The sequence below is a fragment of the Verticiella sediminum genome (assembly GCF_007558815.1).
Lineage (GTDB): Bacteria > Pseudomonadota > Gammaproteobacteria > Burkholderiales > Burkholderiaceae_B > Verticiella > Verticiella sediminum.
Map to the genome: position 1 here is coordinate 164,669 of NZ_VLTJ01000039.1, position 55,869 is coordinate 220,537.

The following is a 55,869-nucleotide window of genomic DNA, read 5'->3' on the forward strand; positions in this document are numbered from 1 at the left end:
CGAGCGCGGCGTCGACGGCGTGAGCCTGCGGGAAATCACCGCCGCAGCCGGGGTGAACAGCGCCGCCGCGCATTACCATTTCGGTTCCAAGGACGAGGTGCTCAAGGAGCTTTTCGCGTTGCGCGCCCGGCCCATTGCCGAGCGCCGCGTCGAGTTGCTGGGCCAGCTCAAGTACAACCGGCAGGGGCGGCCGGCGCTGGAAGACGTGCTGCGTGCGTTCCTGTGGCCCGGGCTCGAGGCCTTGAACACGCCCGACGGCATCGCCTTCTCGTTGCTGCGCGCACGCATGGCATTCGAACGCGAAGAGGTGCGGCGCGAAGTGCTCGCCAAGGCGTTCGACGCGTCCAGCCGGCTCGCGCTCGAGGCGCTTGCCAAGGCGCTGCCCAGGCTGCCCGCCGACGAGCTGCACTGGCGTTTCCATTTCCTGCTCGGTGCCATGGTCTACACCATGGCCAGCCCGGGCCGGATCGAATCGATCACCGAGGGCGGGCTCGATACGCTCGATGCGCGGGCAGCGCTGGAGCAGTTGGTGCGCTTTGCCGCGGCCGGTTTCCGCGCCCCCTGAACGAATCGCCCGCGGGCCGACGTGATCGTGCCGGCGCTTGCGGCTCAGGTGCGGCCCACCCCGCACCGTCCACCAAGGAGACTACGTGCAATACACCGGCCAGAACCATGACGTGGGCGAGATGCGCTGCATCAGCGCCGATCTCGATGACGGCATACTGACCGTCGCGTTGAACCGACCCGAGCAGCGCAATCTGCTGGATGTGGCGATGACGCTGGAGATGGTGTCCTTGCTGCAAGCCGTGCACTTCGATACGCAGGTGCGCGTCGTCGTGTTGCGCGGCGCGGGCGCTGGTTTCTGCGCCGGCCTGGACATCGCGGATTTTCAGGATGCCGGACGGCACGGCGAGGCGGCGCTGCGTGCGGCGCGCGACGCCGCCAACGATTGGCGGGCGCGTCGCCTTCGTCTGCTGCCGCAGCCGGTGCTGGCCATGGTGCATGGCTTCTGCGAGGGCGGAGCGCTCGCCATCCTGGCGGGATGCGACATCGTCCTGGCGGCGGAAGACGCGCATTTCGCGTTGAGCGCAGCCGATGCCGGCGCCTTGACGGAAGGCCCATTGGCCCGATCGCTGTGCGGGGTGATGCTCCCGCGCGCGGCGAGCTATCACGCGCTCACCGGTGCGGCTTTCGACGGCCGCGAGGCCGAGCGCAACGGCCTCGCGACGCACAGCCTGCCGGCGGCCGAACTCGAGGCGCAAACCTATGCGCTGGCGCGCGAGCTCGCGGCCAAGGACGAGATCGCCCTGCGTCTGACCAAAGAGACACTGCTGCATGTAGCGGACATGAGCTGGGACGGCGCGCTCAGTTTCACCGCGGCCAAGTTCGCCGAGCTCAAGGCGCTGCAAGCCGGACGGCAGTCGCCGCGCGCCGGGGCCATCGAGAGCTTTCTCGCCGGCAAGACCAAGCCCGGGCTGGGAGGTTGACCATGCTGCGTATCGAAGAGGCGGACGGTATCCGCTGCATTGGCCTGGATCGCGCGGCCAAGCGCAATGCGATCAGCGTGGAGCTGACCCTCGCGCTGGAGGACGCCTTGCTGCAAGCCAGGCACGATGCGAGCGTGCACACCCTGGTCTTTCACGGTGTCGGCGATCACTTTTCGGCCGGCATGGACCTGAAGGACTTTTTCGACAGTTCCACCCGCCCGCCGGATGTGATGCGGCGCGCCCGCGTAGCCACCGAGCACTGGCGCACCCGGCTGCTGTGGGAACTGCCGCAGACGATGATCTGCGCCGTACGCGGCTATTGCCTGGGTGGTGCCATGCCGTTCCTGGCGGCCTCGCAGGTGGTGTTCGCCAGCCCGGACGCCCGGTTCGGCCTGCCCGAAATCAATTTCGGCTTCGTGCCCGGCGCGCAAATCGTCAAGGCCGCTGGCCGCATGATCGCGCCGCGCGGGCTGGCCTATGCGGCCCTGACCGGCAGGTTGTTCGACGTCGAGCGCGCCCGCCGGTGGGGGCTGGTCACCGAGGTCACCGACGACCCGCTGGCGCGCGCACTGGAACTGGCCCGGACGATGAGCGCGCAGCGGGGCCGCTCCTTCCCGCTGCCGACCCAGACGATGTACTGATCTTCAGGAGCGGCGATGCGTTCCTGCTATTGAGGGCGGAACCCTTGTTGCTGGACAACCTTGGCGTAGCGCTCCTTCTCGGCCAGGACGAAGCGGCGCAGCTCCTCAGGTGTGGAGTGGGTGGCCTCTGCGCCGAGCTCGGCGAATTTCTCCCGCAGCGCCGGGTTCTCCATGGTCTTGTTCAGCGCCTGGTGGAAGGTCGCGGCGATGTCCCGAGGTACGCCGGCCGGCATCCAGATGCTCCACGAGTTGGCGCCGACCAGACTCGGATAGCCGCTTTCGGCAAAGGTGGGCACATCGGGCAGCAGAGGGCTGCGCTGGGCGCCGGTATAGGCAACGGCCCGGAGTTTGCCCGAACGGATGTGCGGCAGGGCGCTCGGCGGGTCCACCGCGATCATTTCCAACTGGTTGGCCAGTACATCCTGCAGAGCCTGCACGCCGCCCTTGTAGGGGACATGGGTGATATCGATGCCCGCCGCCTGGTTGAGCATCGCTCCGGTCAGGTGGGCGAAGGTGCCGATGCCGCCCGAACCGTAGTTGAGCACGTCCGGGTTGGTCTTCGCGGTGTTCACGATATCCGCCACGCTCTTGTACGGCGATTCGCCGTTGACCACCAGCACGGCGGGACCGGTGGCGATCAGCGAAACCGGGTCGAAATCGTTCAGCATGTCGTAGGGCGTCTTCTGGATCAGCGGCTGCACGATCGCCGATCCCAGCGTGCCCATGGTGAAGGTGTAGCCGTCGGCAGGCTGCTTGGCCGCATAGACCATGCCGATCGCGCCGCCGGCTCCCGCCTTGTTCTCGACCACGACGGGTTGCCCCAGGGCAGCGCCGATCTCCTGGCCGAACAGGCGTGCGATCGTGTCGGCCGCACCGCCGGGTGGGAAGTTGACGACGAAGCGCAGCGGGCGTTCAGGGTAGTCGGCGGCCGCCGGAGCAGCCAGCGGCAAGGCTGCGCCGAGGATGGCGGAAAGTACGAATGTGCGGATCATGCGGGTTGTCTCCTTGCCCTCTTGTGGTTTGAGGCGGGCGCCGGGCAGTGCGCCAAGGCTGGATGGCCACCCTTGCCTTGGCGGGCGAGGGTTCGGACACCGGCCCGGCCATCACAGCCCCAGCGTGGCGGCAATGATGTTCTTCTGGATCTCCGACGTGCCGCCGCCGATGGTGGCCAGCCGTGAGTCACGGTAGAAGCGCTGCATCGGGTACTCCATGCAGTAGCCGTAGCCGCCCAGAATCTGCAGGCACATGTCGGCGATGGTCTTGTACGATTCGGCGATGTAGTACTTGATCACAGCGGTGTCGGCACGTTCGGCCTGGCCGTTCTCCATCAGCCAGGCGTAGCGGCGGATCATGGTCTGCGAGGTGTCGAGCATCACCTTCATGTCGGCGAACTTGTGCTGCGTTACCTGGAAGCTGCCGATCGGCTTGCCGAACTGGTAGCGCGTCTTGGCGTATTCCAGCGCGTACTCGAAGGCCCGACGCGCCGCGCCGATGCGCGCCGCCGACAGGCACAGGCGCTCATAGCGCAGCGTGTCCTCGCAGATCGCCCAGCCTTTGTCGAGCTCGCCGAGCAGCGCGCTGCCGGGCACGCGCACGTCGGTGTAGGTCACTTCGGTGGTGCCGATGGCGTGCTGGCCGAGCGTGGGAATCTTGCGGATCTCGATGCCGGGCGTACGGGTGTCGACCAGGAAGGTGCTGATGCCCAACTGCTTTCTGCCCAGGTCATTGGTACGCACCGGCAGCAGGACATAGTCGGAGATGTCCATGCCGGAGGTGAACACCTTGCGCCCATTGATGAGAAAGCCATCGCCGTGCGCCACCGCCCGCGTCTTGAGGGCCGCGGCGTCGGAACCCGAGTCGGGTTCGGTCAAGCCGAAGGCGAAGGAGAGTTCCCCCTTGACGACGCCCGGCACGATGCGCTGCTTCTGCTCGGGCGTGCCGTGCTTGAGCACGGCATAGCAGCCATAGGTGAAGTTGCGGAACAGCCAGAGGCCCAGTTCTTCGAAGTGGCTGCCCGTCTCCTCCAGCAGCAGGGCGAGATCGGTAGGCGTGCCGCCCGCGCCACCATACGCCTCCGGCGCTATCAACCCCAGCCAGCCATTGCGCGCCAGGGCGTCGAAGGCCTCGCGCGGCGGCGTGTGCGTCTCGTCGCACCGGGCGGCGTACTCCATGGAACAAACGTCGTCCAGTAGCGCACGCACGTGGTCGCGCATGGCCTGCTGTTCGCTGGTCAATCCGAAGTTCATAGTCGCGGGGTTCCTTGCCGGAAGTGGTGTTCGCTCAGTGAGGAAATCAACTTGATAAAATCAATTGATTTAATCGAGTGGTTGAATCGTACATTCGAAGAATTCGAGCGTCAATCGCGCGGACGGGTGGGTGTTCGTCGACTACCTCACCGACTGGGAGGCTGGGAGGCTGGGAGGCGAGCCGCAGGCGTTCGAAACGCAGCGCCGTGTGGCGCATGGGGAAGGCGCATGGGCCTCCCTCTCCATGCGTGTTTCCTCAGAAAAGCAATCGATTGATTTAATCAACTGATTGACACGACTGAGTGCCCGCTTCTAGAATTGAAGCGGTTGATTCAATAGAAGACGAAGCAGGCCTGCTTCATGGAGCCTGCCGCACCGGACCAAGGGGGGAGACATTCATGGGCATGTTCAAACGCGTGCGTTTCGCCGCGACGCTCGGGCTCGCGCTCGGGTTGGCGAGCCCGGGCATCCAGGCGCAGACGTATCCATCCAAGCCTATCCGCGTGATCGTGCCGAGTTCGCCGGGTGGCAGCCCGGACGTACTGGCGCGGTTGATCGGTGTGCCGCTGGGCGAGGAGCTCGGCCAACCGCTGGTCATTGAAACCATCCCGGGTGCGGCCGGCATCATCGGTACCGACAAGGCTGCGAAGGCAACGCCGGACGGCTATACATTGCTGTATGGCTTCAACCAGGTGGCGACCATGAACCCGCCGCTCTACAAGAAGCTGCCATACCACCCGGAGCGCGATCTGGTTCCCTTGGGGTTGACGCTCGACCTGAGCTACATGTGGATCGCCAACAAGGAGTTCGAACCCGACACCATCGACGAGTTGATTGCGCTGAACCGCGCCAAGCCGGGCAGCGTGGACTACGCCTCGACCGGGCCGGGGTCGGCGGCGCATCTGGGCGCGCTGTTGCTGGAGCGCATGACGGATACGCAGATGAACCACGTGCCGTACCGCAGCAATACGAACTCGGACCTGATGGCCGGCGTGGTCAAGCTCAAGCTCGACCCCGTGGCGGCTTCGCTGGGCCTGGTGCGCGACGGGCGCGTCAAGGTGCTGGCGGTCAGCGCGCCGCAGCGCCTGCCCGTGCTTCCCGACGTTCCGACCGTGGCCGAGACCGTACCCGGCTACGAGTTGACGGGTTGGCAGGGTTTCTGGGCGCCGGTCGGTACGCCGCCGGAGATCGTGCAACGGCTGAACGCGGCGATCGTCAAGGTGATCCATGCGCCGCAGATGCAGGAACGCATCCGGCAACTGGGCTACGAGCCGCTGGGTACTACGCCGCAGGAGATGGCCGATCGCATCCATCGCGAATTGCAGCAGTGGGGCGGCATCATTCAGGAGGCCAACCTGAGCCTTGACCAGTAGCGATCCTGGCCGCGCGGACGGCTGCGACCGACGAGGCCGTCCCTGCTCATCGAAACACACATTTCAGCGAAGCCTAACGATGTCTCTCCTGACTCCAAGCCACCCCGCGGGCCGCGCCGACCAGACGCTGGCGCACAACATGACCCTGCTCGCGCATCACGAGCTCGCCGGCTTCGGCGGGCTGGGCGAGGGGATCGCGATGCAGCTCGCCGATGATGGCCGGCGCATTCTCTGGCTCGCGCACGAGTCGGCGCCCAAGAACTTCACCGGCGTGGACGTGACCGATCCGCGCGCGCCGCGGCTGGTGGTGCAGACCGAGCTGCCGCACATGAAGGTGCGGTCGAACTCGCTGGACGTCTCGGGCAACCTGATGGCGGTGGCCTACCAGGTCAACCAGCCCGGCATGCAGCCCGCGGGCTTCGATCTGTTCGACATCAGCCGCCCCGAAGAGCCGCGGCTGGTCTCGCATTTCGATTGTTCCGGGCCGTGGTCGCGCGGCGTGCACTGCCTGTGGTTCGTCGACGGCAAGACCGTGCACATGGCCTCCGGCGCGCCCGATTTTCAGCCGCACGACCCCCGCGACGACCAGCTCTACCGCATCGTCGACGTCAGCGACCCGGCCCGCCCCGTCGAGGCCGGGCGCTGGTGGCTGCCGGGTACCCGCGTGGGCGACGCCGCGCCGCCGCCGCCGCGCCTGCCGGCGCCGTTCGACCGCGGCTTTCGCGCGCACAACACCAACGTCTACCCGCAGCGGCCGGACCGCGCCTACGTCGGCTACATCGACGGCGGCGCCGTGGTGCTGGATATCTCCGACGTATCGGACATCCGCGTGGTGTCGCACTGGAATCATTCGCCGCCGTTCAACGGGTTCACGCATACGGTACTGCCGCTCTTCGAACGCAACCTGTGGGTGGTGACCGACGAGTGCGTGCAGGACGATGGCAAGGATTGGCCCAAGCTGGTGTGGATGCTCGACGCGCGCTCGGAGGCCAACCCGATCCCGATTTCGACCTTCCCGATGCCGCCGCTCGAGGCGTTCTCGCGCCGTGGCGGGCGCTTCGGCGCGCACAACGTGCACGAGAACCTGCCGCTGCCCATGTCGTTCCAGTCGGAGACCCTCATCGTCGGTACCTTCTTCAACGGCGGCGTGCGGGTCTACGACACCACCGATCCATACCGCGTCGAAGAGGTGGCCTACTACGTGCCTGGGGCGCCCAGGTTGTCGCCGGCCGGCTCGATCCAGCTCAACGACGTGTTCGTCGACGAGCGGCGCATCGTCTACACGGTCGATCGCTTCGGCGGTGGTCTATACATTCTCGAGATGAACCTATGACGCCGGCCGGCCCAGGGCCCTTCGTGCGCGATCCGCTGGCCGGCAAGCTCCCCGTCACCCTGGTCACAGGGTTTCTCGGCAGCGGCAAGACCACGCTGATCGCCCGCCTGCTCACCCATCCCGGCATGAATCGTGTCGCGGTGGTCATCAACGAAGTTGGCGAGATCGGCATCGACCACGATCTGGTCTCGATGTCTTCCGAGAACGTCAGCCTGCTCGCGAATGGCTGCTTGTGCTGTGTGGTACGCACCGATTTGCAGGATACGCTGCGCCAGTTGTTCGGTCAGCGGCGCGCCGGGCGGATCGCCGACTTCGATCGCGTCATCATCGAGACCTCCGGCTTGGCCGACCCGGCGCCGGCGGTGCAGACCCTGGCCACCGACACGATGCTGAGCACCCACTATCGGCTGGACGGTGTGGTAACGCTGGTCGACACCGTCAACGGCGCCCGGCAACTGAGTACCAGCGCTGAATGCCGCAAGCAGATCGCGCTGGCCGACCTGATCGTGCTGACCAAGGAAGACCTGGCCGGCTCGGACGCCGTCGGGCCGCTACTCGACGGCGTACGCACGATCAACGCGAGCGCGGCGGTGCGTCGCAGTTGCATGGGAGACCTGGATCCGTCCGAGCTGACGGGCCTGGGGCTGGGCAGCGCTCGTGCCGGAGCCCAGACCCTGCGCTTCCTGGGTGGCGGCCTTGACCTCGGGGATACGCAGCAGACCAACCTCGATGGTGCCTACCTGGGAGGGCGTTTGCCCGGCGCCAGGCATGACAGCAGCATTCGCACACTTGCCCTGACGTTCGAGCAGCCGTTCAACTGGTCCGCATTCGGGACGTCCATGGAGGCGTTGATTGCGCTGCGGGGGCCGGACCTGTTTCGCGTCAAAGGCATCGTCAATGTGGACGGGGACCCCGTGGTCGTGCAGGCGGTGCAGCACATCGTCCATCCTCCTGTGCGGTTGGACCGCTGGCCCGGCCCGGACCGGCGGACCCGTCTGGTCTTCATCACGCGGGGCATGCGGGCGGAGCTGATCCGCGGCCTGTTCGACGCGGTGGGTTCGCTGCATCCGCGTGACCAAGCGTGAAGAGATCCTGCAGAGCGGGTCGGGGCGGGCCGCAGCGCTGCGGCAAGTCACGCTCTGCTCGTCAGCCCCTGTCCCGTAGCGTCTCGTGCGCGGCGGGGTCCACGCCTGTCGGTTGCAGCACGACCAGCTTGAGCGCCGGCTGCTGGGCTACGCGCAGCGTGAACTGCCAATAGTCGACCAGGCCCTGCCGCGGGTGGCGAAAGGCGCGCCGGCCGCCTTCGCGCGCGAGCACTTCGTGCGCTCGCCACGCCTCGGCGAAGGTCGCGCTCGCGGCCGCCAGTTCCTCCACCACGGCGTGGTGCTCCGGATCGCGCGCCTGGCCGGCGCTGTCGGCGCGGAACTCGGCCACGATGCGGCGCGCCCGGGTTTCCCAGTCCGCGATGCGTTGCGGCGCGTCGCGGTCCAGGAATACGTAGCGCAGTAGGTTGGGCCCGCGGCCGGCCTGCATGGCGATCCAGTCGCCGAAAAGCGCTACCGCGGGCGCGTTGGCGGCGCGCACGTCCCAGATGCTGTCCAGCACATAGGCGGGGCAATTCACGGCATGCACGAGCCCGGACAGCGAGGCGGGCGGCCCGGCGTCGTCCGGATGCGGTGCCGTGTCGAGCCGGCCGCCCAGGCGAAACAGATAGGCGCGTTCCGCCGGGGTGAGCCGCAAGCCGGTGGCGATCTCGGCCAACGTGCGCGCGGATACCGGGCCGGCCCGGCCTTGCTCGATCCAGGTGTACCAGGTCGGGCTGATGCCGCACAGCGCCGCCGCTTCTTCGCGCCGCAGTCCCTGCACGCGGCGCCGCCGACCGGCGGCAATGCCGAATTCGGCGGGCACGGCGCGCTCGCGCAGGGCGCGCACGAAGGCGCCCAGGGTGTCGTCCGGGATCGAGGGTTCGAGACTCATGGTATTGGATCTTATACCGGGATAAGTTGGTGCCTTGTACCATGTTGAGCGCAGGTCTATGGTGCGGTATCGCCAGCGTCGTCCGCTGGCTCGTTTCGAGAGATGTACATGACCACACACGAAGAATCCGTCCATCGCCAGTTCGATCCTCAAGCCCAGGCCTACCTGAACAGTGCCGTGCACGCGCAGGGGCCGGACCTGCGCGCAGCGCACGAACGCGTTGCCCGGACCTTGTCCGGGCAGTCCGCCGGCCTCGATCTGGGCTGTGGCGCCGGCCACCTGAGCTTCGCGTTGGCGCCGGCCGTCGTGCGTATGGTGGCCGCCGATCCCTCGGCGAGCATGTTGGCCACGGTGGCGCAGGCCGCCCATGCCCGGGGCCTCGCGCAAGTGGAGACGGCGCAGACCCATGCCGAATCGCTGCCGTTCCAGGCGGCGGCCTTCTCCTTCGTGGCAAGTCGCTACAGCGCCCATCACTGGCGCGACGTGCCGGCCGCGCTGCGCGAGGCGCACCGCGTCACCGCGCCGGGAGGCTACCTGCTCATGATCGACGTGATCGGGCCGGCCGATCCGCTGGTGGACACCCATTTCCAGACCCTGGAGCTGCTGCGCGACACCTCGCACGTGCGCGACTACAGCGACCGGGAATGGCGCGCGATGCTGGCGGATGCGGGCTACGCGGTGCTCGACGAGCAGAGCTGGCCGGTGCGCCTGGAGTTTGCGTCGTGGGTCCAGCGTATACGCACGCCCATGGCCAACGTTTCGATGATCCGCACCTTGCAGCAGGGCGCATCGAGCGAGGTGAGCGCGGCTCTGGCCTACGAGGAGGACGGCTCCTTCACGATGCGCACCGGCATGTACTGGTGCCAGCGGTGCGACTGAGCCGGTCCTGGGCGTAAAGAAGAAACAAGGCTGCCCGAGGCAGCCGCCGCGCACACCTGGACACCCGATGGCAAGCCCTGCCCGAAGCAGGGTATTTTGTCGCCGGACTCCTGCTAGAATTCGCCTTCCTTTTGGGGAGTAGCCTGCTTCCGGCCCCGCGCCGGGAGGCTTGCGTCAACACTCTTGGCCGCCAAGGCCATGGCGCAAGCGGCCTGTATGGCATGGCGAGACCAGGGGCGTTTTCGCGGGAAGGCCGGGCGCGGGAATGCCTTTGCGTCTGCCCGGCCGGAGCTTTCCCCTCCATGACCTGGCTGTCCACCCTGGTGATCGCTTTCGCGATGTCCACCGATGCCTTTGCTGCCGCCGTGAGCAAGGGTGCGAGCCTTAGCCGGCCCAAGTTCTCCGAAGCCCTGCGCACGGGTGTCATCTTTGGCGCCATCGAGGCGATCACGCCGCTGATCGGCTGGGCGCTGGGTTCGGTGGCCGCGCCCTATGTCGCGGCCTGGGATCACTGGATCGCTTTCTGTATGCTGACCGTGCTTGGCCTGCACATGATGCACAACGGCTACAAAACGGACCAGGCGGAAGCGCCCGTACGTACGCGGCACTCGTTCTGGCTGCTGGCAGCGACCGGGTTCGCCACCAGCATCGACGCCATGGCTGTGGGCGTGACCCTGGCCTTCATCGACAACAACATTCTCGTTACTGCCTCGGCCATCGGCATGGCGACCCTGCTCATGGTGACGCTGGGTGTCATGGTGGGCCGCATGCTCGGCGCGCTGGTGGGCAAGCGCGCCGAGATGCTGGGCGGCGCGGCGCTAATCGGCATTGGCGCGATCATCCTGTACGAGCACCTGAGCGCCGTCGCCTGATGCCGCGCCACTGTGGCTGCGTACGAGGCAGTGACCCGGGCCGCTGGAAGCCGCCCGGGTGCTGCTGCCGCGGGCGGCTACCGGGCCAGCTTGACCTCGAAATACGCTTCGGGCGCCTCGCCCAGGCCGTTGAAGCCGTCGTTGCGAGCCCGGCTGGCGGCCGCCAGCCACCGTTTGGCCAAGGCGACGTCGTCGGTGGACAACTCGTGTTCGCCGGTCTCCTCGGCGGCCTGCCAGGCCTTGTAGGCCGGTACGACTTCGGCGCCCCCGCCCAAGGCGCGTTCGAGCGTGCGCCGAAAGCGCGACTCGGCTTCGGTGCGATGCTTGTCGGAGATATCGGGAAAATCTTCGAGACGGATGGTGTAGGTATCCATGGCGGTGTTCTGCTCGGAATTGACTGTTGTTTTATACAGTAAATTCCGGGCGTGCGCCAAGCTCGGGGCGCAAGGCTGGGCCGCGCCGGCGGCCAACTTCTTGCGCCGCCGCGCGCGGGCCATCACTTCCTGCGGCTGACGCTGTCGTTCGTGCCGGCGCCGGGCAGGATCGCGTCGGCGATGGCGTCGCCGAAGCCGCGCGCCAGGCCGAGCTCGGTCAGGCCGCTGTCCGTGATGTGGAAGCGGCCGTCCTTGCGCACGATGTACCTGCCCTGCAGCAGCTTGGCCAGGCGTTCGTCGTCGGCAGGCAGCCGCCCTTCATGCAAGAGGCGCAAGGCTTTCTGTTCTTCGGCGGTGAGCATGGAGCATCTCCTTCCTGTGGGTGCGAGGCCGCTCGGCGAGCGGGGCCGTAAGGTTCAGCAAGCGGTATGCCCTTGCCGGTACCGTCAGGCAAAGGGGAGTATCATCGCGGGACCTACGAGAACAATGAGACCCGGCCCGCGGCCAAGGTTCCCCAGCATGACTTCCTCCCCCCCGGCCACGGCGCCCGCCACGCTGCGCAGCGCCATGCGTACGCTCATCCTCGGCACGATCATCGTCGTCTTCGCGATGGGCATTCGCGCCACCTTCGGGCTGTTCATGCAGCCGCTGGGCCTGGCGCATGGCTGGGGGCGCGACGTGTTCTCGATGGCGTTCGCGATCCAGAACATCGTGTGGGGCGTGTTCGCCATCGTGATGGGCACGGTCGCCGACCGCTACGGCGCCGGGCGCGCCATTGCGGTCGCCATCGCATGCTATGCCGCCGGGCTGCTCGGCCTGCGCTTCTCGAGCACCGAATGGCAGCTCTATCTCACGGCGGGCGTGCTGATCGGCATCGGCCAGGCCGGCACGACCTTCGCCGTGATCCTGCCGGTGGTCGCGCGCGCCGTGCCGCCGGCTTCGCGCAGCACGGCCATGGGCATCGCCAGCGCCGGCGGCTCGCTGGGGCAGTTCCTGATCGTGCCCACCGGCCAGTTCCTGATCGGTACCTTCGATTGGTCGGGCGCGCTCTGGGCGCTGTCCATGCTGGTCGCGATGTGCCTGCCGCTCGCGTATTTCCTGCGCGGCAGGCCGACCGCCGCCGCCGACGTGCGCGAGCTGTCCATGGGCCAGGCGGTGCGTGGCGCGCTGCGCGACCGCTCCTACCATTTCCTGTTCTGGAGCTACGCGGTCTGCGGTTTTCACACGGCTTTCATCACGCTGCACCTGCCGGCGTACGTGGTCGATCGCGGGCTGAGCGGGGCCAACGGCGCATTCGCCATTGCCCTGGTGGGGCTGTTCAATACCTTCGGCTCGTTCTGGGCCGGCAAGCTGGGCGGACGCTACAGCAAGAAGCGGCTGCTCGCCTGGACCTACTGGGCGCGCGGCCTCGGCATCCTGTTCCTGCTGTCGGTCCCGCTCACGCCGCTGACGCTGTACGTGTTCGCCGCCTGGATGGGCTTGTTCTGGCTGGGCACGGTGCCGCTCACCCAGGGCCTGATCGGCGACATGTTCGGCCTGCGCTTTGCCGCCACGCTGTCGGGCATGGTGTTCCTGGGGCACCAGGTCGGCAGCTTCCTGGGCGTGTGGCTGGGCGGCCGGCTCTACGTGGCGACCGGTTCCTACGACGTGGTATGGTGGCTGGGAGCGGCGCTCGCTCTCGTTGCCGGCGCGTTGTGCATGCCGGTGCGCGAGCAGCCGCGGGTGCAGCCCGCCGCTGCCTGAGGGCTGCAGATGCGGCCCGCTGCCGTCTGAGGGCTGCACCCGCGGCTCGCCACCGTCTGAGGGCGGCCGGCGCGGCGCCGCCCGCCCGTGCCTCTGTCCCATTCACGCGCTTTCCGCCATGAACGACGATACGCTGCGTCTGTCCCGCCGCTGGCGCTGGGCCGGCTACATCGCCCTGGCTGCCGTTCTCGGCCTGGGGCTCTGGGGTTATACCGACCCCGACATCATCCTCACCTGGGAAAACCTGCTGGCCCTGTGCGGGCTGGCCTGACGCCGCCAGGCAGGCCTGGCGGCGTAGCGCGCAGGACAACACACACGCAGCCCGCCTGCCGTGTTCGGCCCTGCGTACAATGGCGCCTTTGCCACCCGCGCAGACGCGAAACATGGCCACTCGCTATTCCGAAGAGTCGATCCGGGTCCTGAAGGGCCTGGAGCCGGTGCGCCAACGCCCCGGCATGTACACCCGCACCGAGAACCCCCTGCACATCGTGCAGGAGGTGATCGACAACGCCGCCGACGAGGCCCTGGCCGGCCACGGCAGGCACATCCAGGTCACGCTGCACGCCGACGCCAGCGTCACCGTCGAGGACGACGGGCGCGGCATCCCGGTCGGCCTGCACCCCGAGGAAAACGCGCCGGTGGTCGAGCTGGTCTTCACCCGCCTGCACGCGGGCGGCAAGTTCGACAAGCAGGGCGGCGGCGCGTATGCGTTCTCCGGTGGCCTGCACGGCGTGGGCGTGTCGGTCACCAATGCGCTCTCGTCGCGGCTGGAGGTCACGGTGTGGCGCGACGGCGGTGTCTCCGGCATGGTGTTCGCCGACGGCGAGGTGGTGCAGCCGCTCGCGCCGGTGCAGAACGCGCCGCGCAAGAAATCCGGCACGCGCGTGCGCTGCTGGCCCAATGCCAAGTACTTCGACAGCCCGGCGCTGCCGGTGCCGGACTTGGTGCGCCTGCTGCGCAGCAAGGCGGTGCTGCTGCCGGGCGTCAAGGTCACGTTCATCAACGAGAAGGCCGGCGGCCAGAAGCAGGAATGGCTCTACGCCGACGGCCTGCGCGGCTATCTCGGCGAGGCGCTGGCCGGCGTCGAGCTGCTGGTGCCGCTCACCGAGGGCGAGCAGTATGCCGGGCGCGACCACGAAAACTTCTCCGAAGGCGAGGGCGCCCAATGGGTGATCACCTGGGCCGCCGACGGCACGGTGGTGCGTGAATCCTACGTCAACCTGATTCCCACACCGGCGGGCGGCACGCACGAGGCCGGCCTGCGCGACGGGCTCTTCAATGCGGTCAAGACCTTCATCGAGCTGCACAATCTCATGCCCAAGGGTGTGAAGCTGCTGCCCGAGGACGTGTTCGCCCGCGCGAGCTTCGTACTCTCGGCCAAGGTGCTCGATCCGCAGTTCCAGGGCCAGATCAAGGAGAAGCTCAACAGCCGCGACGCCGTGCGTCTGGTGAGCGGCTTCGTCAAGCCCGCCATGGATCTCTGGCTGAACGCCAACGTCGAACACGCGAAGAAACTCGCCGAGCTGGTCATCCGCCAGGCCCAGGCGCGCGCGCGCTCCGCGCAGAAGGTGGAGAAGCGCAAGAGCTCCGGCGTGGCCGTGCTGCCCGGCAAGCTCACCGATTGCGAGAGCAGCGATGTGTCGCGCACCGAGGTCTTCCTGGTCGAGGGCGACTCGGCGGGCGGCTCGGCCAAGATGGGCCGCGACAAGGAGTTCCAGGCCATCCTGCCGCTGCGCGGCAAGGTGCTCAACGCCTGGGAGGTCGAGCGCGATCGCCTGTTCGCCAATAACGAGATCCATGACATCGCCGTAGCCATCGGCGTCGATCCGCACGGGCCGCGCGACAACCCGGACCTCTCGGGTCTGCGCTATGGCCGCATCTGCATCCTGTCGGATGCGGACGTCGACGGCTCGCATATCCAGGTGCTGCTGCTCACGCTGTTCTATCGCCACTTTCCCAGGCTCATCGAGGCGGGCAACGTGTTCGTCGCGCGCCCGCCGCTGTTCCGGGTCGATGTGCCCGCGCAGGGCAAGCGCCCGGCGCGCAAGATCTACTGCCTGGACGAGGGCGAACTCGAAGCCACCGAGGACCGGTTGCGCAAGGAAGGCGTGCGCGACGGCGCCTGGAGCATCAGCCGCTTCAAGGGCCTGGGCGAAATGAGCCCCGAGCAGCTCTGGGAGACCACCATGAACCCGGACACCCGGCGTTTGCTGCCGGTGCAACTGGGCGAGACCGGCGCCGAGGGCACCACGCGCATGTTCGAGATGCTGATGGGCAAGGGCGAGGCCTCGCAGCGGCGTTCCTGGCTGGAGGAAAAGGGCGACCTGGCCGAGGTGGACATCTGACCATGGGCGAGCCGCAAGCCGGTCAGCCTGGCCGCCCGAGCCAGTTCGCGCTGCTGCGCGAGCGCCGCTACGCGCCGTTCTTCCTGACGCAGTTGTCGGGCGCGCTCAACGACAACCTCTTCAAGATCGCCTTCACGTCGCTGGTCACCTACCAGGCGGCGCGGTTCGGCGGCGTCGATCCGGACACGGTCGCGTTCCTGATCTCGGCGATCTTCATCCTGCCCTTCCTGCTGTTTTCCGCGACCAGCGGCCAGCTCGCCGACAAGTACGATCGCGCCTTCATCATGCGTCTGGTCAAGCGGCTGGAGGTGGCGATCATGCTGGTCGGCGCGTACGGCTTTCTGCGCTACGACGTGCATGCGCTCTATCTCGTCACGTTCCTGATGGGGCTGCACTCCACGCTGTTCGGTCCGGCCAAGTACGCCTATCTGCCGCAGCACCTGGCGCCGGAAGAGCTGATCGGCGGCAACGCGCTGGTGCAGATGGCGACCTTCGTGGCGATCCTGGCGGGCACCATCGCCGGCGGCGAGCTTGCGCGCGTGGCTGCCGATCGCAGCGGCTGGATCGCCGCGGTCTGCCTGGTCGTGGCGGGCCTGGGGCTGCTCGCCTCGCGGCGCATTCCGGCCACGCCGGCGCCCGAGCCCGGCCTGCGCATCAACTGGAACCCGTTCACGGAGACCTGGCGCAACCTCGTCATGGCGGCCGAGGAGCGTGCGGTGCTCGTGGCCATGATCGCCATCTCCTGGCTCTGGTTCCTCGGCGCCACCTTCCTCGCCTCGTTCTTCGGCTATGCGCGCGGCGTGCTGTACGCCGACCAGGGCGTGCTCACGCTGTTGCTCACCATGTTCTCGATCGGCATCGGCGCGGGCGCGCTGCTGTGCGAGCGGCTCTCGGGCGGCCGTGTCGAGCTGGGGCTGGTGCCCGTCGGGGCGATCGGCATGACGCTGTTCGCGGGCGATCTCTACTTCGCCAGCCAGGGGATCGCCGACCCCGGCCATCTGCGCACGCTGGGCGAGTTCCTCGCCGCCGGCGCGAGCTGGCGCATCCTGGCCGATCTCTGGCTGCTCTCGCTCTTCGCGGGCATCTACAGCGTGCCGCTGTATGCCTACATCCAGAGCCGCTGCCGGCCCACCCACCGGGCCCGCATCATCGCCGCCAACAACATCCTCAACGCCCTGTTCATGGTCGCCTCCGCGCTTGCCGCGATGGCGCTGCTGGGCGCCGGTGTCACGCTGCCCGGGCTCTACGGCCTGACCGCGCTGGTCAATGTCGCGGTCGCCGTACTGCTGTGCGTGTGCGTGCCTGAATTCTTCACGCGCTTTCTGGCCTGGAGCCGCTTGCGCAAGAACGTATAGGAATCATCCATGTCCGATTCGGATCAACCCGGCCTGTTCGAGCCCGCGGACGACGCGGGCGAGGGCATCACGCTCGCGCAGTACGCCGAGCGGGCCTATCTCGATTACGCCGTCTCGGTGGTGAAGGGCCGCGCGCTGCCCGACCTCTCGGACGGCCAGAAGCCGGTGCAGCGGCGCATCCTCTACGCCATGCAGGCGATGAACCTGACGGCCGGCGCCAAGCCGGTGAAGTCCGCCCGGGTGGTCGGCGACGTGCTCGGCAAGTACCACCCGCATGGAGACCAGGCGGCCTACGACGCGCTGGTGCGCATGGCGCAGGCCTTCTCGCTGCGCTATCCGCTCATCGACGGACAGGGCAACTTCGGCTCGCGCGACGGCGACAACGCGGCGGCCATGCGCTATACGGAAGCCCGCCTGACGCCCATCGCCCAGTTGCTGCTCGACGAGCTCGACGAAGGCACGGTCGATTTCATGCCCAACTACGACGGCTCGCAGAAGGAGCCGAAGCAGTTGCCGGCGCGCCTGCCCATGGTGCTGCTCAACGGCGCGTCGGGCATCGCGGTGGGCATGGCCACCGAGATTCCCTCGCACAACCTGCGCGAGGTCACCCGCGCGGCCGTCGCGCTGCTCAAGAAACCCGGCCTGTCCGACGACGAGCTGCTCGCGCTGATGCCGGGCCCGGACTACCCGGGCGGCGGGCAGGTCATCACGCCGGCGGCCGACATCGCCCAGATCTACCGCACGGGACGCGGCTCGCTCAAGGTGCGCGCGCGCTGGAGCTTCGAGGAAATGGCGCGCGGGCAGTGGCAACTGGTGGTCACCGAGCTGCCGCCCGGCACCTCGGGCCAGCGCGTGCTCGAAGAAATCGAGAGCCTGACCAACCCGACGGTGCGGCCGGGCAAGAAGGCGCTCACCGCCGAGCAGCAGCAGAACAAGGCGCGCCTGCTCGCGCTGCTCGACGCCGTGCGCGACGAATCCGGCAAGGATGCCGCGGTACGCCTGGTGTTCGAGCCCAAGACCTCCAAGGTGGACCGCGACGAGCTGGTGACGGTGCTGCTCGCCCATACCTCGCTCGAGACCAACGCCAGCGTCAACCTGGTGATGGTCGGCAACGACGGCCGGCCGCGCCAGAAACCCCTGCGCGAGATTTTCACCGAGTGGCTGGATTTCCGCTTCGCCACCGTGACGCGGCGCTCGCGCCACCGCCTGGACAAGGTGCTCGACCGCATCCATGTGCTCGAAGGGCGCATGGTGGTGTATCTCAACGTGGACGAGGTGATCCGCACCATCCGCGAATCCGACGAGCCCAAGCCCGCGCTCATGCAGGCCTTCAAGCTCTCCGAGCGCCAGGCCGAGGACATCCTCGAGATGCGCCTGCGCCAGTTGGCGCGCTTGGAAGCGTTCAAGATCGAGCAGGAACTGAAGGAGCTGCGCGGCAAACAGACCGAGCTCGAGGAACTCCTCGAGAACCCGGGCAGCATGCGCCGGCTGATCACCAGGGAGATGGAAGCCGACGCGAAGAAGTACGGCGACGATCGCCGCACCTTGATCGAAGAGGCCGAGCGCGCGGTGCTGCAGGTGAAGGTGGTGGACGAGCCGGTCACGGTGATCGTCTCGCAGAAGGGCTGGCTGCGCGCGCGCCAGGGCCACGAGCACGACCGCGCGATGTTCAGCTTCAAGGCGGGCGACGACCTCTACGGCGCCTTCGAGTGCCGCACGGTCGACAACCTGGTCGCCTTCGGCGACAACGGCCGGGTGTATTCGGTGCCGGTGGCCAACCTGCCGTCGGCCCGCGGCGACGGCGTGCCCGTCACCACCCTCATCGACCTCGAGGCGGGCAGCCGGGTCGATCACATGATCGCCGGCGCGGCCGATGGCCGCTGGCTGGTGGCCACGCGCAACGGCCTGGGTTTCACGACCCGTCTGGGCGACATGTTCACGCGCCGCGGCGGCAAGCAGTTCGTCACCCTGGAAACCGGCGATGGTCTGTTGCGGCCCGTGCCGCTGTTCGACGGCGCCGAGCGCCTGGCCGTGCTGTCGGGCAAGGGCCGTCTGCTGGTGTTCGGCCTGGACGAACTGAAGCAGCTCGCCGGCGGCGGCCGCGGCACCCAGCTCATGGGGCTGGACGCGGGCGAGGGCATTGCCCAGCTCGTGCCGATCGGCGCGGGCGGCTTGCGCGTGGTCGGGATCTACCGCAATCGCGAGGTCGAGGACATCCTGAGCGGCGACGCGCTCGACGCCTATGTGGGCAAGCGTGCGCGCAAGGGCAAGCAGCTCCAGGCGCGTCCCAAGCAGCCCTTGCTCTCGCCGGTGCTCTGAGCAACCGTCCTGAGGGTGCCTGGTTGTCGAGAATAAAAATGGTTATCATTATTTGATTTTTCGATCGATGGTGGTATCCATGAAGAAGTGGCTGGCGGGTGTGGCGCTCGGATGTTGCGCATGGCAGGCGCATGCGGCGGTGGATGCGCAGGCGGTGGTAGAAACCTACGCGGACATCGCCCACGCGGCCTATCAGGATTCCCACGTCACGGCGCAGGCCCTGGACCGCGCCATCGACGCGCTGCTCGCCCAGCCGTCCGCTCAGACGCTGGCGGCCGCGCGCGCAGCCTGGATCGCCGCGCGCGTGCCCTACATGCAGACCGAGGCCTACCGTTTCTCCAACCCCATCGTGGACGATTGGGAGGGCGGGGTGAACGCCTGGCCGCTCGACGAGGGCTTGATCGATTACGTCGACGCCTCGTACGGCACGGTGTCGGACGCCAACGACTACTACGTGGTCAACGTGATCGCCCATCCCGAGCTGCAGGTGGGCGGCAAGACCATCGATGCCAGCCGCATCGATGCCGAGCTGCTGCGCGGCACGCTGCACGAGATCGGCGGCAACGAGGCCAACGTGGCCACCGGCTATCACGCCATCGAATTCCTGCTCTGGGGGCAGGACCTGAACGGTACCGGCCCGGGCGCGGGCAATCGGCCGGCCACCGATTTCGACCCCGCGAACTGCACCGGCGGCAACTGCGAGCGGCGTGCGCAGTACCTGAAGGCCGTCTCGTCGCTGCTGCTCGACGATCTGCAGGACATGACGCAGAACTGGGCGCCCGGAGGCGAGGCGCGCCGCGCGGTGCAGGACAAGCCGGCCAACGAAGCGCTGGCCGGCATGCTGCACGGGCTGGGCAGTCTGTCCTACGGCGAGCTGGCCGGCGAGCGCATGAAGCTCGGCCTGATGCTGCACGATCCCGAGGAGGAGCACGACTGCTTCTCCGACAACACGCACAACGCGCACTACTACGATCAGCTCGGCATCCGTAATGTCTATACAGGCAGCTATCGCCGGGTCGACGGTTCGGACGTGAGCGGGCCCAGCCTGTCGGACCTGGTGAAGGAGAAGGATGCCGGCCTGGACACCGAGATGCGCGAGCGCCTGGACGCGAGCATCGCCAGGCTGCAGGCGATCCGCGAGCGCGCGGACGCGGGCGAGCACTATGATCAGCTCATCGCCTCGGGCAATGCAGAGGGCAACGCGCTCGTGCAGGCGGCCATCGATGCCCTGGTGGTGCAGACGCGCAGCATCGAGCGCGTGGTAAGCGCGCTGGCCCTGGGCGCGGCCGACTTCGAAGGGTCCGACAGCCTGGACAGCCCCGAAGCCGTCTTCCAGTAATCCGACGAGGTGCCGCCGATGGCGGCACCGCCTGTGTCATGTCTTCTCGCACCCTCCGTGGCGTCGCGCTGGCCTGTCTCGGCGCGTTGTCCGCGACGCTGGCCGCGGCGCAGGCGGTCGATGCGCTGTCGTACCGCCACGACCTGGACGCGGCGACACGCGCGCGCGTGGCCCAGGTGCTCGCGCCGGCCACCGACTTCTCGCGCGCCGAATCCTTCGAAGCGATGCCGGCGGGCGCCGGCACCACCGACAGGCTGGTCAACGCAGACATCTTCTCGCAGCCCTCGGCCAACCTGGATTTCGAGGGGCGCCAGCGCTTTGCCGTGGGCAATGGCCTGTTCCGCAAGGACTGGGTCGCGGCGCCGTCCTCGACCCGTGCCTCCGACGGCTTGGGGCCGTTCTTCAACGCACGGTCCTGTCAGGCCTGCCATGTGAAGGACGGCCGGGCGCACGTGCCCGAATCGTTCGCCGGTCTGGAGCGCGAGGAGGCGGTCGGCCTGTTGCTGCGCCTGTCGGTGCCGGCGCTCACCGACGCCGAGCGCCGGCGCGTCGAGGCCCGCGAGATCAATACGCTGCCCGAGCCGCTCTATGGCGGGCAGTTGCAGAATTTCGCGGTGCCCGGCCTGGCGGCCGAAGGCAGCATCGCCATCGCCTACGAGGAGTTCCCGGTCGAGCTGGCCGGTGGCGAGACAGCGATGCTGCGCAAGCCCGCGTATCGCATCGAGAACCTCGGCTACGGGCCGATGCGCGAGGACGTGATGGTCTCGCCGCGCCTGGCGCCGCCGATGCTCGGCCTGGGTTTGCTGGAGGCGATCCACGAGGACGACATCCGCGCCAACGCCGATCGGCGCGACGACCCGGACGGCGTGCTCGGGCGCATCAACCGGGTGCCCGTGCTGCAGGCCGACGGATCGGTCACGCAGGGCGTGGGACGCTTCGGCTGGAAGGCGGGCCAGCCGACGATCACGCACCAGTCGGCGGATGCGTTCGCCAACGACATGGGTCTGTCGACCCGCCTGCATCCCGAGCCCTGGGGCGATTGCACCCCAGCCCAGGAACAGTGCCGTGGCATGCCGCACGGCGTGCAGGCCGATCTCGGCCCCTACGAAGTGCCGGACGAGGCGCTGGCCCTGGTCGACAGCTATGCGAGCAACCTGGCGGTGCCGCGCCGCCGCGACGTGAACGATGCGCGCGTGCTGGACGGCAAGCGCTTGTTCTACCAGGCGCGCTGCACGGCCTGCCATGTGCCCAAGTACGTCACCCGGCGCGATGCCGAGCGCCCGGAACACGCCTTCCAGCTCATCTGGCCCTACACCGACATGCTGCTGCACGACATGGGCGAGGGGCTCTCGGATGGGCGCCCCGAGGGCGAGGCCGGCCCGCGCGACTGGCGCACGCCGCCGCTCTGGGGCATCGGCCTGACCCACACCGTCAACCCGCGCGCGAGCTTCCTGCACGATGGACGCGCGCGCACCCTGCTCGAGGCCGTCCTGTGGCACGGCGGCGAGGCGCAGGCGGCACGCGACCGCGTGGTCGCCATGACCCCGCAGGAGCGCGCCGATCTCATCCGTTTCCTGGAGTCGCTATGAAGATACGCTGGGTCTGGCCGGCCTTGATCGTCCTGGGTAGCCAGACAGGGGCCGCCTGGGCCGACACGGTGGGCGAGCGCGCCATCGCGGGCTACATCGCGCCGGCGATGCAGCGCTACGCCGAGGCTGCGCCCGCCATGGGCGACGCGCTGTCGGCCTATTGCCGGGGCGAAGCCGACCGCGAGCGGCTGGATGCGGCCTTCGGCGCGCTGGCGCAGAGCTGGGCGCGGATCGAGTTCCTGCGCTTCGGCCCGCTGGTGGAGGCGAATCGCTACGAACGCAGCTTTTTCTGGCCGGACCCGCGCGGCGTAACACAGCGCCAGGTGCAAGCCGCGCTCGCCCGGCAGGACCCGGCCCTGGTCGCGCCGGGCGGGCTGGCCGCGGCCAGCGTGGCGGTGCAGGGCATCCCGGCGCTCGAGCTGGTGCTCTATCTCGAGTCTGGCGGTCTGGCCTCGCAGGCGCCCGCCGACGCCGACGACTACCGCTGCCGCTACGGACAGGCGCTGACCACGGCGCTGGCCGGCATCGGGCGCGAACTCGCCGCCGCCTGGTCGCCGGGTGGGCAAGTGCACGAGGAGTTCGCGCATCCCGGCCCCGACGCCAATCTGTATCGCGACGACACGGAGGTCATCGCCGAACTGCTCAAGGCGGTCTCGGGCGGCCTGCACTTCGCACGCGACGCCAAGCTCGTCCCGGCCCTGGGCGCGACGGCCGACACCGCCCGGCCCACGCGCGCGCCGCTGGCGCGCAGCGGCATGGCGCTGCCGGCCATGGCGGCGGGCGTGCGCGGCGCCGGGGAGCTGTTCGCGGCGGCGGGTCTCGCGCCGCGCTTCGAGGACGTCCAGCGCTGGATGGCCGCCAGCGTTCCCCAGCAGGCCGCACGCATCGCCGATGCACTGCAGACGGTGGAGCCGCCCTGGGCGGCGGCGCTGGCCGATGCCGGTACGCGTTCGCGCCTGGCCGCGGCCGCAGCCGATCTGCAGTCTCTCAAGACCATGCTCGAGGGGCCGGTGGCCGAGGCGCTCGGCGTGAAGGTGGGTTTCAATGCGCTCGACGGCGATTGACGCCGGGCACGCGCGCCCGCGCCCGCCCATGCGCAGGCGGGTGCTGCAAGCGTTGGGGGCGGGCGGCCTGGCGGCGGCCGTGGCCCGGCCGTCGCTCGCCGCGCAGCCGCAGGCCGATGCCGTGCGCTACGTCGCATGCCGGCAGCGCGACGGCGCACAGGAGGCCGCCGTCATTGACCTGCAAGGGCGCGACCAGGCCGTCGTGCCCCTGCCCGAGCGAGGCCACAGCTTTGCCATCGACCCGCCGACCCGGCGCATCGTCGCGTTCGGCCGACAGCCGGGCTTCTATGCGCTGGCCTTCGACGAACACGGGCGCCAACTCGCCGAGCTGCCCCTGCCCGAGGATCGGCACTACTTCGGCCACGGCGTCTTCGTCGATGGCGGGCGGCGCCTGCTGGCCACGGAAAACGATTTCGACGGTGCGCGCGGCGTGCTGGGCGTCTACGACGCGAGCGCGGGCGGCGGGTATCGCCGACTGGGCGAACTCGACGGGGGCGGCGTCGGGCCGCACGAGGTCGTGGCCCTGCCGGGTACGCGGATCGTCGTGGTCGCCAACGGCGGGATACAGACCCATCCGGACTACGGCAAGATGGCGCTGAACCTGGCCGCCATGCGCCCCTCGCTCGTGTACCTGGACTGGTCGAACGGCGACATCCTGGAACGCGTGGAGCTGGGCGATGCGCTGCGCCAGCTCTCGATCCGCCATCTGGCCGTCGACGGCGACGGCCGGGTCTGGTTCGGTTGCCAATACGTGGGCCCGGCGGGCGACAGGCCGGCCCTGGTCGGCAGCCACCGGCGTGGCCAGGCGCAGGCGCGCCTGCATGAAGGCAGCGCCGAGGTGTTGCGCGGCCTGGACAACTACGTGGGTTCGATGGCAGTGGACTGGAGCGGTACCATCGTGGCGACTTCCAGCCCGGTGGGCGGGGCGGTGGCCTACTGGGAGGCGGCGAGCGGACGTCTGCTCGGCACGACCGCGCTCGGCGACGGCTGCGGCGTGGCGCCGGGGCGGGGCGCGGGCGACTTCCTGCTGTCCAGCGGCGAGGGCGAGCTGCGCCGCGTGCACGCGGCGCAGCCGGGCCGTACGCTGCTGCGTGTGGAGGGCCTCGCCTGGGACAATCACATGCGCCGCCTGGACAAGGTCTGAATGCCTGCGCGGTCGCGGGTGCGGGCCACCGCCGGCCGGCGAGGCCGATACCGCCACGGCCGCCATGCACGGCCGGCCGCGGCCACGCACGAATCAGGTCTCCGCGGCCAACTGGCCCAGCACGCGGGCGAGCTCGGACGTGCTGCCGGGTGCGTCGATGTCGGTCACCAGGTAGCGCGCCGCACCCTTGCGGTCGAACACGAAGACGCCCTTGCTGTGGCTGACCTCATAGTTGGTGTCGCCCGGGTTCGCGGGTTCGGAGATCTGAAACGAGACCCGGTAGCGGCGCGCGAGGTCCTGGATCTGGCGCGGCGTGCCCGCCAGGCCGAGCGCCTGCTCGTCGTCGAAGGCGCGCACGTAGGCCGCCAGCATCTCGGGGGTGTCGCGATGCGGGTCCACGCTGATGAACAGGATGCGGACATCGTCGCCGGCAGGCCCCAGGCTGCGGCGTACTTGCGTCAGGTGCGCCATCGTCGTCGGGCAAACGTCGGGACAATTGGCGTAGCCGAAGAACACCAGCGCGATCCGGCCGGCGACGTCGCGCTCGGTGACCGGCTTGTCGGCGCTTTGCAGGCTGAAGCGCAGGTCGGGCAGGCGGTTCTGTACGCCGACCACGGGCTGGTGGGCCGGGTCCTGGCAGGCCGCGAGCCAGAGCGGTGCGAACGCAAGCACGGCGATGCCCAGCCAGCGGCGGGCCGCCCGCATCGTAGGCCGACGGTGCCTCAGCACGGCGACGGTGCGCTCGACGGCCGCCGGCGCGCGCCGTCGAGCAGCACGGCGCATACCACGCGATTCATCTCGGCCGGCGCGAGCCGGCCCTCGTGCGCCGCTTCGCCGGCGGCATGCAGGAGCGCGCCGAGGGCATCGACCAGCCAGCTCGCCGATACGTCGATGCGAAAGGTGCCGTTTTCCTGGCCGCGCTGGAAGAACTGCGTGAGACGGTCGCGGTCGCGCTGCCAATCTTCCTCGAGCTGGCAGACCGCGGCCCCGGCGTGGTGGCGCAGGAACAGATAGAAGCTGGCATTCGGCGTGAGCGTGGACACCAGGCGTTGCAGCGCTTCGTCCGCCGGGCCTTCTTCGAGGCGCACGTCGGCGAAGGCTCCGCGACAGGCGCCCATGGCGGCTTCCGTGATCTCACGCACGAGTTCGTCACGCGACGATACGTGGCGATGCAGGGTGGCACGGCTCACGCCCAGCGCCTGGGCGAGCTGTTCCATCGAAGCTCCAGGGTCGCGCACCAGGGCTTCGGCCAAGGTGCGCAGTACACCTGCGCGTTGGGAAGTGCTCATGTCGATAGTGTCTCAAATGATACGTCATTGTATCATCATAGACTGCTGCGCCGCCGTTCGAGTTCTGCCGCCAGGTCGGCCACCGCGCTGGCGTAGAAATAGCTGCGGTTGTAGTGCGTGATGGCGAAGAAATTGGGTGTGCCCAGGCGGTATTCGACGGTGCCGGCGCCGTCGTTGGGCAGGTTGACCACCCCCAGCGGCGAGCGTTGCCACGACTGCGTGCCGTCGTCGCCCAGGCCGCCCGAGACCAGCCCGGCCATGGCCGGGCGGGCGTCCTGCACGCCGTCGCGCTGCAACTGCGCCCACGCGCGCCTGGGCTCGAGCCCGCCGTCGACCAGTGCGCTGGCATTGGCCGGCATGCGCACCGGCGCGAACACCGGCTGGCCGGCGCGCCAGCCGTGGGCAGCCAGGTAGTTCGCCACGGAATGGACGGCGTCGCGCGGGTTGTTCGCGAGGTCGGGCATGCCGCGCCCGCCCGTGCTCACACCGAAATCACGGATGCTGCTGGGCATGAATTGCGACATGCCCATGGCCCCCGCGTAGGAGCCGAGCGGGGCCTCGGGCGCGATGCCGTCGCGGATGGTGGCCGCGAGGAATTCGGCCAGTTCGCCGCGAAAGTACTCGCTGCGGTCGCGCTCGCCCGTGCCTGGATAGGAGAAGGACAGCGTGTACAGCGCGTCGAGCACCCGGAAGTTGCCCATGTTCCTGCCGTATACGGTCTCCACCCCGATGATCGCGACGATCACCGAGGCCGGCACGCCATAGCGCCGTTCGGCCTCGGCCAGGTCGCGCGCGTTCTCCTGCCAGAAGGCGAGGCCGTGGCGGATGCGGATGGGCTCGACGAAGCGCGCCCGGTAGGCGGGCCAGCTACGCTTGCGCACGCCCGGGGGCGCGCTGGACGGCGTCATGAGCCGCACGACCGTGGCGTTGTAGCGCGCATTGGCGAGCGCAGCTTCGACGGCGGGCAGCGGCAGGTCGAACTTGCGCGCGACTTCCTGCGCATAGGCCTCCTCGCGGTCGGGCAGCGGATCGAGCGCGGCTCGTTCCGGCGCGCCCAGCGGGATGCCGGCGCCGGCGTGCGTCGCCTGAGGCGACGCAGCGCGCGCAGGTGCAGGTGCAGGTGCAGGCGCCGGGACCGGTACGGCGGTGGCCCCGGCGGCCGACGCCACGCGCTCGCCGCGGGCGGCCAGGCTGGCCGTGGGCTGGGGCGGTGGCGTCCAGGGTTGGCTGACCGCGGCCGCGGCGACGCCGCCCGGCGCCGGCTCGGCCGCGTGCTGGGCGGCGGGAGGCTGCGTCGTTGCGCAACCGGCCAGCAGGCCGGCGAGCAGCAACGGACTGACCCGTGTGTGTAACCTCATCGGTGGCCTCCCTGGCGGGCGCGCCGGCCGTTGCGGCGGGCGGTTCCCGCCGCGTGGCGCAGCGCGCATAATCATGCGTTATGACGACAATGTACATCACCCACGGAGACTGCCGGTTGCATGAGATGGGTAGCTGGCATCCCGAGTCGCCCGCGCGCCTGGATGCCATCTCCGACCATCTGTTGGCCACCGGATTGCTGGCGAACTGCATCGAGCGCGAGGCGACGCCGGCCTCCCGCGAGGCGATCGCGCGCGTGCATCCGCCCGCCTACCAGGACTGGCTCGCCGCGCGGGCGCCGGCCGAGGGCTACGCGCCCATCGACCCCGATACGCTCATGAATCCCCACACCCTGCGCGCCGCCCACCTGGCCGCGGGCGCGGCCGTCGACGCGGTCGACGCCGTGCTGGGCGGCGCGGCCGAGACTGCCTTCTGCGCGGTGCGCCCGCCTGGCCACCATGCCGAGCCGAGCCAGGCCATGGGTTTCTGCTTTTTCGGCAACGTCGCCATCGCGGCGCGCCACGCGCTCGAGGCGCACGGGCTGGAGCGCGTGGCGGTGATCGATTTCGACGTGCATCACGGCAACGGCACCGAGACGGCGCTGTCCGGCGACGCGCGCGTGCTGATGTGCAGTTTCTTCCAGCACCCGTTCTATCCCTTCAGCGGTACGCGGCAACCCGCGCCCAACATGGTCAACCTGCCGGTATCGGCATACGCCGACGGCGCGGTGATCCGGCCGCTGGTCGAGCAGGTCTGGCTGCCGCGGCTGAAAGCCCACCGGCCCCAGTTGATCCTGTTCTCCGCCGGCTTCGACGGCCACCGCGACGACGACATGGGGCAGCTCGGCCTGCTCGAGGCCGACTACGCCTGGATCACGGAACAGGTGATGGCCGTGGCGCGCGAGCATGCCCGCGGACGCGCCGTGAGCTGCCTCGAGGGTGGCTATGAGCTGCAATCGCTGGCGCGCAGCGTGGCGGCGCACCTGCGTGCGCTGGGCGACTTCTGAATCTTGCATGCGTCGGGCCGCCGGGGGCCGGCAACCCCGCGCCCTGCGGCCTTGGCTGCGCGCACGGCGCCAGCCCGGGCGATGGCTCAGCTCGCTTCGCTGGTTGCCTCGAGCAGGGGCAGGCCCAGCCGCTTCGCCGCGTTGCGTATGTGCGCCTGGATCGCCTTGCGGGCGGCTTCCGGCTCGCGCGCCTCGATGGCCTCGAAGATCCGCACGTGCTCGTCATGCGCATCGCGCCAGGTGCCGCGCAGCATCGAATGCATGCGCGCGGTTTCGATGGCGGCGTCGATGTGCTGGGCAAGAAAGGTATAGAGCTCGATGAAGAGCGGGTTGCCGGTGGCCTGCGCCAGCAACTGATGGAAATGCGCGTCGGCGAACGTGCCGTCCTTTTCCGACGCGACCGCGCGCGCCATCACGTGCAGCGCCGAGCGCAGGCTCTCCAACTGCAGGTCGGTACGCCGGATGGCGGCCAGGCGCGCGGCTTCGCTTTCCACGGCCTGGCGCAGCTCGAACACGCGGATCAGCCGGTGCAGGTGATCGTCGTCGTCGTCCAGGCGGAACGCCGGGCTGAGGAAGGTGTCGGTGGCGAATGCGCCCGCGCCCTGCACGATGCGCACCAGGCCCTCGTGCTTGAGGCGCGAAAGGGCCTCGCGCACCACCGACATGCTCACGCCGAAGCTGGCCGACAGCTCGCTGCCGGTGGGCAGGCGCTCGCCCGGCGCGTAGGTGCCGGCGAGCAGGCGGCCGCGCAGCTCGCTGGCGAGTTCGTCGGCGAGCGAGGCGCGCTTCAGGCGGTCAGACTTGTCCTGCATCCTGCAGCGTCTTGCCAGGGTTCATCAGGCCCTGCGGGTCGAGCGCCTGCTTGATGCGCTGCATGAGGGCGAGTTCCACCGGGTTCTTGTAGCGCACCAGCTCGTCGCGCTTCAACTGGCCGACGCCGTGCTCGGCGCTGATCGAACCGTCGAAGGCATGCACGCTGTCGTGCACCAGTTGGTAGATGTCGTCCTGGCGCGCGAGCACCGCGGGCTCGGCTTCGCCGACCGGCCCCTGCACGTTGTAGTGCAGGTTGCCGTCGCCGAGGTGGCCGAAGGTGATGTTGCGCACGCCCGGGAAGTGCTCCTGCAGCAGGGTGTCGGTGGCGGCCACGAAATCCGCGATGCGCGAGATCGGGATCGAGACATCGTGCTTGATGTTCTTGCCTTCCTCGGCCTGGGCGAGCGGGATGCTCTCGCGCAGGTGCCACATGGCGTGGCTTTGCGCCAGGTTCTCGGCGATGGCCGCATCCTGCACCTCGCCGTCTTCCAGCGCGGCGCCGAGCACGGCCTCGAAGCGTTCGCGCGCATGCGCCTCGCTTTCGCTGTCGGAGAGTTCGAGCAGGGCGTACCAGGCGTGCTGCTCCACGGAGCCGTCGAAGGGTAGGCGCTGCTGCGGATAGTGGCGCGTGACCAGCTCCAGGCAGGCGGCCGACATCAGTTCGAAGCCGGTCAGCGAGGCGCCGAAGCCCGCGCGCGCCCGGGAAAGGAACGCGACCGCATCGGGCACCGAGGCGAGCGCGAGCAGGGCAGTGCAGCGCGCCACAGGCATCGGATAGAGCTTGAGCGTGGCGGCGGTGATGATGCCGAGCGTGCCTTCGCTGCCTACGTAGAGATCGCGCAGGTCGTAGCCGGTGTTGTCCTTGCGCAAGCCGCGCAGGCCGTTCCAGACCTCGCCCTGGGGCGTGACCACCTCGAGGCCCAGGGTGAGATCACGGGTGTTGCCGTAGCGCAGGACCTGGGTGCCGCCGGCATTGGTAGCGAGGTTGCCGCCGATCGTGCAACTGCCCTCGGCCGCCAGCGACAGCGGAAAGAGGCGGTTGGCGTTGCGCGCCACCTCCTGCAGATTCTGCAGGATGCAGCCGGCCTCGACCGTCATGGTGTCGTTGTCGGTGTCGACCGTGCGCACCCGGTTCATCCGGCCCAGCGAGATCACCACGGCGCGGCCGGTGGCGTCCGGCGTGGCGCCGCCGACCAGGCCGGTGTTGCCGCCTTGCGGCACCACCGGCGCGCCGTGTTCGGCACAGAGTTTGACCACCGCGGCGACCTGGGCCGTGTCGGCCGGACGCACGACGGCCAGCGCGCTGCCTGTGTAGCGGCCGCGCCAGTCGGTCAGGTAGGAGGCGGCGTCGTCGCCCGTGAGGACGTACTGGGCACCCAGGAGATGTTGGAGCGCTTCTAGCAGGTTCATCGCGGTTGGAGCAGAGGTTCGGATTGTGTTAGTGTTCAGCCTTGAGTTCTAAGGTTATCTGAAGACTTCGCGCATCTTAGCATGCGCATCCGGCCCCAGCCGCAAGCGGTTGCAGGCACGGAAAAGAACATTCCATCCCGCCCGGCGCATGCCGGGAACAACAACGAGAGGCCGCTTCAATGAAGGTGCTGGTGCCCGTCAAGCGCGTGGTTGACTACAACGTCAAGGTGCGCGTCAAGTCCGACCAAACCGGTGTGGACATCGCAAACGTCAAGATGTCGATGAACCCGTTCGACGAAATCGCCGTCGAAGAAGCCGTGCGCCTGAAGGAAAAGGGCGCCGCGACCGAGGTCATCGCCGTGTCCGCCGGTGTCGCCCAGGCTCAGGAAACCCTGCGCACCGCCATGGCGATCGGCGCCGACCGCGCCATCCTGGTCGAGACCAACGCCGAGCTGCAGCCGCTGGCCGTTGCCAAGCTGCTCAAGGCCGTGGTCGACAAGGAGTCCCCCGAACTGGTCATCCTCGGCAAGCAGGCCATCGATGACGACGCCAACCAGACCGGCCAGATGCTCGCCGCGCTGCTGGGCTGGCCGCAGGCCACGTTCGCCAGCAAGCTCGAGATCGCCGACGGCAAGGCCACGGTCACCCGCGAAGTCGACGGCGGCCTGGAAACCATCGCGCTGACCCTGCCGGCCATCGTCACCACCGACCTGCGCCTGAACGAGCCGCGCTACGTCACGCTGCCGAACATCATGAAGGCCAAGAAGAAGCCGCTCGACAACGTCAAGCCGGAAGATCTCGGCGTGGACGTCGCGCCGCGCCTGAAGACCCTGAAGGTTGCCGAGCCGCCGGGCCGCAAGGCCGGCATCAAGGTGCCGGACGTCGCCGCCCTGGTCGACAAACTCAAGAACGAAGCGAAGGTGATCTGACATGACGACCCTGGTTATTGCCGAACACGACAACAAGGAACTGAAGGGCGCCACCCTGAACACCGTGGCCGCCGCCAGCCAGATGGGCGGCGACGTGCACGTGCTGGTGCTCGGCAGCGGCGCCTCCGCCGTGGCCGATGCCGCCAAGGGCATCGCCGGCGTGAGCAAGGTGCTGCTGGCCGACGCCCCGCACCTGGGCGACCAACTGGCCGAGAACGCCGCGGCCCAGGTCGTGGCCATCGCCAAGGACTACAGCCACATCGTCTTCCCGGCCACCGCCTCGGGCAAGAACGTCGCCCCGCGCGTGGCCGCGCTGCTCGATTCCGCGCAGATCTCCGATATCATCGCCGTCGATTCGCCGGACACCTTCCAGCGTCCGATCTACGCCGGCAATGCGATCGCCACCGTGCAGTCGGCCGATCCGGTCAAGGTCATCACCGTGCGTACCACGGGCTTTGACGCGGCCGCCGCCACCGGCGGTTCGGCTGCCGTCGAGAACGTCGAGGCGGTTGCCGACTCCGGCAAGTCGAGCTTCGTCGGCCGCGAAGTCGCCAAGAGCGACCGTCCGGAACTGGCCGGCGCCAAGATCGTCGTCTCCGGCGGTCGCGGCATGGGCAGCGCCGAGAACTTCAAGATCCTCGATCCGCTCGCCGACAAGCTCGGCGCCGCCCTGGGCGCCTCGCGCGCCGCGGTCGACGCCGGCTACGCGCCCAACGACTGGCAGGTCGGCCAGACCGGCAAGATCGTCGCGCCGCAGCTCTACGTCGCGATCGGCATCTCCGGTGCCATCCAGCATTTGGCCGGCATGAAGGATTCGAAGGTCATCGTCGCCATCAACAAGGACGAGGAAGCGCCGATCTTCGGCGTGGCCGACTACGGCCTGGTCGGCGATCTGTTCACGGTCGTGCCGGACCTGGTCAAGGCGCTGTAATCGCGTCTGGCCATCGTGCCATCGCCGCCGCCCGCCTGCGATAATCCACGCAGACGGGCGCCGCGGCGAACCCAGGCGGCGCCGGGTTTCCGGCGCCGCCTTTTTCGTCGCCGGGCCGTCTCAAGACGAAAAGGCGCCCCCATGGGGGGCAGCGCCGCCGCGCAGCGGCAAGCGTGGGGGCTTTTTTCGTCGCCGGGCCGGGCGCGGGAGCCAACCGCGAGGCTGGCGCATCGTGATTGCAAAGGATAGTGGAGGGTAGGGACATGAGTTACCAAGCGCCGTTGCAGGACATCCGCTTCGTCATCGAGAAGCTGGCGGGCCTGGAGGAGGTGCAGCGACTGCCGGGCTTCGAGGAGGCCACGAGCGAACTGGTCGACGCCGTGCTCAACGAGAACGCGCGTTTCGTCGAGGGCGTGATGGCCCCGCTGAATCGTGTCGGCGACGAACAGCCCGCCGTCTGGAACGACGGCGCGGTCACGACCTCGCCGGGGTTCAAGGATGCCTATCGGCAGTTCGCCGAAGGGGGCTGGCAAGGCCTGCAGCATCCGGTCGATTTCGGCGGCCAGGGGCTGCCCAAGCTGGTCGGCGCGCCCTGCATCGAGAACATGAACGCGGCCAATCTCGCGTTCTCGCTCTGCCCGCTGCTCACCGATGGCGTCATCGAGGCACTGCTCACGGCCGGCTCCGACGAGCAGAAGGCGCGCTACCTGCCCAAGCTGGTCGAAGGCACCTGGACCGGCACCATGAATCTCACCGAGCCGCAGGCCGGCTCGGATCTGGCGCAGGTGCGCACGCGCGCCGTGCCGCAGGCCGATGGCACCTACCGCATCTTCGGCCAGAAGATCTTCATCACCTGGGGCGAGCACGATGTGGCCGAGAACATCGTGCATCTGGTGCTCGCCCGCACCCCCGACGCGCCGCCGGGCGTCAAGGGCATCTCGCTCTTCATCGTGCCGCGCCGCCTGGTCGGCGAGGATGGCAGCCTGGGCCAGCGCAACGATGTCTACTGCGCCTCGCTCGAACACAAGCTCGGCATCCACGGCAGCCCCACGGCGGTGCTGCTGTACGGCGAGGGCAAAGGCGAGGTGGGCGAGGGTGCGATCGGCTACCGGGTCGGCGAGGAGAATCGCGGCCTGGAGTACATGTTCATCATGATGAACGCCGCGCGCTTCGCCGTCGGGATGCAGGGTGTCGCAGTCAGCGAGCGCGCCTTGCAGAAGGCGGTCAGGTTCGCTGCCGAACGCGTACAGAGCCGCGCCATCGGTTCGAGCAAGCCGGCGGATACCATCGATCAGCATCCCGACGTGCAGCGCATGCTGCTCACCATGCGTGCGCTCACCGAAGGTGCCCGGGCCACCGCCTATGTCGCCGCGTCGCTGTACGACAAGGCGCATCACCATGCCGACGCCGAGGTGCGCAAGCGCAACCAGGCGGCCTACGAATACCTGGTGCCGATCGTGAAGGGCTGGTCCACCGAGATGTCCCTCGAGGTGACGTCCCTGGGCGTGCAGGTGCATGGCGGCATGGGTTTCATCGAAGAGACCGGCGCGGCCCAGTACTACCGCGACGCGCGCATCCTGCCGATCTACGAAGGCACCACCGCGATCCAGGCCAATGACCTGGTCGGCCGCAAGACGGTGCGCGACGGCGGCGCGGTCGCGCTGGGGCTGATCGAGCGCATGCGCGAGACCATCGCCGCGCTCGAGGCGAGCGGCGACGAGGAGCTGGGCCTGGTGGCGCGCCGGTTCACCGAGTCGGTGGACGATTACGAGATCGTCGTCAACTACGTGCTCGAGACGGCGGGCAGCGACGCACGGGCGGCCTATGCCGGCAGCGTGCCGTACCTGCAGCTAGCCGGCATCGTGCACGGCGGCTGGCACATGGCGCGTGCCGCCCTGGTGTGCCGCAAGGAGCACGTCGGCGACGCGTTTCATGCACGCAAGGCAGCCACGGCGGCGTTCTATGCCATGCACATCCTGCCGCGCACCCACCCGCTGCGCCTGGCAATCACCGAAGGCGCGCAGGCCGTGCGTTGGCTGGTGGCCTGAGCCGTCGCGCCGCGGGGCGGAGCGGCGCCAGCCCGCCGCCCGCCGGTCGCCGTTGATATGCGCTCTTCATGGGATGGCGCGGCTTGTCATGGTTTCTAGTTATATGCTTACGAAAATCCCTTCGTTCCTTATAGCTGGAAGGCATGTCAGCATGGCAGTCCGAATCATCGGGTTGAACCATGCTTTCCGCTTTACAGACCACGCTGGCCGACGCCGCCAGCCGCTACCCAGGCATCGTGCTCGCCTCGTCCCTCGCGGCCGAGGACATGGTGCTCACGCACGCCATTGCCATTGCCGGGCTGCCCGTCGAGATCTTCACGCTCGACACGGGGCGTCTGCACGTCGAGACCCTGCAGCTCATCGATCGCGTCCATGAGCGCTACGGCCTGTCCATCCGGGTCGTGCGGCCGGATGCCGACGCGGTCCGGGCGCACGTCCAGGCACATGGCGAGTACGCGTTCTACGAAAGCATCGACCTGCGCAAGGCCTGTTGCGAGATCCGCAAGGTCGCGCCGCTGCGGCGCGCGCTGGCCGGGCGCCCGGCCTGGGTCACGGGCCAGCGCCGTGAGCAGGCGGTGAGCCGCGGCGAACTGCCGTTCGAGGAGCACGACCCGGTCTTCGGTCTATACAAGTTCAATCCGCTGGCGGCCTGGACCGAGGCCGATGTCTGGCGTCTCATCCGTGCCGAGGACGTGCCCTACAACCCGCTGCACGACAAGGGCTACCCGTCGATCGGCTGCGAACCCTGTACCCGCGCGGTGCGCGCCGGCGAAGACCCGCGCGCTGGTCGCTGGTGGTGGGAGTCGGCCGATTCCAAGGAGTGCGGCCTGCACGCCGGCAACCTGGCCCATGCCGGCGACGTGGCGCCGCTGCGCTATATGCCGCCCCGATGATCGCGGGCCCACTCGTAGCCTCGCCCGCGAAGGCAAGGCAAGCCCGCCCTCGCGCGGGTGCCGTCCACCGTTCCGTTTTCCGTTTTCTGCTGCGTCCGCCTCGCCCATGACCGTCAAGACTTCATCTTCCGTTCGCACCCACCTGGACTGGCTCGAAGCCCAGGCCATCCACATCATGCGCGAGGTGGCCGCGGAGTGCGCGCGTCCCGTGCTGCTCTTCTCGGGCGGCAAGGATTCCTGCGTGCTGCTGCGCCTGGCGGAGAAGGCCTTCCGCCCGGGGCGCTTTCCCTTCCCTCTGCTGCACGTGGACACCGGCCACAACTTCGACGAGGTGATCGCGTTCCGTGACGCGCGCGCGGCCGAACTCGGCGAGGATCTGGTGGTGCGCAGCGTCGAGGATTCGATCAAGCGCGGCAGCGTGGTGCTGCGCCGCGAGACCGACTCGCGCAATGCGGCGCAGGCCGTCACGCTGCTCGAGGCCATCGAGGAGTTCGGCTTCGACGCCTGCATCGGCGGCGCTCGGCGCGACGAGGAGAAGGCGCGCGCCAAGGAGCGCATCTTCTCGTTTCGCGACGAGTTCGGCCAGTGGGACCCCAAGGCCCAGCGCCCCGAACTCTGGAACCTCTACAACACCCAGGTGCATGCGGGCGAGAACATGCGGGTCTTCCCGATCTCGAACTGGACCGAACTCGATGTGTGGCAATACATCGAGCGCGAGAACCTCGCGCTGCCCTCGCTGTACTACGCGCACCAGCGCGAGGTCGTGCGCCGCAATGGCCTGCTCGTGCCGGTGACCCCGCTCACGCCGCCGGTCGCGGGCGAATCGCCCGAGACCGTCACCGTGCGCTTTCGCACCGTGGGCGACATTTCCTGCACCTGCCCGGTGGCCTCGACCGCCGACACGCCGGCCGCGATCATCGCCGAGACCGCCATCACCGACATCACCGAACGCGGCGCCACGCGCATGGACGACCAGACCTCCGAAGCCTCCATGGAGCGTCGCAAGAAGGAAGGATATTTCTGATGAACGCCGTCACCGAACCGTTCCTGGGCGAAACCAGCGTCCTGCGCTTCATTACCGCGGGCTCCGTCGATGACGGCAAGTCCACGCTGATCGGGCGCCTGCTGTATGACAGCAAGGGCGTCTTCGCCGACCAGATCGCGGCCATCTCCAAGGCCAAGTACCGCCGTACCGAGGGCGACGCCATCGACCTGTCGCTGCTCACCGACGGCCTGGAGGCCGAGCGCGAGCAGGGCATCACCATCGACGTGGCCTACCGCTACTTCGCCACGCCGCGGCGCAAGTTCATCATCGCCGACGCCCCCGGGCACGAGCAGTACACCCGCAACATGGTGACCGGCGCCTCCAATTCCGATGCCGCCATCATCCTCATCGACGCGGCGCGGGCCGCCGATGGGGTGCTGCTGCCGCAGACCCGTCGCCACAGCACCATCGCCCACCTGCTGGGCATCCGCCACATCGTGGTCGCGGTGAACAAGATGGACCTGGTGGACTGGGATCGCGCCGTGTTCGAGCGCATCGCCGCGGCCTACACCGAGCTGGCGGCCAAGGTCGGCATCGAGACTTTTCACGTGCTGCCGATCTCGGCGCTGGGCGGCGATAACGTCGTGCACGCGTCCGAGCGCACGCCCTGGTACACCGGCCCCGTGCTGCTGGAACTCCTGGAAGGCCTGGCGCTCGAGGAACTCAGCAGCGAGCAGCCGCTGCGCTTTCCGGTGCAACTGGTCGCGCGCCATGGCGGCAGCCGCGCCGATGATTTCCGCGGCTACATGGGCCAGGTGGCGAGCGGTGTGCTGCGCCAGGGCGACACCGTGGCGGTCCAGCCGGCGGGCGTGCAGGCCGTGGTCCAGCGCCTGGTGACGTACGACGGCGACCTGGATCAGGCGCCCGCCGGCACCGCCGTCACCGTCGTGCTGGATCGCGACGTCGACGTCTCGCGCGGCGACGTGCTCACGCATGTCCAGGACGCGGCCGCCTTGTCGCGTTGCTTCGTCGCCGAACTGTGCTGGCTCGATTCGCAGCCGCTCAATCCCGCCCGCAAGTACCTGCTCAAGCACGGCACGCGACTGACCCAGGCGCGCATCCAGGCGGTGCATACGCGGCGCGACATGCAGTTGCTGCAGGAAGTCGATGCCGAAGGGGTGGCCCTGGCGATGAACGACATCGGTCGTGTGACGGTGGGCACGCGCGATGCGCTGGCGCTGGACAGCTACGCCGATCTGCCGGCCACCGGGGCTTTCATCCTGATCGATCCGGCGACTCACCAGACCGCAGCGGCGGGCATGGTGCGCGAGGTCCAGGCGGGTTGAGCGCCGCGCAGGCCGCGGCGTTCACCGCGGCCTGACGTGATTCCGGGAGCCCCTGCGTGCAGGGGCTCCTGTCGTTTGCGGGCCAGGTTTCGCATTGCGGCAGCGCGCAGGCGGGCGGGGCTCCCCCCGCCCCGCGCGGGCCGGCCGGTCGGCAGTTCAGGGCGATGCCATGTCCAGCACGACCCGTCCCTCGATCCGGTTGGCGTGCATTCGGGCGAATACGTCGTTGATGTTGTCCAGCGTGTCCGTGCTCGTCACCGCGCGCACCTTGCCTTCCTGGGCAAAGAGCAGCGATTCCTGCAGGTCCAGCCGGGTGCCGACGATGGAGCCGCGCACCGTGATGCCGTCCAGCACCATGTTGAAGATGGACAGCGGAAACTGGCCTGGCGGCAGGCCGACCAGCGACATGGTGGCGCCTCGCCGAAGCATGCCCAGACCCTGCTCGAAGGCCTTGGGAGACACGGCAGTGATCAAGGCGCCGTGGACGCCGCCGATCTCTTTCTTCAAGAACGTGGCCGGGTCGGTCGTGGCGGCATTGACGGTGACGGTGGCGCCGAGCCGTCTGGCCAGTTCCAGCTTGGCGTCGTCCACATCCACTGCGGCGACATTCATGCCCATGGCCCTGGCGTATTGCACCGCCATGTGTCCCAGGCCGCCGATGCCCGATACGGCCACCCATTGCCCGGCCTTGGCTTCGGTGGTTTTCAGCCCCTTGTAGACCGTCAGCCCGGCGCACAGGACGGGCGCGATCTCGACGAAGCCCACGTTCGCCGGCAGCAGCCCGACGTAGTTCGCGTCCGCGAGCGCATAGTCGGCGAACCCGCCGTTGACCGAGTAGCCGGTGTTCTGCTGCTGCTCGCAGAGCGTCTCCCAGCCGCCCAGGCAGTGCTCGCAGTGGCCGCAGGCCGAATACAGCCAGGGTACGCCGACGCGGTCGCCTTCCTTGATGTGGCTCACGCCGGGCCCGACGGCGGCGACGTAGCCCACGCCCTCGTGCCCCGGAATGAAGGGCGGTGCGGGTTTCACCGGCCAATCGCCATCCGCGGCATGCAGGTCGGTGTGGCACACGCCGCAGGCCTCGATCCTGACGAGAACCTCGCCCGCGCCCGGGCGAGGCACGTCGACTTCCTCGATCCGCAGGGGTTTGCCGAACTCATGGACGACAGCGGCCTTCATGGTCTTTTGCATCGCGCATCTCCCTTGAAAGATTCGCCCCCATCGAGGGCCTCGGATCACGATAGGCCGGCAGCACGCCTCATGCCCCCGATCGGATCAAGGTTTGTGCACGCGATGCTGGTGTTGCATCCAGTGCTGGATGCATGTACAGTATCGCCATGGTTACCGATGCAAACACTCCTCCTGGCAAACCGGTCCGCCCCACGTGGCGCGGGCGGGGCGCCGTGGCCAACGTGGCTCATCGTTTCGAGCGAGACGAGCGGGCGGCGTTTGACGACGGCTGGGCCACGCAGGCGGAGGATGCACGGCAGGCCCGGGCGCCTCGCACCACCGTACGCGAAGAGCACGCGCGCAAGCTGCTGTCCTACAACGTCTCGCCCGACATTCCCTTCGATCGGGCGGTCAATCCCTATCGGGGTTGCGAACACGGCTGCACCTATTGCTATGCGCGCGCCACGCACGCCTATCTGGGCTACTCGCCGGGGCTGGATTTCGAGACCCGGCTGGTGGCCAAGGTCAACGCGGTCGAGGCCCTGCGGGCCGAACTCGCCAGGCCGGGCTACCGCCCCGGCACGATCACCATCGGCTCGGCCACCGATCCCTATCAGCCGATCGAGCGCGATTGGCGCCTCACGCGCGGCCTGCTCGAGCTCATGGACGAGTGCAGCCATCCCGTGGTGCTCATCACCAAGAACGCCCTGATCGAGCGCGACGTCGACGTGCTCGCCAGATTGGCGGCGCGCGGCCTGGTGGTCGTATTCCTGAGCATCACCACGCTGGACGCGGCCATGGCGCGCACGCTGGAGCCGCGCGCCAGCGCGCCGTGGCGCCGCATCGAGGCCGTTCGTGCCCTGTCCCAGGCCGGCATCCCGGTCGGCGTCATGGTCGCGCCCATCATTCCCTTCATCACCGATGCCCAGGTCGAGCACGTCCTCACCGCGGCCGCAGAGGCCGGTGCGGGCAGTGCGGGCTACACGGTATTGCGCCTGCCTTACGAGGTCCGCGATGTCTTCGAGGCCTGGCTGCATACCCACTTCCCCGACCGCGCCGCCCGGGTGCTGCATCACGTCGAGGCAACCGGCGGGGCGCGCGATGCGTCCGGCGTGCGGGCCTCATCGCGGTTCGGCACCCGCATGCGCGGCGAGGGCGCGTGGGCCGAGCTCATGGCACAGCGCTTCACCATCGCGGCGCGCAAGGCGGGGTTCGGCCAGCGCCGCTTCGATCTTTCCACGCAGCACTTCAATCCCCCCAACCTGGGCGGCCAGCAGTCGCTCTTCTGATTTCGGAGATCATCATGCGCCGTATCAATCGCAACGCATCTTCCCGCCACACCGAGCGGCGTGGCGCCGTCCTCGCCGAGGCCTTGCTGGCCCTGGGGTGGGGCGCCATGATTCCCTGCCTGCTGCTGTTGGGCGGTGCGGTCGGGTTCTGACCGGCAGGCCGGCCCCCGGGGTTTTCAGAGGCCCAGGCTGCCATCCACCATCGCCAGCGATGCAACGACGACATGGGCCATGATGATGCTCATGCCGATCAGCAGGATGGCCATGGCCAGGATGACGGCTCCCCAACCGCTGCGCGACCTGCGTTGCTGGCTGGCGTTGTAGCGTGCGTCGAAGCGCTCGTCCGACATCAGGCACAATACCAGCGCCTCGACGAACCCCGCGACCAGCGGGACGAGCACCAGGTAGTACAGCAGTTGGTCATGCCAGGGCGCGGCTCGCAGCCACACGGTGGTCAGTATGGTCGCGGTGGCGAGCAAGGGCAGCCAGGCGTAGCGGCGGCCCAGATACCAGCCGTGCGCGCCCGCCCAGCCCAGGCAGAACGCGAGCAGGCCCGCCAAGGTCTTGTGGCGAAAGCCCCGGCTGGAATCGGTGCGTGTGGGCGTGGCGCTGAGCAGCGTATCGGTCATGTGTGCGCGGGCTGATTCATGGGTTGCCGGCCGCTGGCCGGGAAAGCCGGGGCGGGTGAGGGTCGAGATCCATCGGCCATCTTGCCGCAAGGCGGCGCAACGGGAAAGTGGCGCACGCCCTGCGCGCAGGGCAGGGCGCCTGCCGGGGCGGCCTTTTCGACCCTCGGGCGTCGTGGGTACGTATGGGCGCTGTGGGCCCTGCAGGCCTGGCGAGCTTTCTTCTTGCCTCTGTCCAGGCTCGCAAGCTATACTAGCTGGCTTTGTCTTACACCAAATTAGGGGATTACCAATGGTGGTGATTCGTTTGTCGCGCGGCGGCTCCAAGAAGCGCCCTTTCTACAACCTCGTTGCCGCTGATTCGCGCAACCGCCGTGACGGCCGCTTCATCGAGCGCGTGGGTTTTTACAACCCGCTCGCCCAGGAAGGTCAGGAAGGCCTGCGCATCGCGCTTGACCGCATCGAACACTGGACCAGCAATGGCGCCCAAGTGTCGCCGGCGGTTGCTCGCCTCGTGAAGGACTACGGCAAGAAGTCCGCTGCTGCTGCCTGATTGCAGGTCGGTCGTGCTGACTCAGTCCGGCGCCGTCCCCGCCGATCTCATCGAGCTGGGGCGCATCACAGGCGCGTACGGCGTGCACGGCTGGGTGAAGATCGAGCCGTACGCGGCTCAGTCTGCGGTATTGCTGGGCGTGCGCCAGTGGTGGCTGGGGCGTGAAGCCGATGTGGCGGGCGGTGGTGCGGCTCAAGCCCCGCGGCCTGTGCGCGTCCTCCGTTCGCGTCCGCAGGGGAGTTCCATCGTCGCTCATCTCGAGGGCGTGGACGATCGTACCGTGGCCGAGGCGCTGAAGTCGCAGCGTGTCTGGGTGCCGCGTTCCACGTTTCCCGCACCGGATGACGATGAGTACTATTGGGTCGATCTGATCGGCTGCGCCGTCTGGGGCGTCGATGAGGCAGGCGGTCCGGTGATGCTCGGGTCTGTGGTCCAGGTGGCCGACAATGGCGCGCATGCGGTGCTCGAGGTCCAGCGGCTCTCGGAAGCCGGTGCGCCCGCCGTCGATGCCAAGGGCCGCCCGGTGACGATGCTCGTGCCTTTCGTCGAGGCTCACGTCGGCTCGGTCGATCTGGCCGAGCGCCGTATCGACACCGATTGGCCCGCGGATTTCTAACGGCTGTACGCTGCGCATGCGCTTGCGTTTCGATATCGTCACCTTGTTTCCCGAGATCTTCGATGCCGTGACGCGGCACGGAGTGACCGCGCGCGCCTGTCAGCGCGGGCTGTGGCAGATGCATGCCTGGAATCCGCGCGAAGTCACGACCGACGCGCATCGGACGGTCGATGACCGTCCGTATGGCGGCGGGCCAGGCATGGTGATGCTGGCCGATCCCTTGATCAAGTCGGTGCAGCGGGCCCGGGCGGCGCGTGCCGAAGCCGGCGCGCTGCAGGCCGCGCCCGTGATCCTGCTCAGCCCCACGGGGCGTCGGTTCGAGCAGTCCATGGCGCGGGATCTGGCCTCGTCCGAAGGTGCGATCCTGATCTGCGGCCGCTACGAAGGGGTGGACCAGCGCTTCATCGATGCCTGCGTCACCGACGAGTGGTCGCTGGGCGACTTCGTGCTGTCGGGCGGAGAGATCGGTGCCCTCGCGATCGTCGATGCCACCGTGCGCCTGCTACCCGGGGCGCTGAACCATGGCCAATCCGCGGTGCAGGATTCCTTCGATGCCGCGCTGTCGGGCATGCTCGATTGCCCTCACTACACCCGTCCCGAGGTCTATGAAGGGCAGGCGGTGCCTGCGCCTTTGCTGTCCGGCCACCACGCGCAGATCGCCCGCTGGCGTCGCGAGCAGTCGCTGCGCATCACCGCGCAGCGCCGGCCCGACCTGATCGCCGCGGCGCGCGCTGCAGGCACGCTGTCGGCGCAGGACGAGCGCTTTCTCGCCGAGCGCGGCCTGGCCCCGACCGAAGATTGAGGCCGGGCTTGCCGGGCTGCGGCTGTGGGGCCGGCCCGGATTGCCCCGTCGGTAGCGAGTGCCGGCGAGCGTCGGATGCCTGCCGTCTTCGGAGCGCACGTCTATAGCATCGCTTGGCAGTCTCGGCAGCGCAATGCTAGAATTGCGAGTTGTCCTTTAATCAACCCCCATCCTATGCGGGCGCTCTTGCGCGTTGCGGATCGGGCAAGACCGGCAGGCTGCACGGCTTTCGTCGCGGTACTGCTTTTTGCCTTCTCCCCTTGCGCATCCTGGCAAGCCAATAGCCTGGCAGGCCGGTTCTTCGCGGCCCGCACGATGGTATCGGAGTCATCATGAATCTCATCCAGATTCTCGAGCAGGAAGAAGTGGCTCGCCTCACCGAAGGCAAGGCCATTCCCGAATTCGGTCCTGGCGACACGGTCGTCGTCAGCGTCAACGTCGTCGAAGGCAGCCGCAAGCGTGTGCAGGCCTACGAAGGCGTGGTGATCGGCCGCCGCAATCGTGGCCTCAACTCGTCCTTCATCGTCCGCAAGATTTCCTCGGGCGAAGCGGTCGAGCGTACCTTCCAGCTCTACTCCCCGCAGATCGCCTCGATCGAAGTCAAGCGTCGCGGCGACGTGCGTCGCGCCAAGCTCTACTACCTGCGCGAGCGCTCGGGCAAGTCGGCGCGCATCAAGGAAAAGCTGGTGCGCAAGGCTGCCAAGACCGTGGCTGCTCCCGCCCAGTAAGCGGGCTCGCACCGTCGGCCGCAACTGCCTGGTCATCTGCGGCCGTGTGCTAAAAGGTACCCGCTTGGGTACCTTTTTTCATTGCATCGACGGTTTTTGCCGTAGGGCCGCGCCCAGGGCAAAAAGCGCTCCCTTGGGAGGCAGAAGCCGAAGGCGCAGCGCGGGGGCCCTTTTTTTTCCGCCGGGCCGCCCCAAGGCAAAAAAGCGCCCCCTTGGGGGGCAGCAAGCCGAAGGCGCAGCGTGGGGGCCCTTTTTTTTCTCCGCTTTTTCTTCATCCCAATCATCCATGTCGAGCAAGGCGCCTTCCATCTTCAATCCTGCGGACCAGCCCTGGACGGTCGACAGCGAAGGTCTGGGGCCGGTGCCGGCGACGGCGCTGACGCCACAGGCGCTGCGGCTGCGCTTTCGCAGTCCGCCCATGTGGGCGCCCGAAAATGCGGACGAAAGCCGGCGGCACCGGCTGGCCGACGGGCTGATCGACGCCGCCGTCCTGGTCCCGCTCATCGAGCGCCCGGATGGCCTCAACGTCTTGCTGACGCAGCGCACGGCGCACTTGAACAACCATGCCGGCCAGATCGCCTTTCCGGGTGGCCGCGCGCAGCCCTCCGACGCGAACGAGGTGGACACCGCGCTGCGCGAGACGGAGGAGGAAACCGGCCTTACGCGCGAGCACGTCGACGTGCTGGGCGAACTGCCCGACTACCTGACCTCCACCGGTTTTCGCGTCACGCCCGTGGTGGGCCTGGCCAAGCCGGATTTCACGCTGGCCCACGATCCCTTCGAGGTGGCCGACGTGTTCGAAGTCCCCCTGGCTTTCCTGATGGACCCGGCGAATCATCGCCTGCACACGGCGAGCATGGTCGATGGCATCCCGCGCCGCTACTATTCGATCCCGTATGGCGAGCGCTTCATCTGGGGCGCGACGGCCGGCATGCTGCGCAACCTTTATCACATGCTGCGTGCGTGAGCGCCCCGCCCGGCCGCCCGAAGGGGCGCGATTCCTCCCGTGGGGAGGATGTCGCGCAGCGACAGGAGGGCACACCCATGAGCGCCCCGCCCGGCTGCCCGAAGGGGCGCGACTCCTCCCGTGGGGAGGATGTCGCGCAGCGACAGGAGATACGCCAGTGAACACGCCGAGCTGGCTCGCCCGTAGCGGCGACGCCTGGGTGCTGGTCCTGCACGTACAGCCAGGGGCGCGCCGCACAGAGGTGCAGGGCCGGCATGGCGATGCGCTCAAGCTGCGCCTGGCCGCGCCGCCCGTCGACGGCAAGGCGAATGCCGAGCTGATCCGCTTCGTGGCGCAGCGCCTGGCCGTGCCGCGCACCGCCGTGACCCTGGTCGCCGGCCAGACGTCGCGCAGCAAGCGCCTGAGCGTGGACGCCGGCGCGCTGCCCGAGGCCAGCGCCGTGGTGTCAGCCCTGTGGGACGATGATCGGCTCGGCCCGCTGGGCTGAGAACGCCGGGGTGGTTCCGGGCGAAGCCTGCACGGCATAGGCGTCCTCGCGTACCCGCTGCACTGTGCGCATCATCTGTCGCAACTGGTGCGTGAGATGGGCCGTCTCGAAGGCCGGCACGGCGGGGTCGTCCGGATTCGGCGGGCTCAGGGCGGCAAGCGGCTCCAGCGCCTTGGCCACCGGCGGCAAGAGTTCCGGGCCGAACTCCGGCGCGGGCGCCGGCGCAGCGTCCGCGGGAGCGGGGCCGGCGCTGGTGCCCACGAGCAGTGTCTCGGCCTGGCGCAGCGATTCGTCCATGGCGTCGAGCAGGCGCCTGAGTTCCGCAGGCTGCTCATCTTCCGGTCCGACCACGCGAAACAGCGGCATCGTGGAGGATATCTGCGCGGCCAGCATGTGGTTCTGCACCAGCAGGTCGTTGAGATACCCGGTCGCGATGCGCTTGGACTTGGGCTCGGCCATCATCCGGTAGAAGGCGTCGGCGAAATTGGCGAAGGCGGTATGGGCATTGCGCCGCGCCAGCCGCCAGGTGACGTCGTTGCGCGGCTCCGGCGTGCGGGCCTGGCCCTCCGGCAGCGGCGGCGGTTGCCGGCACACTTGCAGCAGGCGGCGGTTGGCCGCGACCGAAGCGCGTGCCAGCGACAGGATGGAGCGGTTCTCCCAGTGGGGCAGGACGTAGCTGAACGCCCAGACCAGCAGCGAGCCGACCAGGGCGTCGAGTGCGCGCTCTCCCACCACCATCAGCGACCCGGGCGCGAGGAAGTGAAAGGACAGCAGCACCAGCATGGTGTTGAAGATCGCGCTGACCAGGTAGTTGATGGGCTGGAAGCTGTTGTTCAGGATCGAGGCGACCAGCATCACCGCGAGCAGGGCCTTGGGGCTCTGCGTGGCGGCCATCACCGCCGCCGTCAGCGCGCAGCCGATGATGGTGCCGAGCAGGCGGCGCTGGTTGCGCTGCGAGGACAGCGCAAAGCCCGGCTTCATGATGACGAGGATGGTGAGCACGATCCAGTAGCCGTGGCCGCCGAAATCGAGCTGCAGCAGACGCGCGCCATGGTCGAGCAGCCAGGCGAAGGCCAGGCCCGCGCTCACGGTCAATGAGAGCCGGATGGCGTAGCGCAGATGCGGCGAGGAGAGCTTCAGGTTGCTCGTGAAGCGCGACAGGCTGATGGCCTCGCGCGAGATGAACGGCGTGAGCGAGCCTTCCGTGCCCAGCAGCAGCTCGGTCGAGCCGGCGCCGCGCACGTGGGCGCGCATGCGCTCGACCAGGCGGGCGGCGGTGCGCAGGCGGCGCAGGATCTGCACCACCACGACCCAGGCCTCGGGCGAAGCCTGCGGGAAATCCTTGCGCTTGAGCAGCACGGTCTCGTATTCGAGCGCGCGCAACTCGGCCTTGATGGAGGTGCTGCGATTCACCGGCCGGCCGCCACCCACGGCCATGCCGATGTTGTCCAGTTCGCGGGCGAGCTTGACGAGGGCGTCGCGGGCGAACAGCATCAGGTCGGCATCGCCCAGCGCGCGGCGCAGCACATCGTAGTCGGTGTAGGTGGCGAGCATGGTCTCCTGCAGGTCGACCATGTCGAGAAAGATGTTGCCGAGCTGCACGCGGCGCGGGTCGGGATTGTCGCGGTCGATCCGGCTGACTTCGCGCAGGATCAGGTCGCGCGCGGCCTGCTGCTGTTCCGCCAGGGCCGACTGGGCGGGGATCAGGCTCCGATAGCTGCTCTGCAGGTCCAGCCCCGCATCGTAGAACGGTGCCTTGGCGCGGATGTAGTCGGCGGTGGCAAAGAGCGCCACCGCCAGCGCCTGGCGTTCGTCGCGCAGCCGGGCCAGATGCGAGACGGTCACGCTGAAGGCCGTGTACCAAAGGCTTCCGCCCAGGGTGGCGAGAGCGTGCCAGGCCGCCACCGTGGGCGTGACGCTCGCATGCATGGTCAGCGTCATCAGCAGCAGGCAGGCGAAGCCGATCAACCCGCCCTTGCGGCCGAAGGCCGAGAACATGCCGAAGAAGAAGGTCTGGGCCAGCACCGCGAACAGGAGCAGGGCGGGCCAGGACGTGGCCACGCCGGTGATCAGGGCGGCCAGCGTGCCCAGCAGGGCGCAGCCCAGCATGCCGTTCAGCCGGTGCTGCAGCGGGCCCGGCTGGTCGATCACCGAGACGCACAAGGCGCCGAAGGCGGCCGCCATGCCCATTACCGGCTGATCGAACACGCCGATGCCGATGAATGGCGGCAACAGGATGCCGATCGATTGGCGCAGGCCGTTGGTCAGGTAATGACCATAGATAAACTTGCGGATGCCGGCGCGGGGGTTTTCCATGGGTGCTGCGCCGCGCGCCTGGCGCGCGGCAGGTAGTCGATGCGGGTAGGGGGCGTTCGTCAGAGTTCGAGCATGATCTTGCCGATGTGTCGGGACGACTCCATCAGCTCGTGGGCGGCAACGGCGTCCTCGAGCGCGAACGTGCGAAAGACGTGCGGCTTGAGCTTGCCCTGGCCGAACAGCGGCCACACCCGCTCGCGCAGCGCGGCGGCGATCGCGGCCTTGTCCTCGACGCTGCGCGGGCGCAGCGTCGAGCCGGTGAAGGTGAGCCGGCGCGCCATGATCGGCACGGCGTCGAAGTCCGGCACCTTGCTGCCGTTCAGGAAGGCGATGTTGACCAGGCGGCCCTCGATGGCAAGCGAGCGCAGGTTCTTCATGGTGTAATCGCCGCCCACCATGTCGAGAATGACATTGACGCCCTGCTTGCCGGTGTCGGCCCAGACGCGGGCGGCCCAGTCCTCTTCCCGGTAGTTGTACGCCACGTCGGCGCCGTTGGCCCGGCAGTAGTCGGCCTTCTCGGCGTTGCCGACGGTCGTATAGACCTTGGCGCCGAAAGCCTTGGCCAGTTGCAGGGCCGTGAGGCCGATGCCGCTGGAGCCGCCGTGCACCAGGATGCTCTCGCCCGGCTGCAGGCGGGCCCGGTCGAACACGTTGGTCCAGACCGTGAAGAAGTTCTCGGGCAGCGAGGCCGCTTCGAGCAGGCTCAGGCCGTCGGGCACCGGCAGGCAGTGCGTCGCCGGCGCGACGCAGAACTCGGCGTAGCCGCCGCCCGGGGTGAGGGCGCAGACTTCGTCGCCCACCTTCCACTGGGTGACGCCTGCGCCGAGCTTGGCGATGCGCCCGGCCACCTCGAGGCCCAGCACCGGGGACGCGCCGGGCGGGGGCGGATAGCTGCCGGCGCGCTGTGCGACGTCCGGCCGGTTGACGCCGGCGTAGCGCACCTCGATCAGCACATCGCCCGGGCCGGGCTCGGGCGCGGGCATGTCGGCAAGCTTCATCACGTCGGCTTTGCCGCACGGTTGGTGGTCTATGTAGCGCATGCGCAGAAATCCTCTCGACAGGGTTGAGATTCCGAAGGCAGCCGTCAACTATACCCTTGCCTCGCCCCCGGGATCGAGTCGCGCGTCATGGCGGTGCAAGCGCGTAATGACTTGATGGGAAAACCATTTTCAGCTAGAATCTTCGTCTTAACAGAAGGTCTTGGCGCGACTTTGCTGCAGCAGCGGTGCTGCCAGCCTTGGCAATGACCCCGGTTTTCGCGTGGGTTTTCTGCCTGTGTCGGGGCGTTTTTTTGATCGAAGGCCTGGGCCGGTCGGCTCTAGCGTCGGGAATTCAGGCTGCATGTAAGGTTGCACCGCTAGGGCTGTTACGACTCTAGGGCAGTACGGCTGGGGTTGTACGACTAGGGGCTGCGCTACGGCAGTTGCCAGGCAGTGCGAGGCGTGGGCGCCGTGGTTGGGTCCTCATGATGCACACAGGTTGCCAGGCACCATTTTCCGTTCTTTTCTATAGCCCGGCCGTTCAAGGCCGGCTGGGTTAACCGGGATGGGTTGGCAGCGCCACCCATTTTTTTTTATATATGGCAGATCTATACACGCTGGTTGAACAATCCGTGGCGGGGCTGGATGTCGAGGTTGTGGACGTCGAGCGCGCCGGCAAGGGCCTGTTGCGTGTGACGATCGACCGTGAGGGCGGTGTCCGCATCGAAGACTGTGAAGCCGTATCGCGCCAGCTTTCTCGCGTGTTCGAAGTCGAGAACCTCGATTACGCGCGCCTGGAGGTCGGTTCGCCCGGCACCGACCGGCCGCTGCGCAAGGAGCGGGATTTCCTGCGGTTTGCTGGCGAACGTGTCGAGATCAAGTTGCGCGCCCCCTTGAACGGGCGAAAAGTCTACGCAGGCGTGCTGCGCACGGCTGCCGATCTGGCCGGCGACGACACGCCGGCGCCCGAGGCGGCTGTGCCGGTGTTCGGGCTGGAACTCGAAGAAACAAAAGGCGAAGTCCAGGTCTTGACCTTCACGCTCGACGAAATCGAACGTGCCAAGCTCGACCCGGTTCTCGATTTCAAGGGCAAAAAGCGATGAGTCGCGAGATTCTGTTGTTGGTGGACGCGCTCGCGCGCGAGAAGAACGTCACGCGCGAAGTCATCTTTGGTGCGCTCGAGAGCGCCCTGGCTTCCGCCATGAAGAAGCGCTTCAAGGAGGACGTGGACATCCGCGTCAGCATCGACCGCGAGACGGGCGATCACGAGGCATTCCGCCGTTGGCTGGTGGTGCCCGACGAGGCAGGGCTTCAGGAGCCCGACAAGGAAACTCTGTTGTCGGACGCCCGCGACGAGGTGTCGGAGGTGGACGTCGGCGACTACGTCGAGGAAGCGCTCGAGCCGATCGAATTCGGCCGCATCGGTGCGCAGGCCGCCAAGCAGGTCATCCTGCAACGGGTGCGCGACGCCGAGCGCGAGCAGTTGCTCAACGATTTTCTCGATCGCGGCGAATCCATCGTGTCCGGCTCCATCAAGCGCCTGGACAAGGGTGACGCCATCGTCGAGATCGGCAAGATCGAAGCGCGCCTGCCGCGCTCCGAGATGATCCCGCGCGAGAACCTGCGCGTGGCCGACCGCGTGCGTGCCTACGTGCTGCGCATCGACCGCGCCGCTCGCGGCCAGCAGGTCATTCTGTCGCGTTCGGCGCCGGATTTCATTCGCCAGCTCTTCGAGAACGAAGTGCCGGAGATCGAGCAGGGCCTGCTCGAGATCAAGGGCGCGGCCCGCGACCCCGGCGTGCGCGCCAAGATCGCCGTGGTCGCCCACGACCGCCGCATCGACCCGATCGGCACCTGCGTCGGCATGCGCGGCTCGCGCGTGCAGGCCGTGCGCAACGAGCTGGGCGGTGAACAGGTCGACATCGTGCTGTGGTCGGAAGATCCGGCCCAGTTCGTCATCGGCGCGCTCGCGCCCGCCAACGTGCAGTCGATCCTGGTGGACGAGGACAAGCATGCGATGGACGTGGTGGTCGACGAGGACAACCTCGCCATCGCCATCGGCCGCTCCGGCCAGAACGTGCGCCTCGCCTCGGAGCTGACCGGCTGGCAGATCAACATCATGACGCCGGAAGAAAGCCAGGCGCGCCAGGACGAAGAGCGTCATGGGCTGCAGCAGGTGTTCATGAGCAAGCTCGACGTGGACGAGGAGGTCGCCGACATCCTCATCAGCGAGGGCTTCACGGGCCTCGAAGAAATCGCCTACGTGCCGATCCAGGAACTGCTCGAGATCGAAGCGTTCGACGAGGAAACCATCAACGAGCTGCGCACCCGCGCGCGCAACGCTCTGCTCACCGACGCCATTGTGCAGGAAGAGCGGGTGGATGCCGCGCAGGAGTTGCTCAGCCTCGAGGGCATCACGCCCGAGCTTGCCGCCAGGCTCGCCGAGGCGGAGGTCTATACCCGCGACGCCCTGGCCGATCTGGCCGTGGACGAACTGGTCGAGATCACCGGCATGTCGGAAGAAGACGCCAAGGCGCTCATCGTCAAGGCGCGCGCTCACTGGTTCGAGGAAGGTGCCGCCGACTGAGGCGGCACACGCGGGCGCGACAGGCGCCCGCCCTTGCAGCGGTGCGGTGCGGGTGATGAAGTTATCGGGATAGAGAGAAACGCATGACGAGTAATACGGTTACTGAGTTTGCCAACGAATTGAGAATGGCTCCGGCCCAACTGCTGGAGCAGTTGCGCGGTGCCGGCGTTCAAGTGAACTCGGTAAACGATGCCATCACCGAGGCGAACAAAGCCCAGTTGCTGGAATCGCTGCGCCGCGCCCACGGAGCCACCGAGGGCAAGAAGATCACTCTCACGCGCAAGCAGACCTCGGAGATCCGCCAGTCGGATGCGACCGGGCGCGCGCGTACAATTCAGGTCGAGGTTCGCAAGAAGCGCACGTTCGTCAAGCGCGACTTGTCCGAACTCGAAACGGGGGCGGGTGCCGCCGAGACGGTCAAGCCCGAGGCTGAGGCCGTGCCGGCCGAGCCTGTGGCCGCGGCGCCTGCGCCGGCCCAGGAGGCGCCGCGCGAGACGCCGCCCACGCCCGAGATGGCCCCGGCGCAGGCTGAAACGCCCGCACCGGCAGAAACGCCGGCTGCCGCCGAGGTCCAGGCCGAGGCGCCGGCAAGCGATCGGCCGGGCGCGGCGGACGAGCCAGCGGCGCAGCCGTCTGTCGAGCCCGCGCAGCACGCCCGGCCTGCCGCCGAAAGCACGCCGCCGGTGGCTGTGCCCGTAACGGTTCAGCCCGAGACCGTGCAGCCCGAGGCTGCCAAGCAGGAGGCGGCCAAGCAGGAGGCCCCGGCCGAGCCGGCGCAAGCCGCGCCCACGGCCGCCGCCGAACCCGAATCGAAATCCGAGTCCCAGCCGGCAGCGGCTCAGCCCGCCGAGCCGGTCCAACAGCAGGAGCCGGCCACGAAGCCCGCAAAAGCCGAAACCCCACCGCAAATAGATAAGACTGTGTCGCAAACCACCCAAGCCGCGCCCACCAAGGCGGCTGCCAAGGCCCCCGCCAGCGCCGGACGTTCCCCCGTGGGCGTCAAGCGTCGCGCTCCGGCCGCCCCCGATCCCGCCGCAGAAGCGGCGCGGGAACGCGCGCGCCAGCGTGCCGAAGCGGAAGCCGCGGCATTGCGCGACATGCTGAACCGGCCTCGCAAGGTGCTGCACGCCGCAGCGCCCGCCAAGCCCGCCGCTCCGGCCACGCCGCCGGCGCAGCCGGGCGCCCCGGCGGCGCCCGCGAACGCAGGCACGCTGCACAAGCCGGCGGCCAAGCCGGCGACGGACGCGGCCAAGAAGGAAGCCAAGGGCCCGGGTGGCAAGAAGCTGATCAAGTCGTCCGAAATGGCGTCGACCTGGTCCGACGACTCGCGCGGCAAGAAGCCGGCGCCTAAGGGGCGCGGCAACGCCGGCGGCGGCCGTTCGGACGGCTGGCGCGCGGGCGGCGGCCGCGGTCGCGGCGGTCGTCATCAGCAACAGCAGACGCAGCAGCAGGCCGAGTTCATCGCGCGTGAAGTCCACGTGCCCGAGACCATCACCGTCGCCGACCTGGCGCACAAGATGTCGGTCAAGGCCGCCGAAGCCATCAAGGTGCTGATGAAGCTCGGCCAGATGGTCACGATCAACCAGGTGCTCGACCAGGAGACGGCCATGATCGTGGTCGAGGAACTGGGCCACACCGCGATCGCCGCCAAGCTGGACGATCCGGAAGCCTTCCTGGACCTGAGCGCCACGGACAGCGGCGAGCACCCGATGGAGCCGCGTGCGCCGGTCGTCACCGTCATGGGCCACGTCGATCACGGCAAGACCTCGCTGCTCGACTACATCCGTCGCTCCAAGGTTGCGCCGGGCGAAGCCGGCGGCATCACGCAGCACATCGGTGCGTATCACGTGAAGACGCCGCGCGGCATGGTCACCTTCCTGGACACCCCGGGCCACGAGGCGTTCACCGCCATGCGTGCGCGCGGCGCCCAGGCCACGGACATCGTCATCCTGGTGGTGGCGGCCGACGACGGTGTGATGCCGCAGACGCGTGAAGCCATCCACCACGCGAAAGCCGCCGGCGTGCCCATCGTGGTCGCGATCAACAAGATCGACAAGCCCGACGCCAATCCCGACCGCGTCAAGCAGGAACTGGTCGCCGAGGAAGTCGTGCCCGAAGAATACGGCGGCGACTCGCCCTTCGTGCCGGTGTCCGCCAAGACCGGCGCCGGCATCGACGACCTGCTCGAGAACGTGCTGCTGCAGGCCGAAGTGCTGGAACTCAAGGCCACTGTCGATACGCCCGCCAAGGGCCTGGTCATCGAAGCCCGCCTCGATAAGGGGCGCGGCCCGGTCGCCAGCATCCTGGTGCAGAGCGGTACGCTGCGCCGCGGCGACGTGGTGCTCGCGGGTGCCAGCTATGGCCGCGTGCGCGCCATGCTGGACGAGAACGGCAAGAACACCGCCGAGGCCGGCCCGTCGATCCCCGTCGAGATCCAGGGCCTGACCGAAGTCCCGGCCGCCGGCGACGAGATGATGGTGCTGACCGACGAGCGCAAGGCGCGCGAGATCGCCTTGTTCCGCCAGGGCAAGTTCCGCGACGTCAAGCTGGCGCGCCAGCAGGCCGCCAAGCTCGAGTCCATGTTCGACAACCTGGGCGAGGGCACGCAAACCCTGCAACTGGTCGTCAAGACCGACGTGCAGGGCTCGCAGGAAGCGCTGGTGGCCTCGCTGGTCAAGCTCTCGACCGACGAAGTGCGCGTGCAGGTCGTGCACGCCGCCGTGGGCGGGATCTCGGAAAGCGACATCAACCTCGCGATCGCCTCGGGTGCGGTGGTCATCGGCTTCAACGTCCGGGCGGACCAGAGCGCGCGCAAGCTCGCCGAGGCCAACGGCGTGGACATCCGCTACTACAACATCATCTATGACGCCATCAACGATGTGAAGTCGGCAATGTCGGGCATGCTCGCGCCGGAGAAGCGCGAGGAAGTCATCGGCATGGTCGAGATCCGCGAGATCTTCACCGTCTCGCGCATCGGCAACATCGCGGGCTGCATGGTCACCGATGGCGTGGTGCGCCGCGACGCCCAGGTCCGCCTGCTGCGCCACAACGTGGTGGTCTGGACGGGGCAGTTCGAGTCGCTGCGCCGCTTCAAGGACGACGTCAAGGAAGTCAAGCAGGGCTTCGACTGCGGTATCACCCTGCGCGGCTACAACGACATCGAGATCGGCGACCAGCTCGAAGTGTTCGAAGTGCGCGAAGTCGCCCGTACCCTCTGACCCTCATGAGCCGCCATCGACCCAAGACCCTGCCGGCGCGCAACCAGCGCCTGGCCGACCAGATCCAGCAGGATCTGGCCGGCTTGGTCCAGCGCGAGGTGCCGACCTCGCGTGCCGGCCTCGTCACGCTCACCGGCGTCGAGCTGTCGGCCGACTATGCGCATGCCAAGGTGTACTTCACCGTAATCGGCGCGGAGCCGGCGCAGGCGCTCGCCGTTCTCACCGAGAAGGCGGGCTGGCTGCATTCCCAGCTCTTCAAGCTTTTGCACATCCACACCGTGCCCACGCTGCACTTCGTCCATGATGAGCAGCTCGCACGCGGCTTCGCCATGAACGCGCTGATCGAACGGGCCAACCGCCCCGGCTCGCGCGCGGACGACGAACCCGAAGACCCCGACGACGCCCGCGGCTGACGCCGGCGAGTCATTCCTTTCATCAAGACGGGTGAACCGATGGCATCGCGGCGTGGCCAGGCGATCGATGGCGTGTTGCTGCTCGACAAGCCCGAGGGTTTGTCGAGCAACCACGCCTTGCAGCGCGCGCGCCGCATCCTGGACGCGCGCAAGGCCGGGCATACCGGCACGCTGGACCCGTTCGCCACGGGCCTGATGATTCTGTGCTTCGGCGAGGCGACCAAGTTCTCGGCGGGTATGTTCGATGCGGACAAGTCCTACCAGGCCACGCTGCGCTTCGGCGCCGAGACGGACACCGGCGATCTCACCGGCAACCCGCTGGGCGAGCGCGCCGGCGGGCCGTGGCCTTTCCTGGCCGATACGGCTGCGCTGCAGGCTGCGCTCGCGACATTCGTCGGCCCGCAGTTGCAGGTGCCGCCGATGTATTCGGCCTTGAAGCGCGACGGCAAGCCGCTCTACGCTTACGCCAGGGCGGGCATCGAACTCGAGCGCGAGGCGCGCCCGGTCACGATCCATGCCATCACGCTGCTCGGCGTGGACGCCGCAGCAGGCGAGGCTCGCATCGAGGTTGCCTGCAGCAAGGGCACCTACATCCGCACGCTGGGGCAGGACATCGGCCGGGCGCTCGGTTGCGGCGCGCACCTGGCCGCGCTGCGGCGCACGCGCACGGCGGGTTTCGACCTGGCCGACGCCTGCACGCTGGAAACACTCGAGGCGCAAGCTGATCCGGCCGCGCGCCTGCTGCCGGTCGACAGCCTGCTGGCCGATCTGCCCGCGCACACGCTGAGCGAGCCGCTGGCCGCCCGTTTCGTGCTGGGCCAGACGGTGCCGGACGAGAGCGGCGCGCAGACCGGCGCCAGGGTGCGTGTGCGCGGACCTGGCGAGACTTTTCTGGGCACCGCCCGGCTGAACGGCCGTTGGGTCAAGCCCGAACGATTAATGGCATTCAACAAGGAATCTTCAACATGACACGAGCGTTGCGCAACGTCGCCATCATCGCCCACGTCGACCACGGCAAGACAACGCTGGTCGATCAATTGCTGCGCCAATCCGGGACTTTCCGCGACAACCAGCAAATGGCTGAGCGCGTGATGGACTCGAACGACATCGAGAAGGAGCGTGGCATCACCATCCTCTCGAAGAACTGCGCGGTCGAGTACGAAGGCACGCACATCAACATCGTCGACACCCCGGGGCACGCGGACTTCGGCGGCGAGGTCGAGCGCGTGCTGTCGATGGTCGACGGCGTGTTGCTGCTGGTTGACGCGGTCGAAGGCCCGATGCCGCAGACCCGCTTCGTCACCAAGAAGGCGCTGGCGCTCGGCCTGAAGCCCATCGTCGTCGTCAACAAGGTCGACCGGCCGGGCGCGCGCACGGACTACGTCGTCAACGCCACGTTCGATCTGTTCGACAAGCTGGGCGCCACCGAAGAGCAGCTCGACTTCCCGGTCATCTATGCGTCGGGCCTGAACGGATTCGCCGGCCTGACCAACGATGTGCGCTCGGGCGACATGCGTCCTCTGTTCGAGGCGATCCTGCAATACGTGCCGGTGCGCAACGACAACGCCGATGGCCCCCTGCAGATGCAGATCATCTCCATGGACTACAGCTCGTATGTCGGCAAGATCGGCATCGGCCGCATCAACCGCGGCCGGCTGCGCGCCGGGCAGGAAGTCCAGGTCCGCTTCGGCCCGGAAGGCCAGCCGATCAAGGGCCGCGTCAACCAGGTGCTGATGTTCCGCGGGCTGGAGCGCGAGGTGGTCGAAGAGGCGCAGGCCGGCGACATCGTGCTCATCAACGGTATCGACGAGATCGGCATCGGCTGCACGCTGGTCGACCCCGCGCAGCCGGAAGCGCTGCCGATGCTCAGCATCGACGAACCGACCCTGACCATGAACTTCATGGTCAACACCTCGCCGCTGGCCGGCCGCGAAGGCAAGTTCGTCACCAGCCGCCAGCTCCGTGAGCGCCTGGATCGCGAGCTCAAGTCCAACGTCGCATTGCGCGTGCGCGACACGGGCGACGACACGGTGT

At 68.4% G+C, this 55,869-nt stretch carries 52 protein-coding genes, 1 pseudogene and 1 riboswitch (2 of these 54 only partly in view); of the genes and pseudogenes, 39 read left to right on the forward strand and 14 right to left on the reverse strand.

What is annotated here, in order from left to right; translation table 11 throughout:
- The 3 genes from FOZ76_RS20280 to FOZ76_RS20290 all read left to right on the forward strand — a co-directional run.
- Positions 1-565, forward strand: partial view of a TetR/AcrR family transcriptional regulator gene (locus FOZ76_RS20280; protein WP_143950093.1) — the 3' portion only. The gene continues 86 nt to the left of window position 1, outside the view; only the last 565 of its 651 coding nucleotides appear in the window; the start codon falls outside the window, past its left edge; its stop codon occupies positions 563-565.
- Between the two features lie 85 nt (positions 566-650).
- The gene (locus FOZ76_RS20285) at positions 651-1,487 is read left to right on the forward strand and encodes an enoyl-CoA hydratase-related protein (protein WP_143950094.1); all 837 of its coding nucleotides are present in this window, start codon (positions 651-653) and stop codon (positions 1,485-1,487) included.
- 2 nt (positions 1,488-1,489) lie between these two features.
- A complete protein-coding gene (locus tag FOZ76_RS20290) occupies positions 1,490-2,128 on the forward strand; it encodes an enoyl-CoA hydratase/isomerase family protein (protein WP_143950095.1) in 639 nt (212 codons plus the stop codon).
- Between the two features lie 26 nt (positions 2,129-2,154).
- On the opposite strand, the gene FOZ76_RS20295 is transcribed toward FOZ76_RS20290, so the two are convergent.
- Both FOZ76_RS20295 and FOZ76_RS20300 read right to left on the reverse strand, forming a co-directional pair.
- On the reverse strand, positions 2,155-3,120 hold the full coding sequence (locus FOZ76_RS20295) for a Bug family tripartite tricarboxylate transporter substrate binding protein (protein ID WP_143950096.1): 966 nt from the start codon (positions 3,118-3,120) through the stop codon (positions 2,155-2,157).
- 111 nt (positions 3,121-3,231) lie between these two features.
- Positions 3,232-4,374, reverse strand: coding sequence for an acyl-CoA dehydrogenase family protein (locus FOZ76_RS20300; protein ID WP_143950097.1), 1,143 nt, complete (start codon positions 4,372-4,374; stop codon positions 3,232-3,234).
- 130 nt (positions 4,375-4,504) lie between these two features.
- Between FOZ76_RS20300 and FOZ76_RS27580 the strand changes: the two genes are divergently transcribed.
- From FOZ76_RS27580 to FOZ76_RS20315, 4 genes are all read left to right on the forward strand, one after another.
- On the forward strand, positions 4,505-4,663 hold the full coding sequence (locus tag FOZ76_RS27580; protein WP_170235555.1) for a hypothetical protein: 159 nt from the start codon (positions 4,505-4,507) through the stop codon (positions 4,661-4,663).
- Between the two features lie 109 nt (positions 4,664-4,772).
- Complete coding sequence (locus tag FOZ76_RS20305; protein ID WP_143950098.1) at positions 4,773-5,747, forward strand: Bug family tripartite tricarboxylate transporter substrate binding protein; 975 nt, start codon at positions 4,773-4,775, stop codon at positions 5,745-5,747.
- 79 nt (positions 5,748-5,826) lie between these two features.
- Complete coding sequence (locus FOZ76_RS20310) at positions 5,827-7,080, forward strand: LVIVD repeat-containing protein (RefSeq protein ID WP_211366349.1); 1,254 nt, start codon at positions 5,827-5,829, stop codon at positions 7,078-7,080.
- Positions 7,077-8,165, forward strand: coding sequence for a CobW family GTP-binding protein (locus FOZ76_RS20315; RefSeq protein ID WP_143950099.1), 1,089 nt, complete (start codon positions 7,077-7,079; stop codon positions 8,163-8,165). The genes FOZ76_RS20310 and FOZ76_RS20315 overlap by 4 nt, the downstream gene beginning before the upstream one ends.
- Before the next feature lie 61 nt (positions 8,166-8,226).
- Here FOZ76_RS20315 and FOZ76_RS20320 read toward each other — a convergent pair whose 3' ends face one another.
- Positions 8,227-9,057 (reverse strand): helix-turn-helix transcriptional regulator, encoded by an 831-nt coding sequence (locus tag FOZ76_RS20320; protein ID WP_143950100.1) that lies wholly within the window; start codon positions 9,055-9,057, stop codon positions 8,227-8,229.
- A 108-nt stretch (positions 9,058-9,165) separates the two neighbouring features.
- On the opposite strand from FOZ76_RS20320, the gene FOZ76_RS20325 reads away from it, so the two are divergent.
- Together FOZ76_RS20325 and mntP are read left to right on the forward strand one after the other, a co-directional pair.
- A complete protein-coding gene (locus FOZ76_RS20325) occupies positions 9,166-9,936 on the forward strand; it encodes a class I SAM-dependent methyltransferase (RefSeq protein ID WP_143950101.1) in 771 nt (256 codons plus the stop codon).
- A gap of 127 nt (positions 9,937-10,063) precedes the next feature.
- Positions 10,064-10,230, forward strand: a riboswitch (yybP-ykoY riboswitch).
- Positions 10,231-10,238: 8 nt separating this feature from the next.
- Positions 10,239-10,808, forward strand: a complete 570-nt coding sequence (gene mntP, locus FOZ76_RS20330; protein WP_143950102.1) for a manganese efflux pump MntP — start codon at positions 10,239-10,241, stop codon at positions 10,806-10,808.
- A 77-nt stretch (positions 10,809-10,885) separates the two neighbouring features.
- Here mntP and FOZ76_RS20335 read toward each other — a convergent pair whose 3' ends face one another.
- A complete protein-coding gene (locus FOZ76_RS20335; protein WP_143950103.1) occupies positions 10,886-11,182 on the reverse strand; it encodes a hypothetical protein in 297 nt (98 codons plus the stop codon).
- Positions 11,183-11,304: 122 nt separating this feature from the next.
- The gene (locus FOZ76_RS20340; RefSeq protein WP_143950104.1) at positions 11,305-11,544 is read right to left on the reverse strand and encodes a hypothetical protein; all 240 of its coding nucleotides are present in this window, start codon (positions 11,542-11,544) and stop codon (positions 11,305-11,307) included.
- A gap of 157 nt (positions 11,545-11,701) precedes the next feature.
- Here FOZ76_RS20340 and FOZ76_RS20345 point away from each other — a divergent pair, with 157 nt between their 5' ends.
- The 9 genes and pseudogenes from FOZ76_RS20345 (at position 11,702) to FOZ76_RS20380 (ending at position 24,080) form a co-directional block, all read left to right on the forward strand.
- Positions 11,702-12,925: an MFS transporter gene (locus tag FOZ76_RS20345; RefSeq protein ID WP_246129666.1), complete on the forward strand. Its 1,224-nt coding sequence runs from the start codon at positions 11,702-11,704 to the stop codon at positions 12,923-12,925.
- Positions 12,926-13,043: 118 nt separating this feature from the next.
- Positions 13,044-13,196 (forward strand): hypothetical protein, encoded by a 153-nt coding sequence (locus FOZ76_RS27585; protein ID WP_170235539.1) that lies wholly within the window; start codon positions 13,044-13,046, stop codon positions 13,194-13,196.
- Positions 13,197-13,308: 112 nt separating this feature from the next.
- Positions 13,309-15,270 (forward strand): DNA topoisomerase IV subunit B, encoded by a 1,962-nt coding sequence (gene parE, locus FOZ76_RS20350; RefSeq protein ID WP_143950105.1) that lies wholly within the window; start codon positions 13,309-13,311, stop codon positions 15,268-15,270.
- Positions 15,271-15,272: 2 nt separating this feature from the next.
- Positions 15,273-16,601: pseudogene (locus FOZ76_RS20355) on the forward strand (MFS transporter); the annotation flags it as partial.
- 33 nt (positions 16,602-16,634) lie between these two features.
- Complete coding sequence (gene parC, locus FOZ76_RS20360) at positions 16,635-18,944, forward strand: DNA topoisomerase IV subunit A (protein ID WP_143950107.1); 2,310 nt, start codon at positions 16,635-16,637, stop codon at positions 18,942-18,944.
- Positions 18,945-19,023: 79 nt separating this feature from the next.
- Positions 19,024-20,283, forward strand: coding sequence for an imelysin family protein (locus FOZ76_RS20365; protein WP_170235556.1), 1,260 nt, complete (start codon positions 19,024-19,026; stop codon positions 20,281-20,283).
- A gap of 38 nt (positions 20,284-20,321) precedes the next feature.
- Entirely contained in the window at positions 20,322-21,872 is a 1,551-nt protein-coding gene (locus tag FOZ76_RS20370; RefSeq protein ID WP_143950109.1) for a di-heme oxidoreductase family protein, read from the forward strand.
- Complete coding sequence (locus FOZ76_RS20375) at positions 21,869-22,936, forward strand: imelysin family protein (RefSeq protein WP_143950110.1); 1,068 nt, start codon at positions 21,869-21,871, stop codon at positions 22,934-22,936. Before FOZ76_RS20370 ends, FOZ76_RS20375 begins: the two co-directional genes overlap by 4 nt.
- On the forward strand, positions 22,917-24,080 hold the full coding sequence (locus tag FOZ76_RS20380; protein ID WP_425473324.1) for a DUF1513 domain-containing protein: 1,164 nt from the start codon (positions 22,917-22,919) through the stop codon (positions 24,078-24,080). The genes FOZ76_RS20375 and FOZ76_RS20380 overlap by 20 nt, the downstream gene beginning before the upstream one ends.
- A gap of 93 nt (positions 24,081-24,173) precedes the next feature.
- Here the strand turns inward: FOZ76_RS20380 and FOZ76_RS20385 are convergent, their stop codons facing one another.
- From FOZ76_RS20385 to mltB, 3 genes are read right to left on the reverse strand one after another with little or no spacing between them, the layout of a single operon-like run.
- Positions 24,174-24,785 carry an SCO family protein gene (locus FOZ76_RS20385; protein WP_143950111.1) on the reverse strand — a complete coding sequence of 204 codons (612 nt, stop codon included), beginning with the start codon at positions 24,783-24,785 and terminating at the stop codon, positions 24,174-24,176.
- Positions 24,786-24,802: 17 nt separating this feature from the next.
- A complete protein-coding gene (locus FOZ76_RS20390) occupies positions 24,803-25,369 on the reverse strand; it encodes a TetR/AcrR family transcriptional regulator (RefSeq protein WP_143950112.1) in 567 nt (188 codons plus the stop codon).
- Between the two features lie 35 nt (positions 25,370-25,404).
- Positions 25,405-26,727, reverse strand: a complete 1,323-nt coding sequence (gene mltB / locus FOZ76_RS20395) for a lytic murein transglycosylase B (RefSeq protein WP_170235557.1) — start codon at positions 26,725-26,727, stop codon at positions 25,405-25,407.
- A gap of 80 nt (positions 26,728-26,807) precedes the next feature.
- Here mltB and FOZ76_RS20400 point away from each other — a divergent pair, with 80 nt between their 5' ends.
- A complete protein-coding gene (locus FOZ76_RS20400) occupies positions 26,808-27,731 on the forward strand; it encodes a histone deacetylase family protein (RefSeq protein WP_143950114.1) in 924 nt (307 codons plus the stop codon).
- 86 nt (positions 27,732-27,817) lie between these two features.
- Here the strand turns inward: FOZ76_RS20400 and FOZ76_RS20405 are convergent, their stop codons facing one another.
- Together FOZ76_RS20405 and FOZ76_RS20410 are read right to left on the reverse strand one after the other, a co-directional pair.
- The gene (locus FOZ76_RS20405) at positions 27,818-28,543 is read right to left on the reverse strand and encodes a FadR/GntR family transcriptional regulator (protein WP_143950115.1); all 726 of its coding nucleotides are present in this window, start codon (positions 28,541-28,543) and stop codon (positions 27,818-27,820) included.
- Positions 28,527-29,954 carry an FAD-binding oxidoreductase gene (locus FOZ76_RS20410; RefSeq protein WP_143950116.1) on the reverse strand — a complete coding sequence of 476 codons (1,428 nt, stop codon included), beginning with the start codon at positions 29,952-29,954 and terminating at the stop codon, positions 28,527-28,529. The genes FOZ76_RS20405 and FOZ76_RS20410 overlap by 17 nt, the downstream gene beginning before the upstream one ends.
- A 179-nt stretch (positions 29,955-30,133) precedes the next feature.
- On the opposite strand from FOZ76_RS20410, the gene FOZ76_RS20415 reads away from it, so the two are divergent.
- The 6 genes from FOZ76_RS20415 to FOZ76_RS20440 all read left to right on the forward strand — a co-directional run bounded on the left by FOZ76_RS20415 (position 30,134) and on the right by FOZ76_RS20440 (position 37,086).
- Positions 30,134-30,883, forward strand: coding sequence for an electron transfer flavoprotein subunit beta/FixA family protein (locus FOZ76_RS20415; RefSeq protein WP_143950117.1), 750 nt, complete (start codon positions 30,134-30,136; stop codon positions 30,881-30,883).
- Position 30,884: 1 nt separating this feature from the next.
- Positions 30,885-31,814 carry an electron transfer flavoprotein subunit alpha/FixB family protein gene (locus FOZ76_RS20420; protein ID WP_143950118.1) on the forward strand — a complete coding sequence of 310 codons (930 nt, stop codon included), beginning with the start codon at positions 30,885-30,887 and terminating at the stop codon, positions 31,812-31,814.
- A gap of 263 nt (positions 31,815-32,077) precedes the next feature.
- Positions 32,078-33,862, forward strand: a complete 1,785-nt coding sequence (locus tag FOZ76_RS20425; RefSeq protein ID WP_143950119.1) for an acyl-CoA dehydrogenase — start codon at positions 32,078-32,080, stop codon at positions 33,860-33,862.
- Positions 33,863-34,041: 179 nt separating this feature from the next.
- Positions 34,042-34,755: a phosphoadenylyl-sulfate reductase gene (locus tag FOZ76_RS20430; protein WP_143950120.1), complete on the forward strand. Its 714-nt coding sequence runs from the start codon at positions 34,042-34,044 to the stop codon at positions 34,753-34,755.
- 106 nt (positions 34,756-34,861) lie between these two features.
- Positions 34,862-35,779, forward strand: a complete 918-nt coding sequence (cysD, locus tag FOZ76_RS20435) for a sulfate adenylyltransferase subunit CysD (protein WP_143950121.1) — start codon at positions 34,862-34,864, stop codon at positions 35,777-35,779.
- Complete coding sequence (locus FOZ76_RS20440; RefSeq protein ID WP_143950122.1) at positions 35,779-37,086, forward strand: sulfate adenylyltransferase subunit 1; 1,308 nt, start codon at positions 35,779-35,781, stop codon at positions 37,084-37,086. Before cysD ends, FOZ76_RS20440 begins: the two co-directional genes overlap by 1 nt.
- A gap of 156 nt (positions 37,087-37,242) precedes the next feature.
- On the opposite strand, the gene adhP is transcribed toward FOZ76_RS20440, so the two are convergent.
- Positions 37,243-38,274, reverse strand: a complete 1,032-nt coding sequence (gene adhP / locus FOZ76_RS20445) for an alcohol dehydrogenase AdhP (protein ID WP_143950123.1) — start codon at positions 38,272-38,274, stop codon at positions 37,243-37,245.
- A 146-nt stretch (positions 38,275-38,420) separates the two neighbouring features.
- On the opposite strand from adhP, the gene FOZ76_RS20450 reads away from it, so the two are divergent.
- Together FOZ76_RS20450 and FOZ76_RS27590 are read left to right on the forward strand one after the other, a co-directional pair.
- Positions 38,421-39,542 (forward strand): PA0069 family radical SAM protein, encoded by a 1,122-nt coding sequence (locus tag FOZ76_RS20450; RefSeq protein WP_143950124.1) that lies wholly within the window; start codon positions 38,421-38,423, stop codon positions 39,540-39,542.
- A 14-nt stretch (positions 39,543-39,556) separates the two neighbouring features.
- On the forward strand, positions 39,557-39,694 hold the full coding sequence (locus FOZ76_RS27590; protein ID WP_170235558.1) for a hypothetical protein: 138 nt from the start codon (positions 39,557-39,559) through the stop codon (positions 39,692-39,694).
- Positions 39,695-39,718: 24 nt separating this feature from the next.
- Here the strand turns inward: FOZ76_RS27590 and FOZ76_RS20455 are convergent, their stop codons facing one another.
- A complete protein-coding gene (locus FOZ76_RS20455) occupies positions 39,719-40,171 on the reverse strand; it encodes a TM2 domain-containing protein (protein WP_143950125.1) in 453 nt (150 codons plus the stop codon).
- Between the two features lie 289 nt (positions 40,172-40,460).
- On the opposite strand from FOZ76_RS20455, the gene rpsP reads away from it, so the two are divergent.
- From rpsP to FOZ76_RS28015, 6 genes are all read left to right on the forward strand, one after another.
- A complete protein-coding gene (gene rpsP / locus FOZ76_RS20460; protein WP_143950126.1) occupies positions 40,461-40,721 on the forward strand; it encodes a 30S ribosomal protein S16 in 261 nt (86 codons plus the stop codon).
- A gap of 13 nt (positions 40,722-40,734) precedes the next feature.
- Entirely contained in the window at positions 40,735-41,337 is a 603-nt protein-coding gene (rimM, locus tag FOZ76_RS20465; RefSeq protein ID WP_143950127.1) for a ribosome maturation factor RimM, read from the forward strand.
- A gap of 22 nt (positions 41,338-41,359) precedes the next feature.
- The gene (trmD, locus tag FOZ76_RS20470; RefSeq protein ID WP_143950128.1) at positions 41,360-42,139 is read left to right on the forward strand and encodes a tRNA (guanosine(37)-N1)-methyltransferase TrmD; all 780 of its coding nucleotides are present in this window, start codon (positions 41,360-41,362) and stop codon (positions 42,137-42,139) included.
- 332 nt (positions 42,140-42,471) lie between these two features.
- Complete coding sequence (gene rplS, locus FOZ76_RS20475) at positions 42,472-42,867, forward strand: 50S ribosomal protein L19 (protein ID WP_143950129.1); 396 nt, start codon at positions 42,472-42,474, stop codon at positions 42,865-42,867.
- A 286-nt stretch (positions 42,868-43,153) separates the two neighbouring features.
- Positions 43,154-43,834 (forward strand): CoA pyrophosphatase, encoded by a 681-nt coding sequence (locus tag FOZ76_RS20480; RefSeq protein WP_143950130.1) that lies wholly within the window; start codon positions 43,154-43,156, stop codon positions 43,832-43,834.
- A gap of 157 nt (positions 43,835-43,991) precedes the next feature.
- Entirely contained in the window at positions 43,992-44,321 is a 330-nt protein-coding gene (locus tag FOZ76_RS28015; RefSeq protein ID WP_143950131.1) for a DUF167 domain-containing protein, read from the forward strand.
- Here the strand turns inward: FOZ76_RS28015 and FOZ76_RS20490 are convergent.
- The gene (locus FOZ76_RS20490) at positions 44,280-46,637 is read right to left on the reverse strand and encodes an FUSC family protein (protein ID WP_143950132.1); all 2,358 of its coding nucleotides are present in this window, start codon (positions 46,635-46,637) and stop codon (positions 44,280-44,282) included. The genes FOZ76_RS28015 and FOZ76_RS20490 overlap by 42 nt on opposite strands.
- Before the next feature lie 59 nt (positions 46,638-46,696).
- Positions 46,697-47,677 carry an NAD(P)H-quinone oxidoreductase gene (locus FOZ76_RS20495; protein ID WP_143950133.1) on the reverse strand — a complete coding sequence of 327 codons (981 nt, stop codon included), beginning with the start codon at positions 47,675-47,677 and terminating at the stop codon, positions 46,697-46,699.
- Between the two features lie 539 nt (positions 47,678-48,216).
- Here FOZ76_RS20495 and rimP point away from each other — a divergent pair.
- The 6 genes from rimP to typA all read left to right on the forward strand — a co-directional run.
- Positions 48,217-48,720 carry a ribosome maturation factor RimP gene (gene rimP, locus FOZ76_RS20500; protein WP_143950134.1) on the forward strand — a complete coding sequence of 168 codons (504 nt, stop codon included), beginning with the start codon at positions 48,217-48,219 and terminating at the stop codon, positions 48,718-48,720.
- Positions 48,717-50,204: a transcription termination factor NusA gene (nusA, locus tag FOZ76_RS20505; protein WP_143950135.1), complete on the forward strand. Its 1,488-nt coding sequence runs from the start codon at positions 48,717-48,719 to the stop codon at positions 50,202-50,204. Before rimP ends, nusA begins: the two co-directional genes overlap by 4 nt.
- 83 nt (positions 50,205-50,287) lie before the next feature.
- A complete protein-coding gene (gene infB, locus FOZ76_RS20510) occupies positions 50,288-53,422 on the forward strand; it encodes a translation initiation factor IF-2 (RefSeq protein WP_143950136.1) in 3,135 nt (1,044 codons plus the stop codon).
- Between the two features lie 5 nt (positions 53,423-53,427).
- On the forward strand, positions 53,428-53,835 hold the full coding sequence (rbfA, locus tag FOZ76_RS20515) for a 30S ribosome-binding factor RbfA (RefSeq protein WP_143950137.1): 408 nt from the start codon (positions 53,428-53,430) through the stop codon (positions 53,833-53,835).
- Positions 53,836-53,874: 39 nt separating this feature from the next.
- Complete coding sequence (gene truB, locus FOZ76_RS20520; protein WP_143950138.1) at positions 53,875-54,804, forward strand: tRNA pseudouridine(55) synthase TruB; 930 nt, start codon at positions 53,875-53,877, stop codon at positions 54,802-54,804.
- A protein-coding gene (gene typA, locus FOZ76_RS20525) for a translational GTPase TypA (protein ID WP_143950139.1) crosses the window boundary here: on the forward strand, positions 54,801-55,869 show its 5' portion. 755 nt of this gene lie beyond the right edge of the window; only the first 1,069 of its 1,824 coding nucleotides appear in the window; it begins with the start codon at positions 54,801-54,803; its stop codon lies beyond the right edge, outside the window. The genes truB and typA overlap by 4 nt, the downstream gene beginning before the upstream one ends.

Bases quoted from the DNA above. Each gene is read 5' to 3' on its own strand.
- FOZ76_RS20290 (WP_143950095.1), top strand. From the start codon at position 1,490: ATGCTGCGTATCGAAGAGGCGGACGGTATCCGCTGCATTGGCCTGGAT.
- FOZ76_RS20295 (WP_143950096.1), bottom strand. From the start codon at position 3,120: ATGATCCGCACATTCGTACTTTCCGCCATCCTCGGCGCAGCCTTGCCG.
- FOZ76_RS20300 (WP_143950097.1), bottom strand. From the start codon at position 4,374: ATGAACTTCGGATTGACCAGCGAACAGCAGGCCATGCGCGACCACGTG.
- FOZ76_RS20305 (WP_143950098.1), top strand. From the start codon at position 4,773: ATGGGCATGTTCAAACGCGTGCGTTTCGCCGCGACGCTCGGGCTCGCG.
- FOZ76_RS20310 (WP_211366349.1), top strand. From the start codon at position 5,827: ATGTCTCTCCTGACTCCAAGCCACCCCGCGGGCCGCGCCGACCAGACG.
- FOZ76_RS20315 (WP_143950099.1), top strand. From the start codon at position 7,077: ATGACGCCGGCCGGCCCAGGGCCCTTCGTGCGCGATCCGCTGGCCGGC.
- FOZ76_RS20320 (WP_143950100.1), bottom strand. From the start codon at position 9,057: ATGAGTCTCGAACCCTCGATCCCGGACGACACCCTGGGCGCCTTCGTG.
- FOZ76_RS20325 (WP_143950101.1), top strand. From the start codon at position 9,166: ATGACCACACACGAAGAATCCGTCCATCGCCAGTTCGATCCTCAAGCC.
- mntP (WP_143950102.1), top strand. From the start codon at position 10,239: ATGACCTGGCTGTCCACCCTGGTGATCGCTTTCGCGATGTCCACCGAT.
- FOZ76_RS20335 (WP_143950103.1), bottom strand. From the start codon at position 11,182: ATGGATACCTACACCATCCGTCTCGAAGATTTTCCCGATATCTCCGAC.
- FOZ76_RS20340 (WP_143950104.1), bottom strand. From the start codon at position 11,544: ATGCTCACCGCCGAAGAACAGAAAGCCTTGCGCCTCTTGCATGAAGGG.
- FOZ76_RS20345 (WP_246129666.1), top strand. From the start codon at position 11,702: ATGACTTCCTCCCCCCCGGCCACGGCGCCCGCCACGCTGCGCAGCGCC.
- FOZ76_RS27585 (WP_170235539.1), top strand. From the start codon at position 13,044: ATGAACGACGATACGCTGCGTCTGTCCCGCCGCTGGCGCTGGGCCGGC.
- parE (WP_143950105.1), top strand. From the start codon at position 13,309: ATGGCCACTCGCTATTCCGAAGAGTCGATCCGGGTCCTGAAGGGCCTG.
- parC (WP_143950107.1), top strand. From the start codon at position 16,635: ATGTCCGATTCGGATCAACCCGGCCTGTTCGAGCCCGCGGACGACGCG.
- FOZ76_RS20365 (WP_170235556.1), top strand. From the start codon at position 19,024: ATGAAGAAGTGGCTGGCGGGTGTGGCGCTCGGATGTTGCGCATGGCAG.
- FOZ76_RS20370 (WP_143950109.1), top strand. From the start codon at position 20,322: ATGTCTTCTCGCACCCTCCGTGGCGTCGCGCTGGCCTGTCTCGGCGCG.
- FOZ76_RS20375 (WP_143950110.1), top strand. From the start codon at position 21,869: ATGAAGATACGCTGGGTCTGGCCGGCCTTGATCGTCCTGGGTAGCCAG.
- FOZ76_RS20380 (WP_425473324.1), top strand. From the start codon at position 22,917: ATGCGCTCGACGGCGATTGACGCCGGGCACGCGCGCCCGCGCCCGCCC.
- FOZ76_RS20385 (WP_143950111.1), bottom strand. From the start codon at position 24,785: ATGCGGGCGGCCCGCCGCTGGCTGGGCATCGCCGTGCTTGCGTTCGCA.
- FOZ76_RS20390 (WP_143950112.1), bottom strand. From the start codon at position 25,369: ATGAGCACTTCCCAACGCGCAGGTGTACTGCGCACCTTGGCCGAAGCC.
- mltB (WP_170235557.1), bottom strand. From the start codon at position 26,727: ATGAGGTTACACACACGGGTCAGTCCGTTGCTGCTCGCCGGCCTGCTG.
- FOZ76_RS20400 (WP_143950114.1), top strand. From the start codon at position 26,808: ATGACGACAATGTACATCACCCACGGAGACTGCCGGTTGCATGAGATG.
- FOZ76_RS20405 (WP_143950115.1), bottom strand. From the start codon at position 28,543: ATGCAGGACAAGTCTGACCGCCTGAAGCGCGCCTCGCTCGCCGACGAA.
- FOZ76_RS20410 (WP_143950116.1), bottom strand. From the start codon at position 29,954: ATGAACCTGCTAGAAGCGCTCCAACATCTCCTGGGTGCCCAGTACGTC.
- FOZ76_RS20415 (WP_143950117.1), top strand. From the start codon at position 30,134: ATGAAGGTGCTGGTGCCCGTCAAGCGCGTGGTTGACTACAACGTCAAG.
- FOZ76_RS20420 (WP_143950118.1), top strand. From the start codon at position 30,885: ATGACGACCCTGGTTATTGCCGAACACGACAACAAGGAACTGAAGGGC.
- FOZ76_RS20425 (WP_143950119.1), top strand. From the start codon at position 32,078: ATGAGTTACCAAGCGCCGTTGCAGGACATCCGCTTCGTCATCGAGAAG.
- FOZ76_RS20430 (WP_143950120.1), top strand. From the start codon at position 34,042: ATGCTTTCCGCTTTACAGACCACGCTGGCCGACGCCGCCAGCCGCTAC.
- cysD (WP_143950121.1), top strand. From the start codon at position 34,862: ATGACCGTCAAGACTTCATCTTCCGTTCGCACCCACCTGGACTGGCTC.
- FOZ76_RS20440 (WP_143950122.1), top strand. From the start codon at position 35,779: ATGAACGCCGTCACCGAACCGTTCCTGGGCGAAACCAGCGTCCTGCGC.
- adhP (WP_143950123.1), bottom strand. From the start codon at position 38,274: ATGCAAAAGACCATGAAGGCCGCTGTCGTCCATGAGTTCGGCAAACCC.
- FOZ76_RS20450 (WP_143950124.1), top strand. From the start codon at position 38,421: ATGGTTACCGATGCAAACACTCCTCCTGGCAAACCGGTCCGCCCCACG.
- FOZ76_RS27590 (WP_170235558.1), top strand. From the start codon at position 39,557: ATGCGCCGTATCAATCGCAACGCATCTTCCCGCCACACCGAGCGGCGT.
- FOZ76_RS20455 (WP_143950125.1), bottom strand. From the start codon at position 40,171: ATGACCGATACGCTGCTCAGCGCCACGCCCACACGCACCGATTCCAGC.
- rpsP (WP_143950126.1), top strand. From the start codon at position 40,461: ATGGTGGTGATTCGTTTGTCGCGCGGCGGCTCCAAGAAGCGCCCTTTC.
- rplS (WP_143950129.1), top strand. From the start codon at position 42,472: ATGAATCTCATCCAGATTCTCGAGCAGGAAGAAGTGGCTCGCCTCACC.
- FOZ76_RS20480 (WP_143950130.1), top strand. From the start codon at position 43,154: ATGTCGAGCAAGGCGCCTTCCATCTTCAATCCTGCGGACCAGCCCTGG.
- FOZ76_RS20490 (WP_143950132.1), bottom strand. From the start codon at position 46,637: ATGGAAAACCCCCGCGCCGGCATCCGCAAGTTTATCTATGGTCATTAC.
- FOZ76_RS20495 (WP_143950133.1), bottom strand. From the start codon at position 47,677: ATGCGCTACATAGACCACCAACCGTGCGGCAAAGCCGACGTGATGAAG.
- rimP (WP_143950134.1), top strand. From the start codon at position 48,217: ATGGCAGATCTATACACGCTGGTTGAACAATCCGTGGCGGGGCTGGAT.
- nusA (WP_143950135.1), top strand. From the start codon at position 48,717: ATGAGTCGCGAGATTCTGTTGTTGGTGGACGCGCTCGCGCGCGAGAAG.
- infB (WP_143950136.1), top strand. From the start codon at position 50,288: ATGACGAGTAATACGGTTACTGAGTTTGCCAACGAATTGAGAATGGCT.
- rbfA (WP_143950137.1), top strand. From the start codon at position 53,428: ATGAGCCGCCATCGACCCAAGACCCTGCCGGCGCGCAACCAGCGCCTG.
- truB (WP_143950138.1), top strand. From the start codon at position 53,875: ATGGCATCGCGGCGTGGCCAGGCGATCGATGGCGTGTTGCTGCTCGAC.